The organism is Streptomyces sp. Ncost-T10-10d, assembly GCF_900091955.1.
In the GTDB taxonomy this organism is placed as follows: Bacteria; Actinomycetota; Actinomycetes; order Streptomycetales; family Streptomycetaceae; genus Streptomyces.
The window spans coordinates 1-57,671 of the sequence record NZ_FMDF01000157.1; the positions used below are offsets into that span (position 1 = coordinate 1).

At 69.0% G+C, this 57,671-nt stretch carries 38 protein-coding genes and 6 pseudogenes (1 of these 44 running past the window's edge); 26 read left to right on the forward strand and 18 right to left on the reverse strand.

Translation table 11 applies throughout. The features are described from left to right. The 6 genes from GA0115254_RS27995 to GA0115254_RS43960 all read right to left on the reverse strand — a co-directional run. A partial coding sequence (locus GA0115254_RS27995; RefSeq protein ID WP_141720918.1) for a condensation domain-containing protein occupies window positions 1-1,896 on the reverse strand: 1,896 nt, incomplete at its 3' end. Between the two features lie 501 nt (window positions 1,897-2,397). Continuing rightward, on the reverse strand, window positions 2,398-4,590 hold the full coding sequence (locus GA0115254_RS28000) for an AfsR/SARP family transcriptional regulator (RefSeq protein ID WP_093898077.1): 2,193 nt from the start codon (window positions 4,588-4,590) through the stop codon (window positions 2,398-2,400). A gap of 804 nt (window positions 4,591-5,394) precedes the next feature. Continuing rightward, entirely contained in the window at window positions 5,395-6,828 is a 1,434-nt protein-coding gene (locus GA0115254_RS28005; protein WP_093898078.1) for an ATP-binding protein, read from the reverse strand. Continuing rightward, on the reverse strand, window positions 6,825-8,483 hold the full coding sequence (locus GA0115254_RS28010; RefSeq protein WP_093898079.1) for an NAD(P)/FAD-dependent oxidoreductase: 1,659 nt from the start codon (window positions 8,481-8,483) through the stop codon (window positions 6,825-6,827). Before GA0115254_RS28010 ends, GA0115254_RS28005 begins: the two co-directional genes overlap by 4 nt. Window positions 8,484-8,646: 163 nt before the next feature. Continuing rightward, window positions 8,647-9,213 (reverse strand): hypothetical protein, encoded by a 567-nt coding sequence (locus tag GA0115254_RS28015; RefSeq protein ID WP_093898080.1) that lies wholly within the window; start codon window positions 9,211-9,213, stop codon window positions 8,647-8,649. Window positions 9,214-9,602: 389 nt separating this feature from the next. Beyond that, window positions 9,603-9,947, reverse strand: coding sequence for a hypothetical protein (locus GA0115254_RS43960; protein WP_141720919.1), 345 nt, complete (start codon window positions 9,945-9,947; stop codon window positions 9,603-9,605). Between the two features lie 356 nt (window positions 9,948-10,303). On the opposite strand from GA0115254_RS43960, the gene GA0115254_RS44745 reads away from it, so the two are divergent. The 3 genes from GA0115254_RS44745 (at window position 10,304) to GA0115254_RS28030 (ending at window position 15,814) form a co-directional block, all read left to right on the forward strand. Further along, window positions 10,304-10,909 carry a hypothetical protein gene (locus GA0115254_RS44745; RefSeq protein ID WP_176740321.1) on the forward strand — a complete coding sequence of 202 codons (606 nt, stop codon included), beginning with the start codon at window positions 10,304-10,306 and terminating at the stop codon, window positions 10,907-10,909. 94 nt (window positions 10,910-11,003) lie between these two features. Beyond that, entirely contained in the window at window positions 11,004-15,596 is a 4,593-nt protein-coding gene (locus GA0115254_RS28025) for a cation-translocating P-type ATPase (RefSeq protein ID WP_093898082.1), read from the forward strand. Between the two features lie 23 nt (window positions 15,597-15,619). Next, complete coding sequence (locus GA0115254_RS28030) at window positions 15,620-15,814, forward strand: hypothetical protein (RefSeq protein WP_141720921.1); 195 nt, start codon at window positions 15,620-15,622, stop codon at window positions 15,812-15,814. Between the two features lie 35 nt (window positions 15,815-15,849). Here GA0115254_RS28030 and GA0115254_RS28035 read toward each other — a convergent pair whose 3' ends face one another. Further along, entirely contained in the window at window positions 15,850-18,183 is a 2,334-nt protein-coding gene (locus GA0115254_RS28035) for an FdhF/YdeP family oxidoreductase (RefSeq protein WP_093898084.1), read from the reverse strand. Window positions 18,184-18,652: 469 nt separating this feature from the next. Beyond that, entirely contained in the window at window positions 18,653-20,098 is a 1,446-nt protein-coding gene (argG, locus tag GA0115254_RS28040; protein WP_093898085.1) for an argininosuccinate synthase, read from the reverse strand. A 103-nt stretch (window positions 20,099-20,201) separates the two neighbouring features. Here argG and GA0115254_RS28045 point away from each other — a divergent pair, with 103 nt between their 5' ends. The 3 genes from GA0115254_RS28045 to GA0115254_RS28060 all read left to right on the forward strand — a co-directional run bounded on the left by GA0115254_RS28045 (window position 20,202) and on the right by GA0115254_RS28060 (window position 22,940). Beyond that, window positions 20,202-21,440 carry a sensor histidine kinase gene (locus GA0115254_RS28045; RefSeq protein ID WP_093898177.1) on the forward strand — a complete coding sequence of 413 codons (1,239 nt, stop codon included), beginning with the start codon at window positions 20,202-20,204 and terminating at the stop codon, window positions 21,438-21,440. Next, the gene (locus GA0115254_RS28050) at window positions 21,412-22,128 is read left to right on the forward strand and encodes a response regulator transcription factor (RefSeq protein ID WP_093898086.1); all 717 of its coding nucleotides are present in this window, start codon (window positions 21,412-21,414) and stop codon (window positions 22,126-22,128) included. Before GA0115254_RS28045 ends, GA0115254_RS28050 begins: the two co-directional genes overlap by 29 nt. 557 nt (window positions 22,129-22,685) lie before the next feature. Continuing rightward, window positions 22,686-22,940, forward strand: a complete 255-nt coding sequence (locus GA0115254_RS28060) for a hypothetical protein (protein ID WP_093898088.1) — start codon at window positions 22,686-22,688, stop codon at window positions 22,938-22,940. 297 nt (window positions 22,941-23,237) lie between these two features. Here the strand turns inward: GA0115254_RS28060 and GA0115254_RS28065 are convergent, their stop codons facing one another. The 3 genes from GA0115254_RS28065 to GA0115254_RS28075 all read right to left on the reverse strand — a co-directional run bounded on the left by GA0115254_RS28065 (window position 23,238) and on the right by GA0115254_RS28075 (window position 26,974). After that, complete coding sequence (locus tag GA0115254_RS28065; protein ID WP_256102815.1) at window positions 23,238-24,431, reverse strand: N,N-dimethylformamidase beta subunit family domain-containing protein; 1,194 nt, start codon at window positions 24,429-24,431, stop codon at window positions 23,238-23,240. A gap of 434 nt (window positions 24,432-24,865) precedes the next feature. Beyond that, a complete protein-coding gene (locus GA0115254_RS44750) occupies window positions 24,866-25,492 on the reverse strand; it encodes a hypothetical protein (protein WP_176740322.1) in 627 nt (208 codons plus the stop codon). A 537-nt stretch (window positions 25,493-26,029) separates the two neighbouring features. Then, the gene (locus tag GA0115254_RS28075; RefSeq protein WP_093898089.1) at window positions 26,030-26,974 is read right to left on the reverse strand and encodes a helix-turn-helix domain-containing protein; all 945 of its coding nucleotides are present in this window, start codon (window positions 26,972-26,974) and stop codon (window positions 26,030-26,032) included. A 146-nt stretch (window positions 26,975-27,120) separates the two neighbouring features. On the opposite strand from GA0115254_RS28075, the gene tkt reads away from it, so the two are divergent. From tkt to GA0115254_RS28100, 5 genes and pseudogenes are all read left to right on the forward strand, one after another. Beyond that, window positions 27,121-29,208: a transketolase gene (tkt, locus tag GA0115254_RS28080; protein WP_093898090.1), complete on the forward strand. Its 2,088-nt coding sequence runs from the start codon at window positions 27,121-27,123 to the stop codon at window positions 29,206-29,208. A gap of 19 nt (window positions 29,209-29,227) precedes the next feature. Next, window positions 29,228-30,363, forward strand: a pseudogene (tal, locus tag GA0115254_RS28085) (transaldolase). A gap of 89 nt (window positions 30,364-30,452) precedes the next feature. Next, a complete protein-coding gene (gene zwf, locus GA0115254_RS28090) occupies window positions 30,453-32,030 on the forward strand; it encodes a glucose-6-phosphate dehydrogenase (RefSeq protein ID WP_370740961.1) in 1,578 nt (525 codons plus the stop codon). Continuing rightward, window positions 32,027-32,962, forward strand: a complete 936-nt coding sequence (gene opcA / locus GA0115254_RS28095; protein ID WP_093898092.1) for a glucose-6-phosphate dehydrogenase assembly protein OpcA — start codon at window positions 32,027-32,029, stop codon at window positions 32,960-32,962. Before zwf ends, opcA begins: the two co-directional genes overlap by 4 nt. Then, entirely contained in the window at window positions 32,955-33,143 is a 189-nt protein-coding gene (locus tag GA0115254_RS28100) for a hypothetical protein (RefSeq protein ID WP_093898093.1), read from the forward strand. Before opcA ends, GA0115254_RS28100 begins: the two co-directional genes overlap by 8 nt. Window positions 33,144-33,309: 166 nt before the next feature. Here GA0115254_RS28100 and GA0115254_RS47825 read toward each other — a convergent pair whose 3' ends face one another. Continuing rightward, on the reverse strand, window positions 33,310-33,612 hold the full coding sequence (locus GA0115254_RS47825; protein WP_093898178.1) for a DUF4395 family protein: 303 nt from the start codon (window positions 33,610-33,612) through the stop codon (window positions 33,310-33,312). Between GA0115254_RS47825 and GA0115254_RS28110 the strand changes: the two genes are divergently transcribed. After that, the gene (locus tag GA0115254_RS28110) at window positions 33,597-36,272 is read left to right on the forward strand and encodes an amino acid permease (RefSeq protein ID WP_093898094.1); all 2,676 of its coding nucleotides are present in this window, start codon (window positions 33,597-33,599) and stop codon (window positions 36,270-36,272) included. The genes GA0115254_RS47825 and GA0115254_RS28110 overlap by 16 nt on opposite strands. 125 nt (window positions 36,273-36,397) lie before the next feature. Here the strand turns inward: GA0115254_RS28110 and GA0115254_RS46565 are convergent. After that, window positions 36,398-36,553, reverse strand: a pseudogene (locus tag GA0115254_RS46565) (Lrp/AsnC family transcriptional regulator); the annotation flags it as partial. A gap of 168 nt (window positions 36,554-36,721) precedes the next feature. On the opposite strand from GA0115254_RS46565, the pseudogene GA0115254_RS47830 reads away from it, so the two are divergent. The 3 genes and pseudogenes from GA0115254_RS47830 to GA0115254_RS28125 all read left to right on the forward strand — a co-directional run. Then, window positions 36,722-37,099: pseudogene (locus tag GA0115254_RS47830) on the forward strand (FG-GAP repeat protein); the annotation flags it as partial. Window positions 37,100-37,143: 44 nt separating this feature from the next. Then, window positions 37,144-37,239: pseudogene (locus GA0115254_RS47835) on the forward strand (hypothetical protein); the annotation flags it as partial. Window positions 37,240-37,338: 99 nt separating this feature from the next. Then, window positions 37,339-38,103 (forward strand): FG-GAP repeat protein, encoded by a 765-nt coding sequence (locus tag GA0115254_RS28125; protein WP_176740323.1) that lies wholly within the window; start codon window positions 37,339-37,341, stop codon window positions 38,101-38,103. Between the two features lie 389 nt (window positions 38,104-38,492). Here GA0115254_RS28125 and GA0115254_RS46570 read toward each other — a convergent pair. Together GA0115254_RS46570 and GA0115254_RS28135 are read right to left on the reverse strand one after the other, a co-directional pair. After that, window positions 38,493-38,618: pseudogene (locus GA0115254_RS46570) on the reverse strand (ABC transporter); the annotation flags it as partial. 421 nt (window positions 38,619-39,039) lie between these two features. Continuing rightward, window positions 39,040-41,121 carry a glycoside hydrolase family 5 protein gene (locus GA0115254_RS28135; protein WP_370740957.1) on the reverse strand — a complete coding sequence of 694 codons (2,082 nt, stop codon included), beginning with the start codon at window positions 41,119-41,121 and terminating at the stop codon, window positions 39,040-39,042. A 296-nt stretch (window positions 41,122-41,417) separates the two neighbouring features. Between GA0115254_RS28135 and GA0115254_RS28140 the strand changes: the two genes are divergently transcribed. The 5 genes and pseudogenes from GA0115254_RS28140 to GA0115254_RS47840 all read left to right on the forward strand — a co-directional run. Beyond that, on the forward strand, window positions 41,418-42,446 hold the full coding sequence (locus GA0115254_RS28140; RefSeq protein WP_093898097.1) for a helix-turn-helix domain-containing protein: 1,029 nt from the start codon (window positions 41,418-41,420) through the stop codon (window positions 42,444-42,446). 427 nt (window positions 42,447-42,873) lie between these two features. After that, complete coding sequence (locus GA0115254_RS28145) at window positions 42,874-46,260, forward strand: S8 family peptidase (RefSeq protein ID WP_093898098.1); 3,387 nt, start codon at window positions 42,874-42,876, stop codon at window positions 46,258-46,260. Window positions 46,261-46,856: 596 nt separating this feature from the next. Beyond that, window positions 46,857-47,387 carry a hypothetical protein gene (locus GA0115254_RS28150; protein ID WP_093898099.1) on the forward strand — a complete coding sequence of 177 codons (531 nt, stop codon included), beginning with the start codon at window positions 46,857-46,859 and terminating at the stop codon, window positions 47,385-47,387. 44 nt (window positions 47,388-47,431) lie between these two features. After that, a complete protein-coding gene (locus GA0115254_RS28155; RefSeq protein WP_093898100.1) occupies window positions 47,432-48,445 on the forward strand; it encodes a hypothetical protein in 1,014 nt (337 codons plus the stop codon). A gap of 150 nt (window positions 48,446-48,595) precedes the next feature. Continuing rightward, window positions 48,596-48,832 (forward strand): annotated as a pseudogene (locus GA0115254_RS47840) (peroxidase); the annotation flags it as partial. On the opposite strand, the gene GA0115254_RS46575 reads toward GA0115254_RS47840, so the two are convergent. Then, complete coding sequence (locus GA0115254_RS46575; RefSeq protein WP_256102816.1) at window positions 48,716-49,171, reverse strand: hypothetical protein; 456 nt, start codon at window positions 49,169-49,171, stop codon at window positions 48,716-48,718. The pseudogene GA0115254_RS47840 and the gene GA0115254_RS46575 sit on opposite strands and share 117 nt — an antisense overlap. A gap of 361 nt (window positions 49,172-49,532) precedes the next feature. Between GA0115254_RS46575 and GA0115254_RS46580 the strand changes: the two genes are divergently transcribed. After that, window positions 49,533-49,799: a hypothetical protein gene (locus GA0115254_RS46580; protein ID WP_256102817.1), complete on the forward strand. Its 267-nt coding sequence runs from the start codon at window positions 49,533-49,535 to the stop codon at window positions 49,797-49,799. Between the two features lie 382 nt (window positions 49,800-50,181). Here GA0115254_RS46580 and GA0115254_RS28165 read toward each other — a convergent pair whose 3' ends face one another. Both GA0115254_RS28165 and GA0115254_RS28170 read right to left on the reverse strand, forming a co-directional pair. Further along, window positions 50,182-51,687 (reverse strand): long-chain-fatty-acid--CoA ligase, encoded by a 1,506-nt coding sequence (locus GA0115254_RS28165; RefSeq protein ID WP_093898101.1) that lies wholly within the window; start codon window positions 51,685-51,687, stop codon window positions 50,182-50,184. A gap of 32 nt (window positions 51,688-51,719) precedes the next feature. Next, window positions 51,720-52,118 (reverse strand): TauD/TfdA family dioxygenase, encoded by a 399-nt coding sequence (locus GA0115254_RS28170; protein WP_093898102.1) that lies wholly within the window; start codon window positions 52,116-52,118, stop codon window positions 51,720-51,722. A gap of 186 nt (window positions 52,119-52,304) precedes the next feature. Here GA0115254_RS28170 and GA0115254_RS28175 point away from each other — a divergent pair, with 186 nt between their 5' ends. The 5 genes from GA0115254_RS28175 to GA0115254_RS28195 form a co-directional block, all read left to right on the forward strand. Next, a complete protein-coding gene (locus tag GA0115254_RS28175; protein ID WP_093898103.1) occupies window positions 52,305-53,327 on the forward strand; it encodes an AraC family transcriptional regulator in 1,023 nt (340 codons plus the stop codon). Between the two features lie 381 nt (window positions 53,328-53,708). Continuing rightward, entirely contained in the window at window positions 53,709-54,767 is a 1,059-nt protein-coding gene (locus tag GA0115254_RS28180; RefSeq protein WP_093898104.1) for a beta-keto acid cleavage family enzyme, read from the forward strand. Window positions 54,768-54,845: 78 nt separating this feature from the next. Next, entirely contained in the window at window positions 54,846-55,817 is a 972-nt protein-coding gene (locus GA0115254_RS28185; RefSeq protein WP_093898105.1) for a quinone oxidoreductase family protein, read from the forward strand. 39 nt (window positions 55,818-55,856) lie between these two features. Continuing rightward, the gene (locus GA0115254_RS28190) at window positions 55,857-56,774 is read left to right on the forward strand and encodes a TauD/TfdA dioxygenase family protein (RefSeq protein WP_093898106.1); all 918 of its coding nucleotides are present in this window, start codon (window positions 55,857-55,859) and stop codon (window positions 56,772-56,774) included. Between the two features lie 30 nt (window positions 56,775-56,804). Then, on the forward strand, window positions 56,805-57,671 hold the 5' portion of the coding sequence (locus GA0115254_RS28195; protein ID WP_093898107.1) for an MFS transporter. 465 nt of this gene lie beyond the right edge of the window; only the first 867 of its 1,332 coding nucleotides appear in the window; it begins with the start codon at window positions 56,805-56,807; the stop codon falls past the right edge of the window.

Genomic DNA, 57,671 nt, shown 5'->3' on the forward strand with positions numbered 1-57,671 from the left:
TTGGGGGAGGCGGGCGAGGGTGGTGTCGAGGTCCGGCGGGGTGGTGGCGGCCTGGAGGGTGTCGATGTTCAGGGTGTGCCAGGGGCCGTGGGGGACGGTGTCGTGGGTGGGTTGGTGGGTGAGGACGAGGGTGGCGCCGACTTCGGTGAGCATGTGGTGCATGCGGTCGGTGGGGAAGGCGGTGTCGAGGGGGACGTAGACGCCGTGGGCCATGAGGACGGCGAGAGTGGCGATCACGGTGTCGAGGGACCGTTCGACACAGACTCCGACGCAGACCTCGGGCCCCACGCCGTGCTTGATCAGCAGTGTGGCGATCTGTGCGGCGCGGGTGACGAGTTCGGCGTAGGTGAGGGTGTTGTCGTCGCAGACGACGGCCACGGCGTCGGGGGTCTCCAGCGCCCGGCGTATGACCAGTTCGTGGATCGCACCGACCGGGAGTTGTCCGCCGTCACCCGCCCACGACTCCACCGACTGCCGCTCGGCAGGCGGCATGAGCGGCAGTCGGCTCACCGGAAGGTCGGGAGTGGCGAGGATCTGACCGAGCAGGACCTGCCAGTGATCCACCAGGGTGCGGATGGTGCCGGCGTCGAACAGGTCCGTCGCGTACTCGACCTGGAGACGGAGCCCGTCCGGGCGCCGGTACACCGACCAGGTGAGGTCGAACTTCGCCGTCCCCGTGGCCACCATGGAACGCTCGACGCTCAGCCCCTCAGCGAAGGGCTCCGGCGGCTCCTCCTCATGGAAGGCGAAAAGCGTCTGCACAATCGGGTTGTGACTCAGTGACCGTTCGGGGTGCAGCTCCTTCACGGCGAGATCGAACGGGGCCCTGCTGCGGGAGAGCGCGCTCAGCAGCGACGCGCGGGAGCGCGCCACGAGCTCCCGGAAGCCGGGGTCGTCCCCCAGGTCCACCCGGAGGACGAGCGTGTCGACGAAGAAGCCGACCAGATCGTTGAGCTTGGCGTTGTCCCGGCCCGCCACCGGCGAACCGACGACGACATCACTGCTCCCCGAGTGACGCGCGGCGAGCACCTGGAAGGCGGCGAGCATCACCGTGTACAGACTGACGTTCTCCTCGGCGGCGAACGCCTCCAGCGCCACCGAGGACACTTCGGTGAGTGGGAAGTCCGTAGTCTCGCCCCGATAACTCATCTCAGCCGGACGGGGGCGGTCCGTGCCGAGGTCCAGTACGGCCGGAGCATCGGCGAGCGCGTCCGTCCAGGCCGCCAGCGCCTTCTCCGTACGAGGACCGCGCAGCGTCTCGCGCTGCCACAACGCGTAGTCGGCGTACTGGACCGGCAGCGGCCCGACCGACCCGCCGCCGGAGCGATACGCCTCGTTCAGCCGACGCTGGAACACATCGAGCGACCAGCCGTCGCAGGCGATGTGGTGGAAGGTCAGCTGCAACCAGTGCTCGTCCTCGGACAGCCGGTACAGCGACGCACGCAGCATCGGATCCCGGGCCAGGTCGAACGGCCTGCGGGCATCCGCCTCGACGCCCTCCCGCGCGCTGCGGACGCGGTCGGCGGGTGCGAGGCCGGTGAGGTCGACGAGCGGGCAGTCCGTTTCACGAATGTCCAGCAACCGCTGGCGCGGCTCCCCGTTCCCGTCCGCCTCGAAGACGGTGAACAGGGCATCATGACCGGCCGCGACCGTAGTGACGGCGGCCGTCAGACGGGTGGCGTCCAAGGGGCCGGTGAAGCGAAGAACGACCGGAATGTTGTAGACGGCGTTGTCCCCGAGCCAGCGGTCGAGGAACCAGAGCCGCTGCTGGCCGAAAGAGAGCGGACCGCGCTCATCCGGCCTGGCGCGGAGCCGGCCGGCCGCGGACGGTCTTGTTCCGCCTTCCGCACGCGCGTCTACTCCCGCGTTCACGTCGGTCGTGGGGATGCCGTCCATGATGACGCCCTTCTCACCGGTCCACTAAAGGTCCAATAAAAACGAAACGCGGCCGCGGTTTCTTGAAGAGCACACAGAGCAGTGCGTACGTGCATCGCCGAAGAGAACCTGTGAACGCTGCGAAGAACTGCGGGATTATTTGCATGGGACATGGAGGAGCGCTGTCACATTAGAGAGCCGCATCAGCGCCGGTCAACCCTCGCGATTAGCGCCTGACCTGCGCCTTTTAGTGATCGGGAGGGTTTTGGATCACATCCTTAGCGCAAATTTAGGGAAGTAATAGAGCCACATAGGCGCACGTGTGTCTTGTATTTGAACGGAAGATTGAATCGCGTCCGGGTGCGGCGTTCCCCGGAGCCCGTCGAGGTTCGTGGGGGAGTGGTGCGGGACCGCCGGAGAGGCTGTCAGCAGGACAGCCGTGACGGGATGCGTGCCGATATCGGGCAGGCAGAAGGGAATCGGTGCCCACGGCCGAACCGCCGCGATGCCTCCCCGGGGGAATCACTTCCCGGCCAGCACCGTCGAACTGCTCGCCAGGCGACAGGAAATGGTCCACAGGCCGATTTCGGCCGCCTGCCGGCCCGCCGCCTCCACCTGGGCGCGCTCCTGCTGGTACCAGGCGAACGGGTCCGCCAGCAGACGGTCGATCAGGCTCCGCGGCATCGCATGGCAGCGGATGGGCTCATCCGGTACGGGCGGGTCCCCATGTCCGCTGCGGCGCTGCGCTTCTCCGGTGAGATACGCCAAGGTGTCGAGAACGCGCCATAACGCCGCCCGCTGCTCCTCCGGCGACTCCTCCGCCGCAAGGCGCTCCAGGGCGAAGGCCCGTACGAACGCGGGGAAGCGGTATCGGACGGCTCTGGACGCCTGGTCCACCACTGCGTCGAGCAGGTAGGACTCGGTGAGCTCGTCCAGCAGGTCCTGGGCGCGGTGCGGTTCGCATGCGAGGAGGGGGGCGCCGACCCAGGGGGCGAAGTCGGGTATCTCCAACTGGGCGAGGCGGCGCAGAGCCCGCTGGGCCTCCGGGCTGAGTGCCGCGTAAGCCGGGGTCATGCACGTACGGACGGTCTGTTCCACGTGGCGCAGTTCGTCAGGGCGGCGGGCCGCGTCGGCGCATCCGTCCACCGCCTCGGCCTGGGCGACGGCGTCCGCCACGGCCCGGTGCGGCCGGGCGGCCAGGCGTGCGGCGGCCGCGCGCAGTACGAGCGGCAGATCGTCGCAGGCACGGCAGAGCTCCTCGACGGCCAGCGGTTCGGCGGCGACCCGTCGCCGTCCGATGATCTTCATCAGCATTTCCACGGAGCTTTCCCGCTGGAACCTGGAGAGTTCGATACGGGTGTCCGCGGGCAGCCCGGTGAAGCGTCGCCACGAGGTGATCAGCACCCGCGATCCGGACGACCCGGGGAGCAGCGGGGCGACCTGGCACTCGGACGCCGCACCATCCAGTACGACGAGCACCCGGCGCTCCGCCAGCAGGTCACGATACATTTCGGCGCGCTCCTCGACGCTGCTGGGGACGGCTTCGTCGCTCACCCCGAGCGCGCGCAGGAAGCGGCGGAGCACCTCGGCGGCGCTCGTCGGGTGGCCCGGGGCGCCGGACAGTTTCGCGAAGAGCTGCCCGTCGGGGTAGTCCGGAGCGAGCCGATGGGCGACATGCACGGCCAGGGTCGTCTTGCCGGAGCCGCCGCGTCCGGTTATCACGGTGACGGGGACGACGGTTCGGGGTGCGTCGGTGCGGGTGGGGGCGGCCAGAATGCGCTGGATCGCTCGCGTGCGGCCGGTGAAGTCGGCGATATCGGCGGGCAGCAGCCGCGGAATCTTGTGCGCCGGAACCGCAGCAGTTGCCGGCACTGCCGGAAGGGCCGGAACCGCCGGGCCGCTGCCGGGTCCGCCCGGCGCGGCGGCGGGCGCCGTCACTTTGATGAAGGGCTGGACCCGGGGCGGCGCGCCCCACTCCTCTTCCCCCGCCAGGATCATGCGGTGCAGTCGCTGCAGTTCTGCGCCGGGCTCGATGCCGAGCCTCTCGACGAGGGCCGCCCGCGCCTGGCGGTAGGCGTCCAGGGCCTCGGCCTGCCGTCCCGCGCGGTGGAGCGCGGTCATCAGGAGCACCCGCAGGCGTTCCCGCAGGGGGTGGGCGGTGACCAGGGCCCCGAGTTCACTCACGGCGCGGTGGTGATTGCCGAGCCGTAGTTCGAGTTCAAGACATTGTTCCTGTACGGCTAGACGCCGCTCGTCGAGTTGGACGGCACTCGCCCGTACCGGCTTGCTGCTGATATCGGTCAGGGCATGACCCTGCCACAGCCCCAACGCCGCCCGTAACTCCTTTACCGCTTGCTGGGGTTGATGGGCCGCAGCGGCTCTTCGGCCTGCGGCGACCCGTTCCTCGAACGCGTGGAGGTCGAGTTGCCCCTCGGTCATCCGCAAGAGATAACCGGGCGAGCGGGTCACGATGGGGCCGGGATGGGGCTCCGCGGGGAGCATGCGCCGCAGCGCGCAGATGCCGATCTGTACCTGGGTGCGGCTCGTCGCCGGTGGCTTCCGCTCCCATATGGCCTCCACCAGGCGGTCATTGGAGACGACACGTCCCGATTCGAGGAGCAGCATCGCCAGAACCGTGCGCTGACGCTGCCCGCTGACATCTATGTGCCTGCCGTCGTCCACGACTTCGAGCGGGCCCAGAATCCTGAACTGCATGGGCCCCCTTCGCGGCGGTGACGGCTCGTAGAGGGCGATGGCGACCGGCCTGACGCGCCGGCCCGCCGACCTCCACCGTGCCTGGCGTGTTCGAATACTGGTGCAGGGTGTACGAAAAGCGGATACAGGATGTGCATTCGAATGATTACATGATCGAAAGGAGTCAGTCAACGACTCACTTCCCTGGCCTCGTCCGTCAACTCATTTTCTTTTCGGATGCGTTATGAGGCGCCACTATCCGTGAGTTCCGGAAAAAGAACGTCCGAAATTCCATGTTTGAAGTGCGGATGCTCAGGTTCTCACCTGGTGCGATTCCCTCGGAGATGCTCTGTCATCGACAGGTGATATGTCCGGTACGCTCGCCGAGTTCGCCACTCGGGGACGCTGTCCCCGTGAGTCGCTCGAAAACCTGCCGGGGTCCCTTGATGTACGGCCGGCGGGTCGGCGCCGGCCCGGGCGCCGCTGCTGTGGTCGAGCAGCATTCGGTGGCACCGATGCCGTGAATCGCTCGCGACGTCGAAGGACCTCGTACGTAAAATGCCGTCGAAGGAACTGGGCAAGTCGGCCAACGCAGTGATGAATCATCCCGCCGTCATCGACCGCGACGGCGGGGACCACGGGGACGCCGACTCGCGCGGATGGCCGCACATCTGTGCCTTTGGTTGCCGCGGCCCGACAGCAAGCCTTCGCGGGCCGCAGCGTCCCCGAACGGGTCGGCAGCTGTCCCCGTTCGACCTGCACCGGTACGCGGACAACGCAGGGCCGAGTTCCTGGCCGCCCCTGCTTCGGATGCCGCGAAAGCCCTCAGGAGTCCTCGGGCTGCTGCTCGATCGGCAGGCAGACCTGGAAGCGGGTGTCGCCGGGCTGCGAAGAGACGCGGATGTCCCCATGATGCTTGTTGACGACGATGCGGTAGGAGATGTCGAGCCCCAGCCCGGTGCCCTCACCGACCGGCTTCGTGGTGAAGAACGGCTCGAAGATCCGGGGTCTGATCTCAGCCGGAATGCCTGTGCCCGTGTCGGCCACCTCCACGAGCAGCCGCGCGTCCTCCCGCCACGTCCGAATCGTCAGCGTGCCCCCGTCAGGCATGGCATCGACGGCGTTCACGATCAGGTTGGTCCACACCTGGTTGAGCTCGGCTCCGAAGGCCGGAATCGGCGGCAGCGCATGGGCGTACTCCTTGACCACCTGGACACCGGAGGGGATCTTCGCCTGCAACATCGTCAGTGTGGCGTCGAGCAATGTGTGCACATCCACGGTCTGCTGTGGCGCCCGGTCCAGCTGCGCGTACTGCTTGGCGGCACCGACCAGCCCGGAGATGCGGGTCACGGCGTCTTCGATCTCGCCCATCAGAAGTTCCGTATCGACGGTGTACGCCAGCCAGCGCACCGTGGGGCCGAGGTTCTCCTCACCGATGGTGTCGGCTGCCGAGGTCAGCCACGGCACGTCGATGTCCGCGGCGACCAGTGTCGGCGCCAGCTCCCATGCTTCTGTCACCCCGTGCTCGTCGAGCCAGTCGCCGACGGCATCCTCGGCATCGGCAGCAGCCAGCGCGGGCAGACCGGTAGCCGTTGAGGCCTGTTGCACCGCATCGTCCTGCAGCTCCACGAGACGGTGCAGTTCGGTACCGTCCAGCCGACCGTCAGCGATCAGGGCGAGTTTGTGGCGCATGCCGGCCACTCGCTCCCGCAGAGCCGCAGTGGCCCGCACAGCGGCTGCCGCAGGATTGTTCAGCTCGTGGGTCAGGCCTGCCGACAGCGACGCCAGGGCCAGCAGCCGCTCCCGCTCACTGACGATCGCGTTGGCCGCCCGAGTACCGAAGAAGAGTCCCTCCAGCAGGTGCAGCGCCATCGGGAACCAGGTGCGTACAGCGTGGGCGAAATCATCGGCGGGCAGCACGAAGAACTCGGTATCGGTGACAGCCCGCAGCGTGTGGGGATACCGCTGCTCGACGCGGTCCCCGAGGTACGCACGGGTCGCCCCGCTGTACACACCGCGCTGATCGGTGCGATTGACCTCCACATCGTCGCCGTGCAGCACACGGCTGAGCGCGATGGCCCCGCTGAGCAGCACGAAGAAGCACGTGGCCGGTTCGCCCTCCCCGTACACCACGCTTCCGGCCGGCCGTTGCTCAGCACGGCCGCGCTCCGCCAGCCAATTGAGCTGCTCGTCGCTGAGCTTCTCGAACAGGAACAGCGTCCGCAACTGCTCCGGTGACAGATGTGCTGACGTGGTCACTGTGCCTCCAGATAGCGATGCACCAAGGAGACGGCCATGGCTCCCTCGCCGACGGCCGACGCGACTCGTTTGACCGAGGAGGAACGCACGTCTCCCGCGGCGAAGACACCGGGCACGCTCGATTCCAGGTGGTACGGATCTCTCGGCAGCCGCCAGCCCGCCGGACGCTGCCCTCCGGCCACCAGGTCCGGGCCGGTCAGCACGAACCCGCGTTCATCACGGGAGACCACTCCCTCCAGCCACTGCGTATGCGGCTCGGCCCCGATGAAGACGAACAGCCAGGACGCAGCAACGGTGCGCACGGCGCCGGACCGGCTCTCGCGAAGGGTCAGTCGCTGTAGGTGTCCCTCGCCCTCACCGCCGAGGACTTCGGTCCACGCGTGGATCTCGATGTTGTCGATGCCGTTGATCTGGTCGATGAGATAGCTGGACATCGAACGGGTCAGATCACCTTGGCGGATGAGTACGTGGACGCGCCGCGCGTAGCGCGAGAAATAGACCGCTGCCTGTCCCGCGGAGTTGGCTCCGCCGACGATGTACACATCCTCCCCGGAACAGCTGGGGGCCTCGGTGACGGCGGACCCGTAGAAGACGCCCGCACCCGTGAACTCCTGCAGCCCGGTGGCGGCCAGCCGCCGGTAAGCCACTCCGGTGGCCAGGACCACGGTGTGGGCGGCAATGGAGCCCTCCGGCCCCAGATGCAGCACCCGCCCCGATCCTGCTGCCTCCAGCGCGACGGCCCGTTGCGCACTCAGAATCTCCGCCCCGAACTTCAGCGCCTGGCGGCGAGCACGTTCGGTCAGCTGGGAGCCGGAGACGCCGTCGGGAAAACCGAGGTAGTTCTCGATGCGGCTGCTCTGTCCGGCCTGCCCGCCGGTCGCCTGCTGTTCCACCAGGACCGTGCGCAAACCCTCCGAAGCCCCGTAGACGGCAGCTCCCAGACCGGCCGGCCCGCCACCGACCACCACCAGGTCGTAGAAATCCGAGGCCGGAACCGTGCTCAGTCCTACCTTTGCGGCGAGCTCCCGCTCGGTGGGGGAGACCAGGGGTTCGCCGTCCGGGGTGATGACCAGCGGTACATCGGCCGCCGACATCCCTGCGGCGGCCAGCAGGCGTTGCCCTTCCGGCTCGTCGGACAGCAGCCACCGGTAGGGCACGAGGTTGCGGGTGAGGAAGTCACGGACAGCGAAGGACGGTGCGGACCAGCGGTGCCCGACCACGCGGGTTTCCATGATCCCCGGATCAGGCGTGGCTTGCCACAGCTCCAGCAGTGTGTCGATCACCGGGTAGAGGTGCTGTTCCGGCGGGCTCCAGGGTTTGATGAGGTAGTGGTCGAGGTCCACGACGTTGATGGCGTCGATCGCCGCTTCCGTGTCGGCGTAGGCGGTCAGCAGCACACGACGGGCGAGCGGGAAGAGATCCATGGCCGCCTCGAGGAACTCGATGCCGTTCATGTGCGGCATGCGGTAGTCGGCCAGCATGAGCGCGAGCTGATCGCCGCGCAGCTTGATCTCGCGCAGTGCGTCCAGGGCATCGCGGCCGGAGAGGGCGCGCACGATGCGGTAACGGTCGCCGTACTGGCGCCGGATGTCGCGGGCGACCGCCCGGGAGACCGCCGGGTCGTCGTCGACAGTCAGGATTGTCGGGTTCGCCATGGCTCCATCATTCCCGCCACGATGCGGAAACGACGGGTGAGGATCCGATCGGAGGCTCCGGCAGCACACGGCATCGTCATCCCGCCCGCGACGCCGCCCCCCGTCGTCATAGCAGTCCGCCGGGCTCGGGCCCTCGCCCGAACCGACGAGCTCAGCAACGAGATCAGGACGACGTGTCTCGATGATCTGCCAGCCCTTGGCGTCGGTCGGCGACGTGCTCCTTCAAAAAGGCGCCCGCGTGGCCGGCAGCCTCTTCCTTCGTTGCGTAGCAAGAAGTGCTGTCTGCCTCATCGCGTGTTCCATCGGCTCCCTTTCCGGCCCACCGCCAGCCACCTGATGACGGGTCCCGGGACAATTCGGCGCTGCCGCCGAACAGTTCGATGAGGCTCGCCTCCGCTTCCGCAGGGGCTGATCTGTCGATGGCGTCGGGCCATTTCTTGCGGGCGCCCTGCCGGGTGATACCCCAAGCAGCGCCCAACCGCTCGTAACTCGCACCGTAGGAGCCGGCGGTCTTTGCTGCGATTGCCGTCAACCGCTTGACCTCCGCGTCCACCACCTTCCAGGTGGTGAGGATCGACAGTGTCACTTCGATGGGGTCGGCATCCCACATGCGTTCCTCGGCGAGTCCGGTCGCTCGGGCGCGCATGGCCGAGGCGAGTGGGTTCAGGGCGTCGAGGAGGGCTTTGTCGAGGGCGGTCTGTTCCGCAGCGGTGATCTCAGGCGGTGTCATGTTGACAACTTTAGTTACCACATACGGAATCGGCAACTAAAGTTACCGAATCTGACTGTGTCCGATCTGGGGCCATGGCACCGACCTCACCACGCCAGGTAAGAGACTGCTCGGCAGAGCGCTGCCCGACAGCGAGCCGAGGCTGTGCGAGCTGTTCGCGGCGCGGTGCTTATGGTCGTGGAGCGCCCGGCCTCGATCGGCGCGCCGTCAGTGGCCGTGGCTCGCGATGCGGCCTTACGCGGTGCCTGTCTGTCGGGTGGGTGACGAGGTCTGCCGGACGCGGGCGCGGCAGCCATGAGCGGTTGGGGTAATGGGCGGGCTCCGCGTGGGGCCGGGGTGCGTCGATGAACACGCCCCTCCCGCCGGGGTCCGAATTCCTGGTGCGTCGCTCAGGGTGCAGGCGGTCGAGGAGTCGACGGGTGCGATCCCGACGGGATCGCTCGCGCGGCCTGGCTCGGAATGGCGGCGGGTGTGCCGCTGAGGAGTGCCTGCCGGGTGAACCGGATGGCGTACGGCAGGGCGGCCCGGGTGAGCGCATCCGCGCCGGAAGCGCGGGCTGCGGCTCCTAGGACCGGCTCCGCGCATGCGATGGCGCGCCGAAGGGCGGCAGGAGTCCGCAACCGGCTCGCGTGCCGCAGGGTCGGGCCCAGCAGGTCCGTGGGGAGGCCGGGGAGGGGCAGGGTCAGGGTCCGGTCCTCGGTGCCAGGGCGCGGCCAGGTCAGTTCGATGCGCATGAAACGGCGGCCTCCAGTGGAGGTAGGGGGTCTGACGCCGGTCCGGCCGGTCGGACGGAGAGCGGTGTGTGGCTGGTCGGTCGACGAGCGCAGGGGACGTGGTCGGGTGGTGACGGCGTCGGTGGGCGAACGGAATTGCCGGAGCCGGGAAGGTCCGTGGCCCTGAGATGCCCACCGCCTGTTACCTCGCATGGCGGTACGTAGGTATGTCCAGGCTTGCCGGAGTTGCGCGATCTTGTCAAGGTTACTGAAACGTGAGAGGCGTCACGGCCATGTGCCGCCCGCCACCCCTGCCCCACGGAGAGAGAGCGACCATGACTGACAGTTCCCATGCGTCTGACTCAGGGGACACAAAGGTGAAGCATCCCGTCCAGCAGACACTGGCGCACCCCATGCAGAGGGTGACGACAGCAGTGGAGAGGGTCCCCGGGGCGGACCGGGTCAAGGGGATCGCCAACGGTGTCCTGGACTCCGTCGGGATCGTCTCGCCGCATGCACGGCGTGTCGCAGCGTACACCGGTGCCGGACTGCTCGGCGTAGCCGGTGTGCTCGAGTGGCCCGTGGCCATGGCGGGTGCCGCGGTGGTGTGGCTCACGCAGCCGCGTCCGACGGATGCCGAGGCGGCCCCCGCCGCCGGTGAGGCCCGCACCGAAGGATTGCGGGCGAAGCAGGCCGCCAGGTCGGCCAAGGCGCACACCACGGCGAAGCCGGCGAAGACCCGCTCGGCCAAAGCATCGACCACCTCGAAAACGGCAAAGAAGCGTCCGGCCAAGTCATCGACCGCCCCCAAGACGGCGAAGACCCGCCCGGCCAAGTCATCGGCCGCCTCCGGGACGGCGAAGACCCGCCCGGCCAAGGCGTCGACCGGCTCCGGCACGGCGAAGGCCCGCGCGTCCAAGCGCGCAGCCACGAGCGCCACGGGCACCTCGGGCGCCAAAGCACGTGGGCGGAAGAAGCCCTGAGGTCGCCTCCCATCCGCTGATACGACCGTTCCGTGCCCGGCATCTGTGACGACCGTTCCCCCGGCCGCGTGCGGCAAGCCCGCGAAGGTGAGACATGCTGCTCCGCTTCCTGACCGGGCTGCCCGCCGTGGCCCTCCAGAGCGCCTTGGCTGTGCCGGTCGAGGCCACCCGCCGGATCGCCACGCCGACCGCAGATGCGGCGCGGTTGGCCGCTGAGCTCGTGAACGCCGGTGCACGTGGCGCGGTGGACGGGGCGGCGGCGGTGTCGGCGACCGCGCTGCGGGTCGGCAGGGTCGCCCGCAACGCGATGACTCCTCAGGTCCGTTACTGGCGCGCCGGAACCCGGATGCACCTTGCACTGGAGCATCACCCGGACGCGCCCGATCGAACCCTGGAACGACTTGAGGCCGCCGCCAGAAAGGTGGCCGTCGAGCTGGCCGAGCACCCTGACGTGCTGATCGCCTACTGGGACGGCGGCCTGGGGAGGCTGGTCGTGCAGACCACCGACGACGCGGTCGGCGAGCAGGTGGTGGACCAGGTGTCAGAACTGGCCGCCCAACACGGGCTGGTGCACGTCGGCGATCAGACGCTGGAACACGTGCACCCGGGTGCCGCCGGGGGCGTACGCGCCAACGCTGTCGCCCTGGCGTGCGACGCGGCGGGCATCGGCGTCGCGTTCGCCGCACGGGCAGCCTTTGTGAAGCGCGCGCCGGAGGCCATGGTGGCCGCGGTCGTCATGATGCGTGAGGACTCGCGGGTACGCGTGGTGCTGAGCCGTGCGCTGAACCCGGACGCAGCCGATCTGGTGTTGGCGGCGGCCCATGCGGCCGTCTGCGGGATCGGGCAGTCGCCGAGTCCGCTGTTGCTCGACGCGGCACTGCGGGCCGCCCAGTTGGTGGAATCGCTGGCTCAGCTCGCGACGTTCGACGCCGTACACGACACGCTGTGCGCCCCGGACCGGCTGACTCTGGCCAACACCGACGTCGTACGTCCGCCGCTGCGTTCCTGCCCGGGCGAGGAATACGCCGCCGCCGCGATCAACGGGATGCTGGGCGGCGCCGCCACCACTCTCCTTTTCACCCGCAGCCTCGACGAGGCGGCCGAGACCGTACTGGCCGGTTCGCCCAAGGCCGCACGCTACGGCCCGGCGGCCTTCACCGCGGCTCTCGGCAGTGCCCTGGCGCGCGAGGACGTACTGGTCCGCGACCCCGAGCGGTTGCGTCAACTGGAGCTCGTGGACACCGTCGTCCTGCATCCCGAAGCACTGCGCAGTACGCGGCGCACTGTGCTCAAGGTCCACCCCAGCGCGACCGACTGGGATCACCACCGGTTGTGGCAGGAAGCCACTGCGGCCCTGAGCGCGCCCGAGGACGCGGCAACGCCGTCCGAGGAGTCATGCATCGCCCTTCGCCCAGTGCCCGATGAGACGGCGCCGGACGCGGGACTGTTGATCGCGACGGTTCGCGGAACGGACGTCGGCACCGTCCTCGTCGGCTGGGAGGTCGACCCCATGGCCGAAGCCGCGCTGAACGCAGCGCGCCGAGCCGGTCTGCACGTCGTGGTGGTGGACGACTACTCGCTCGGCGAGTTCGGGACCCTGGCGGACCAACTCGTCTCCGCCGATACCCCGTTGACCGAGGTGGTGGCTGCCCTCCAGAACGAGGGCCGAACGGTCCTCACGGTGGCGCGCGTCCCGCACGACCGGGCGGCAGCCGAACGGGAGTTGACTGCCGCCGCCCACGACGTACTCGACGGACTGCTCCGCAGCGACATCGCCGTCGCCGTCACCGACGAGCGCAGCGCCATCGTCTGGGGCGCCGACCTTCTGCCCCTGCGCGGACTGGAGGGAGTGTGGCGGCTGCTGTCCGGCGTCCCCGCAGCGCGGGCGGTCAGCCGGCGTGCCAAGTTCTGCGCCGAGGCGGGCGCCACGCTCTCCGAGCTCCTGGTACTCACCCGGGGGGTCCGGTCGCAGCGGGTTCCCTTCCCCCTCGAAGTGCGGCTCAGCCCCGTCACTGTCGCCACTGCCGCGGCCCTGGTCATGGGCTGGTGCGCCGCACTCGGTGTGGCCGCCGGTACGACCCCCCACCCCAGTCCGCGGGTGCCCTGGCACGCCCTGCAGCCCGAGCAGGTCATGGTCCGGCTGACGAAGGCGTCACGCGCCGCGCCCACCGCCCTGACGGTGGTGCGGGCCCGGGTCGGCCACATCGCGGGCACCGCTGCCACGCACCCGGCCTTCGCGCCTGCACGGGTGAGCGCACGTCTGGCCGGCGCCGTCTGGGCCGAACTGGACGACCCGTTCACCCCGGTCCTGGTGGTCGGTGCCACGGCGCAGGCACTGCTGGGGTCCTCGGTGGACGCATTCCTGGTCATCGCCGCCGTGGCGGTGAACGCCCTGGTCGGCGGGGTACAGCGATTGCGCGCGGAGCAGGCGCTGTCCGCACTGGTGACCGGGCAGCGGCGAACCGCCCGGCGACTCGCTCACCCGTCAGCAGGGGAGACATCCGTCGTCGAGGCCGTGCGGCTGAAGCCCGGCGAGGTGATCGAGCTGCGCACCAACGATGTGGTGCCGGCCGACGCGCGGCTGCTGGAGGTCAGTGGCTTCGAGGTGGACGAGTCCTCGCTGACGGGCGAGTCACTGCCCACCCGCAAACAAGTGGCCGCCGTACCGCAGGCGTCCGTCGCCGACCGCAGCTGCATGGTGTTCGAAGGCACCACGGTGGTGGCCGGCCACGCCCGGGCAGTGGTGGTGGGCACGGGTGACCAGACTGAAGCCGGCCGCGCGGCGTCCCTCGCCGCGCGGGTCCCCACCTCGGCGGGGGTTCAGGCACGACTGCACCGGCTGACCCGCCGGGTCCTGCCCCTCACCCTCGTCGGCGGCGCCGCGGTGGCCGGCCTGTCCATGCTGCGTGGCCGCCCCGTGCGCACAGCCCTCCAGGGCGGACTGGCAGTCGCAGTGGCCGCCGTGCCCGAGGGGATGCCTCTCGTGGCGACCGTCGCGCAGATGGCCGCGGCACGACGGCTGAGCAAGCTCGGCGTCCTGGTACGCACGCCACGCAGCCTGGAGGCGCTCGGACGTGTGGACACCATCTGCTTCGACAAGACCGGGACCCTCACGGAGAACCGGTTGCGGGTCGTCCGCCTGATCGCCGGCACAGGCGTCGAGCACCCGGCCGACGCCGTCGAGGGGGAACGCATCCTGCGCATTGCCGCCCGGGCCTGCCCCCGCGTTGCCGGGCAGCCGGGCGTCCACGCCCATGCCACCGACGAGGCGGTGCTGGCAGTAGCCCCGACCGAGGCAGGGTGGACCACCGCGCAGGCCCAGCCCTTCGAGGCGAGCCGGGGTTACGCCGCCGCCGCCGGAAGGGACGCGGACGGCGCGAGCATGCTGGTCGTCAAGGGCGCGCCGGAAGTCGTGCTGCCCTGCTGCCCGGATACGGATCCGGCAGCCGTAGAAGAGGCACACTCGCTCGCCGGTCAGGGCCTGCGGCTCCTGGCCGTCGCCCAGCGCCGTCTCGCGACGGACGACGAGGCGAGGGAGGCACTGGACAAGCCCCTCGAACTGCTGGAGCTCATCGGGTTCGTGGCACTTGCCGACACCCCCCGCGCCAGCTCCGCACCGCTTGTGGCCGGTCTCGGAGAGGTCGGCGTGCGAGCCGTCATGCTCACCGGCGACCACCCACAGACCGCCCGCTCCGTGGCAGTCGCCCTGGGCTGGCCCCCTGATGTCACGGTCGTCACCGGTAACGAGTTGGCTTCACAGGACCGGGCGGGACGGGCCCGCCTGCTCCGGGACTGCGGCGTCGTGGCCCGGGTCGCACCCGAGCAGAAGCTCCAGGTCGTCGAGGCGCTCCGGGAGGCGGGTCGCGTCGTCGCCATGGTCGGCGACGGCGCCAACGACGCCGCTGCCATCCGCGCCGCCGACGTCGGGGTCGGTATCGCCGCGCGCGGATCGGCGGCCGCACGCAACGCCGCAGACCTCGTGATCACCAACGACGAACTGTCGGTTCTCATCGACGCCATCGGCGAAGGCCGAGCCCTGTGGCGCAGCGTGGCCGACGCGATCAGCATCCTGCTCGGCGGGAACGCCGGCGAGGTCGGCTTCTCCGTACTGGGCACACTGCTGTCCGGCACGTCGCCGCTGTCGACACGTCAGCTGCTGCTGGTCAACCTGCTCACCGACATGTTCCCGGCGATGGCGGTCGCGGTTACCCCCCAGGACCCGGAACCCACCGGTGAGTCCATCGCAGCCGACGCCGTACCCGTGGGCCTCGCCGTCCTCGGGCAACCGCTGACACGCCAGATCCGCCATCGTGGTCTGATCACCGGTATCGGTGCGGCCATCGCTTGGCTCATCGGCACCCTCACTCCCGGCTCAGCGCGACGTACCAGCACCATGGCTCTGTGTGGTGTGGTCGGCGCCCAACTCACGCAGACCGTCGTCGGACGCCGCCGCAGCCCGTTGGTCCTGACCACGGTTCTCGGCACCGCGGCCGTGCTCATCGCCCTGGTCCAGACACCCGTCGTCAGCCATTTCTTCGGGTGCACACCGCTGGGCCCACTGGCCTGGACCGGAGTGGCAGTCGCCGTCGGCACCGCCTCCCTCGGACCCCACGTACTGCCACAGGCCGAACAGCTGCTGGCCGACCTCACGTCACGACTGCGTCCCGTGGTCCGGCTCGTCCGCTGACACTCTGTATGAACAACGGTCACATGCCCCTCCGCCGGCTCGCGGAGCCTTCTTCGCGAGGCGAGCCAGGCAATACCCGGCTCGGCATACGGGTCATTCCGTACGGCCGACGCCGCGGCGGGCGAGCTCTGGCCGGCGCGGAGATCGACCCCACCGAACTCGTCGCCGCGGAGCAGCGTGCCTACCTTCTCCTGGAGCGGCTCGTCCGGTGGCGGTGATGGTGCGCGGAGCCCCGCCCGTGAGCGCTCCCTGCTCAGGCGGCGGGGCCGATGGTGACCTTGACGTGCTTCATGATCGGCTGGTCACTCTGGGTGCTGTAGTCGCTGAGCGCGCACAGCACGTTCATCTCAGGCATGTAGCCGGCTGCGCAGCCGCGGGGGATGTCGTAAGGGATGGCGAGGTAGCCGTTGAGGGACCGCTGACTGCCGTCCTTCGCGGTGCTCGTGATGTCGACGGGGCCGAGGTCTGCGATGGCGCGTTCGCGCATGTCGGCCCTGTTCATGAAGACGAGCGTGCGCAGGTTCTTGATGCCGCGGTAGCGGTCGTTGTCGGAGTAGATGGTGGTGTTCCACTGATCGTGGGACCGCATGGTGCCCAGCGCCAGGGTGCCGGGGGCGGGAACGACGTCGGGCAGGACGGCGGTGGAGAACTCGGCGCGTCCGGACGGGGTGAGGAACACCAGCTCACGGGCGGGCTGCTTGATGCGGAAGCCGAGGGGCAGGCGCACGCGGCGGTTGAAGTCCTCGAAACCGTCCAGGGCCTGGGCCATGGTGTCCCGGATACGGTCGTAGTCCTCGATGTACCAGTCCCAAGGCGTGGCGCTGTCGGGTAGGGCGGCCCTGGCCAGGCCGGCGATGATGGCCGGCTCGGACAGCAGGTGTGGTGAGGCGGGGCGTTTCATGCCGATCGACAGGTGGACCATGCTCATCGAGTCCTCGACGGACATGCTCTGGATGCCCTTGCGCTGATGGTCCTTCTCGGTACGGCCGAGACACGGCAGGATGAGGGCCTGGCGGCCGTGGACGACGTGGCTGCGGTTCAGCTTGGTGCTCACCTGGACGGTGAGGTCGCAGTTGCGCAGCGCCGCGTAGGTGTACGGGGTGTCGGGCGCCGCGAGGGCGAAGTTGCCACCCATACCGACGAACACCTTCACATCACCGCTGTGCATCGCCTTGACCGTGTGGACGGTGTCCAGACCGTGCTCACGGGGCGGCTCGATATTGCAGACCTCGGCGAGGCGGTCCAGGAACTCGTCCGCGGGGCGGTGGTCGATGCCGCAGGTGCGGTTGCCCTGGACGTTGCTGTGCCCTCGTACGGGGGAGGGGCCCGCTCCTTCGCGTCCCAGATTGCCGCGGAGCAGAAGCACATTGACGATCTCCCGGACGGTGTCGACGCCGTGCTCGTGCTGACTGATGCCCAGGCACCAGCTGACGATGCTGCGGTCGGCCTCGCCGTACACGCGCGCGGCTTCGAGGACGTCGGCGCGGCTCAGCCCGGACTGGTTCTCGATTTCCGCCCACGACGTGGCTTCGCACAGCGCGCGGTATTCCTCGAAGCCGGTGGTGTGGCGGTCGATGAACTCCCGGTCCAGAGCCTTGGGGTCGGTTGCGGACTGCTCCAGGACCGCCTTGGCCATGCCGCGCAGAAGAGCCATGTCGCCGCCGATGCGCGGCTGCAGGTTCAGGGTGCTGGTCCGGGTCGTCTTGAAGAGGGCCATGTCCATGAAGTCGTGGGGGACGATGGTGCGTGTGGCGGCTGCTTCGACCAGCGGATTGATGTGCACGATCTGGGCGCCACGGTGGTGAGCCTCGGAGAGGGCGGTGAGCATCCGGGGCGCGTTGGAGGCGGCATTGACTCCCAGGATGAACAGCGCGTCGGCGGTTTCCCAGTCCTTGAGGTCGACGGTCCCCTTGCCGGTGCCCAGGGACGCCTGGAGGGCGCGACCGCTGGCCTCGTGACACATGTTGGAGCAGTCCGGCAGGTTGTTCGTGCCCAGTTCACGGGCCATCAACTGGTAGAGGAAGGTGGCCTCGTTGCCGAGTCGGCCGGATGTGTAGAACGATGCCTGATTCGGGTTGTCCAGTCCGCGCAGAGCACGGCCGGTCACCTCGAACGCGTCCTTCCAGCTGATCGGGACGTAGTGGTCCGAATCGGGGTCGTAGACCATGGGTTCGGTCAACCGCCCCTGGTTCTCGAGGTCGTGGTCGCTCCACCCGGACAGCTCGGTCACCGAGTGGGTGGCGAAGAACTCGCGCCCGACCCGCTTGCGGGTCATCTCCCAGGTGACGTGCTTGATTCCGTTCTCGCAGATGTCCAGGTGCAGCCCCTTGGTGTCGTCCGGCCACGCGCATCCGGGGCAGTCGAACCCGGTGTTCTCATGGTTCATCCGCGTGATTGCCCGAGGGCCGTCCACCAGCGCGCCCTCGCGCACCAGGAAACGGCTCACGCTCTTGGCCGCGCCCCAGCCTGCAGCAGGGTGGTGGTAGGGGTGGAACTCAGGATCCCCCTCGGTGGCGGGCCCCACTCCGGGCTCCAGGGGTTCCTGCTCGACATTACGGGCGCTCAAGACTCTCAACCCTTCCACCATTCGGGCACACGGTGAAAAATCGATACTCCCGGGCAGGTTATGTCCGTTGATCAACGCACGCCATCCGGCTCGTGCGGCGGCTGCTGCACCTGTGGCGGAGCGCGTCGTTCCGCAGGCCGGAATCCCGGTCCTCGTACGGTCATGCCGGGGCCTCGACCCGAGCCGGTGCGCGGCGAGAGAGACGGCACGGACATCGAAGCCGGCGTCGAGGCACTCGGGCGCATGCCGGGCCCCTCGCACGCGCCCGGCACCCGATTGTCGTCCATGTGACCGGTCCGACGGCTGTCCTCGAACTCGTAGGCGGGCTGGTTGGAGAAGACCTGCACGACATCGGTGCGACAGCGCCTCCGATCCTGACCACAGGCCCCGGGTGACGGAAAAGGTCGGCTCGGCGCCGTTGGCGCCGAGCCGGCCTTTCCGGTGGTGCATCCCCCGCGGGGGTGCCGAGCCTTCCGCTCGACGGGGCTGGTCAGTCCGTGCCGAACTCCATCGCGGCGCGGTCCAGCATCTCGTCGTCACCGGAGACCTCGCCGCGGGAGGCGATGGCCTCGGCGCCGCCCTCCGGCATCGTGCCGATCAGTCCGGTCGCGGCCGCTTGGGCGGCACCGATGGCGGGGCTGCCGGTGCCGATCAGACCGAGCCCGGCGTACTGCTCCAGCTTGGCGCGCGAGTCGGCGATGTCGAGGTTGCGCATGGTGAGCTGGCCGATGCGGTCCACCGGGCCGAACGCCGAGTCCTCGGTGCGCTCCATGGACAGCTTGTCCGGGTGGTAGCTGAACGCCGGGCCCGTGGTGTCGAGGATCGAGTAGTCCTCACCGCGCCGCAGCCGCAGCATCACCTCGCCGGTGACGGCCGCGCCGACCCAGCGCTGCAGCGACTCGCGCACCATCAGCGCCTGCGGGTCCAGCCAGCGGCCCTCGTACATCAGCCGGCCGAGGCGCCGTCCCTCGTTGTGGTACTGGGCGAGCGTGTCCTCGTTGTGGATCGCGTTGACCAGACGCTCGTACGCCGCGTGCAGCAGGGCCATGCCGGGCGCCTCGTAGATGCCGCGGCTCTTGGCCTCGATGATCCGGTTCTCGATCTGGTCGGACATGCCCATGCCGTGGCGGCCGCCGATGGCGTTCGCCTCCATCACCAGGTCGACGGGGGAGGCGAACTCCTTGCCGTTGATCGTCACCGGGCGGCCCTGGTCGAAGCCGATCGTCACGTCCTCGGTGGCGATCTCGACGGAGGGGTCCCAGAACCGCACGCCCATGATCGGCTCCACGGTCTCGACGCCGGTGTCGAGGTGCTCCAGGGTCTTGGCCTCGTGGGTGGCGCCCCAGATGTTGGCGTCGGTGGAGTAGGCCTTCTCGGTGCTGTCGCGGTACGGGAGGTCATGGGCGAGCAGCCACTCCGACATTTCCTTGCGGCCGCCGAGCTCGGTCACGAAGTCCGCGTCGAGCCACGGCTTGTAGATGCGCAGGTGCGGGTTGGCGAGCAGGCCGTACCGGTAGAACCGCTCGATGTCGTTGCCCTTGAAGGTCGAGCCGTCGCCCCAGATCTGTACGTCGTCCTCGAGCATCGCCCGGACCAGGAGGGTGCCCGTGACGGCGCGGCCGAGCGGCGTGGTGTTGAAGTAGGCACGCCCGCCCGAGCGGATATGGAACGCCCCGCAGGTGAGCGCGGCCAGACCCTCCTCGACCAGCGCCGCGCGGCAGTCGACCAGGCGCGCGATCTCGGCACCGTAGGTCTTCGCGCGGCCCGGCACCGAGGCGATGTCGGGCTCGTCGTACTGGCCGATGTCGGCGGTGTAGGTGCATGGGATGGCGCCCTTGTCGCGCATCCACGCGACCGCGACCGAGGTGTCGAGGCCGCCCGAGAAGGCGATACCGACGCGCTCGCCGGCGGGAAGGGAGGTGAGGACCTTAGACATAGGAAGAGTATGCATAATCTCGCATGATCATGCAAAGTCTGTCGGTGCGCCCCTGCCACGCCAGACGATGCCCGATGCGGCCGTCGACCCTACCGTGGTGACCATGGCGGTCATCAGCGGTTGGAAACGGGGGCCGCGGCCCCGGATCGGTGTGGTGGAGGCACTGGGCGTGGCGCTGCTGTTCGTGCTGTCGGTCGCGGCTGCCTCGGTCGTACGGCATGGGCACCAGTTCGCCCTGCGGTGGCCTGTCGTGGTGCTGGCGGGTATCGGCTGCGCCGCGTTGGTATGGCGGCGCCGTTACCCCTTCGGCGTACTGGCCGTCGCAGTTGCCTGCGGGGTGGCCTTTCAGATACTCGGGATTCGGGAGAGCCCGTTGGTGATCAGCCCGGTCCTGGTGTCGGTCTACAACGTGGCCGCGCTGACCGACCGGCGTGCCACCTGGGCTGCGGCATCGTTCTCGGCCGTCGTACTGGTGGGCGCCGCCGTGCTGTGCGACCCGCACTCATGGCTGGCCCCCGACAACGCGGCGATGCTGGCGTGGACGGCGCTGCCGGCTGCTGTCGGGGACGGGGTGCGCTCACGTCGCGCCTATGTGGCGGCCGTGGAGGAGCGGGCGGAACACGCGGAGCGCACGCGTGAGCAGGAGGCGCAGCAGCGGGTGGCGGCCGAACGGGTGCGGATCGCGCGCGAGCTGCATGACATCGTCGCGCACCACATCGCCTTGATCAACGCTCAGGCAGGCGTCGCCGTCCACCTGGTGGAACGGCGACCGGAACAGATCCTGGCCGCTCTGGAGGACATCCGGGACACCAGCCGGTCCGCGCTGGACGAACTACGGGTGACCGTGGGACTGCTGCGGCAGTCCGGCGATCCGGTGGCGCCGCGTGATCCGATGCCGGGCCTGGCGCGCGTACCGGCGCTTCTGGCGTCGTTCGAACGCGCCGGCCTGACCGTGAGCCATACCCGGCGGGGCATCGTCGAACCACTGGCGCCGACGGTCGACCTGGCCGCGTACCGGATCGTGCAGGAGGCTCTGACCAATGTGCACAAGCATGCCGGCGCCGACCACGCCCGGTTGTTCCTGCACTACCGCCCAGAGCGGCTGACGATCACCGTCGAGGACGACGGACGGGCCGGAGGGAACCGCGCCCAACCGGGGACGGGCCACGGGCTGATCGGAATGCGTGAGCGCGCTTCCACGGTCGGGGGCTGGCTGTACGCGGGAGAGCGTCCGGAGGGCGGCTTCACCGTGACGGCCGAACTGCCGCTGCGTCCGGGCCTGGTAATGGGCAAACCACCGAGGAGAGACGGGCATGACGATTCGCGTACTGCTTGCGGATGACCAGGCCCTGCTGCGGGGCACCTTCAGGATGCTGTTCGACTCCACGGACGACATGGAGACGGTGGGAGAGGCGTCCAATGGGCAGGAGGCGCTGGAACTGGCGCGTGCGGAGCGTCCGCATGTGGTCCTGATGGATATCCGCATGCCGGAGATGGACGGCCTCGACGCCACACGGCTCATCAGCGAGTCCGAGGACCTCTCAGCAGTGAAGGTGCTCATCCTGACCACCTTCGAGGACGACGAGCACGTCGCCGAGGCTCTGCGCGCCGGTGCGAGCGGTTTTCTCGGCAAGGGGGCCCGGCCCGAGGAACTTCTCGACGCCGTCCGCACGATCGCCGCCGGCGAGGCACTGCTGTCCCCGTCGGCGACGCGTGCGCTGATCAAGCGTTTTCTCGCGCAGCCGGACCCGTGCCCGGCGGACGTGCACGAGCGGCTGGAGTGCCTGACGCGGCGGGAACGCGATGTCGTGGGGTTGGCGGCCCTGGGGCTGTCGAACGACGAGATTGCAGAACAATTGTTCGTGAGTCCACTGACTGCCAAGACCCACGTCAACCGGGCCATGACCAAGCTGGCGGCTCGTGACCGGGCCCAGCTCGTCGTCATCGCCTATCAGTGCGGCCTGGTCAGTCCAGCAACGGAATCTGTCGGCCCGGCTACGGAGCCCGGGCGTTCACAGGCGTCCGAGTAACCGTCGGTGCGGTATGTGCATGTCGGTTCAGTCGTAGGCAGGCGCGGCGGATACCGCAGCCGTGGTAGCCGGGAATCGCTGCGGGGGGACGACGCGCGAGAGGCCGTTCCTGGGCGAAAGTGAGAAGGCGAACGGAGGTTTCGCCATGATCGAAGCCCACTGCCCGACCAAGCGGTACAACGCCGAACCGATCAAGCCGCGCACCGCGCGCCGATCACACTGCGTGCTCGCATCCTTGACCGCGGCCTGCGTCGCCGCTCTCTTCGGTGGCCGGACGGTCCCGTCCTCGCATCACCGGACCACACACTCTCCACTCCCGGCGTCACCCGTGTGATCTGCGGTACCGCCCCCCACCTCACCACCGCCGGACTGCTCGGCGCCGCCCTCGACGCCATCATCCGCAGTTCCGCCGGAACCCTTGCAGCCCCGGTGGGCCTCCCTCTCGTTCTGCCCGGTCCGGCAGCCCTGCTGCCGAGCGACTGGGCCCAGCTCACCACGCCCCACGCGGCCGCGACGACCGCGCAGGGCGAACCCCAGCACAGGAAGGACCCCCTCTCATGCTCACGGCATCCGAGAAGCACCGCGCAATCAGTGAACGACCGGCGACCTGCCCCCCCTGCCGGGACGAGGACGACTTCCGTGCAGCCCTGCCCGTACACCTGTCCCTGCTCCGCGACGCCCTGGCCGACAGCACCGGCCGATACCAGGGGACGTCCAGGGAGAGCCAGGCCGAACGCCGCCATGTGGCACCCACGCAGCTCACCCTGTCCCAGTGGGTCAGCAGGACCGCGAGGATCGGGGACCAGAGCTGACGTGGCAGCAACGACGAGCCCGGGGCGGCCCGGCACAACGGCCGCCCGGGCCGAGCGGTCCCACCGCATGTCGGGGCAGGGCGCAGAGCCCAGTAGTGGCTTGGAACGACTGGCCGCCTGGCATCCTGCGACGACTCGACCACTCACGGGATGCGCGCGACAGGTTCGCTCGGCGAGGACATGCCGGCGAAGCTGTCGCAGCGAGCGGCCGGCGACGAGGCCGCACTGCCCGATCCGACAGTGACGTCCTCGCACAGAGCCAGAGCGAGCGGGTGACCTGGGCGATCGATCACGACGTCAGCGTGGTGCGGACGCGTATACGTCCCGCACGTTGTCCCTGGGCTTCGGCCTGCTCCGGCCGCACGGGCCCGCCGCGAACGCGTGGAGCAGGTTCTCCGTCGCGCGGGTGACGAAAGCTCCCGCACGGGCGTCCATGCCGTGGTTGCGTCCGTTCTCGCGGGTCCCCGCCATCAGAGCCTCGACCCACCGCATCGTTCCGGAGGCGAAGACGCCCGCTCCGCTCGGCACGATGTAGTAGGCGGAGTCGGAATAACTGTGTCTGCCCTCGCAGACGAGAGGGGAATGGGCGATGATCTCGAGCGGCGCCGGGGCGGGCATGTCCGGAGAGACCCGGTCGTACTCCACCCCCACCAGGTGCTCGAAGGAGTCTCCTCGCTTCACGCCCGTCCCCTCGAAGAGCCAGTGGTCGCTCCGCTGGACGACATACGGGGCGTCCACCGGATAGCCCTCGTAGAGGACGCCCGTCAGGGACGACTCGGGGGAGGCGCCGGGTGGCAGGCGGAAGTCGTTGGTCGGCATGTCCGGGTGGTCGGCGAGGTACGGGTCGTTCCGGTAATCGGTCTTGTAGCAGACGACAATGCGGTCGGCGCCGGTGGAGTCCGGCTCCAGCCTGACCCTGCGGAAGCAGGCGTTGGCGCCGAGGAAGGCCACGTTGGTGCCCGCGTCACGTGCCCGGGTGACGTGAACCCGTTGCTGGGGCGTCCAGTACTCGTCGTGTCCCAGTGAGAGAGCTCCGGCGGCGTTTTCGAGAATGCTGGGGTCGCGATGGATGTCCGTGCCTGTGGTGTAGGCGAGCGGGAGGCCCAGCTTCTCTGCCAGGACCACCGCCGCCCGTTCGTACACCATGAACTTCTCGGCGCCATTGCGGTCATAGGGGCGGTCGAAACTGACGGCGAGCGACCGCGTGCTGTATGCGCCGTTTTCGCCCTGGTAAAGGCTGTAGCCGCCCCACGTGTTGTACGCCTGCCATGTTGCTACGGCGTGCATCAGCACGATTCTGCCCGCCGCGCTCGCCGAGCGGACGATGAGCGGCACATAACGCTGATGGCCGTTGTCCGAGTCCAGCCGGAGCAGATACGCGCCCTCCGGCCAGCCGCTGGTGCGGACACGGAGTGTGCGTCGCCAGTCCGCACGTACGGTCCGGGTGACCTGGAGCAGGCCGGGGGTGGGCCTGGACCGACCCGGAAACACGGTGCGAACGCCAGATCAGTCGTGCCTGCGCCCCGTCGTACCAGCCGACGCGGTAGGCCGAGACCCGGAACGCTGGGGCGGTGGTGGAGACGTACATGCCGAACTCCTCACCCGGCAGCACGCTCACCTTGTCGGCATAGCCCTCGATGGCTTCGGGCGGGCCCACCGAACGGATACGCCAGTCGGAGTCCGCGGCCCGAGCCCTGTCCGCTTCCTCGGTGCGGTGGGAGGCGCCGGGCGGAGTGGACCCGTTTCCGGTCCCCCCGGCCCCGGACGAGTGGCAACCGGCCACCGCCACGCCGCCGACCACCGCCCCGCCCGCTGCGGCAAGGAAGAGCCTGCGGTCCAGCCGGCCGGAGATCCCGGCGTCCTGCCCCTCACCATGCTTCATGTCGCCCGCCGAACCCGTTCCGCAGCGCTGTCACCAGCCATCGTCACCCGCCACCGGCTCGGGCACGATCCGGGAAGGGCCGAATCGGGGACGGGCCGCGTCGCGCGCGACCAGCCGGCTCCGATCTCCTCGCACCACCCCGCCCTGCCGTCGGTCGAAGAAGTGCGAGCTCCGCTGTGACGAGACGGCGGCCCGCCGCGTCGGAGGCGGGCGCGTCGGGCGATGCGCCGCATGCCTTGTCAGCGCCGGGGACCGTCCTTGTCGCCTCGCCGGATCCAGTGCGCCCGGCGCTGGTAGCGGGCGACTGGCGGGGGACCGCAGGAGCGGGCGACGGCGCAGCCTCGCCGGCCGGGGGCGCGGTCGGGGCGGGCGTGTCGCTGGGCGGGCGGAGCCCTTCCGCCGAGTACCGCGTCGTCGCGATGCTCTCCACGAGCTGCTCTTCGGTGAAGCTCTCCGAACCGGACACATGAGGTACGAAGCCGATGAGCACTCCGTCGCTGACGATCTCCGCGTCGAGCCCCGAGGCCCCGTCGACGTCCCACAGCGCCTCGATCCCCTCGTCGAGGACGACCCGGATCCCGAACTCGTAGACGCCCGCCTCTACGAGATGGGCCATCACGCCACGGGCACGAAGCGCCGACACCAAACGGCCTGCACGTTCCGAATCCATACCGGGCGCACCTCCTTCGAGTACGGACGCGTGAGGTGGACGACCGAACGTGGGGCTCGTCGCGAGTGCCTCGGAACCGTCCTGGCGAACGGCGGCCTCGCCGGTCGTGGTCGCCAGTCCGGGCGGGCCCCCGGGCGGCGTGGTGCCGATGACTGTCGCGCAGTGCGGCACCCCTCTTCCGGGGCCACTGGCTCCTAGGGCTTCGGCCGAGGCGGAGCGGGGAAAAGGGGCGGCGCATAGAGCCCTTTGCAGAGCGAACCGGCAACGCGTGCCTACAAAATGAGCCTAACGCGTCGCCCGGTCGGCGGCCCGACCTGCGCGCACCGCCGCGCAGGTCGGGCCCGGACAGCAGTTGCCGGGCGAGTTCGAACCCGTCGTCGGCCCGCCCGCACCGCGAGAGACGGCCACCGTCGGCGCGCCACCGGCGGACCCGCCGATCGGCGGCGATGCGACCGGCCGCTGCATGCCGAACGACTTCGCGAACGTCGTCGACAACGCCATGGCCTCAGCCGGCGCCCTCGTCGGCGCACAGGGTTGTCAGACCGGTGAATCGGGCGCCGACGCCCTGACTTTCCGCGACGGCGTGACGCCTGCACAGCGCAGCTCCGCCCGGAACGCCACTGGAGTCGTCCCGGTGTGCTGATGGAAGAACTTCGAGAAGTTGGCCGCGTCGGGAAAGCCCACCGAGGCGCCGATGCGGCCGATCGGCATGTCCGTGTGGGCCAGTAGGCGTCGGGCCTCGAGGACGACGCGTGTGTCGATGAACCCCTTGGGGGTCTTGCCGGTGGCCGCGCGCACCGCGCGGACGAGGGTGCGGCGGGAGTAGCCGAGGGCGTCCGCATACGCGCTGACGCTGTGATTGGTGGCGAAGCCCTTCTCGACCGCGTCCCGGAAGCGGGTGAAGGTGGTGCCGGTCTGTTCGCGTGCCGTCTCGGCGGAGCTCGCTGCGAGGTGGGCCAGGCGGAGCAGGAACGCGGTCAGGGAGTGCCGGAGCACCGCGGTGTGGAGGCTCAGCGGCAGCGTGGTCGTGTCGACGTACTCGCGCTCCAACTGGGCGAGGGAGTGTTCGAGGGCGGTCAGCTGATCCGCGTCGGGGCGCAGCAGCGGGGGCTGGTCATAGCGGTAGAGGCCCGTCGCCTCGACGGTCGCCCGGGGCAGGAAGCCGGGCTGCATGGTCAGGACGGTCCCGCGGTACCCGGCCGTGGGGGAGAAGCGGTGCACCTGGCCTGGGCGGATCCAGAGGAGATCGCCGGCGGAGACCTCGTACTCGGCGAAGTCGATCATGTGTCTGACGGGCTCGCCGTGGAACAGCATCACCACGTGGAAGTCGACGCGGTGCACGCGCTCCAAAGGCGCGTCCGCATGCCAGGTCCGGCCGGGATCCATGGGGCCGACCTGCATACCTACGCCGGAGACGCTCAGATTCGTGGGGAAGGGAAAGGTCTTGATCCCCTCGCCCTCTTGGCCCGTTCTGTCTGCCATGTCCCTCTCGCGTCGGCTCGGTACGGCACTCGCTGTCCCACTTTCACCGAAGGCTGACACTGGGGCACCTTCCCCGGCAAAAGTCATACTTTTAGATTTGAACGCATCAGAGCAGTTTCCCCGCTCCAATCGAGGACTTCTTGAAGATGAGCACGCAGATACCCGACAGCTTCCCTGACGGATTCGAGTGGACCGGACTCGACCGGCGTGCCGTCGACACAGCCCGCCTGCTGGCGGCCGATGCCGTACAGAAGGTCGGAAACGGCCATCCGGGCACCGCGATGAGCCTGGCGCCCGCCGCGTACACCCTCTTTCAGAAGGTGATGCGGCATGACCCGGCCGACCCGGAGTGGACCGGCCGCGACCGCTTCGTCCTCTCCCCGGGCCACACCTCGCTGACCCTGTACACCCAGCTGTTCCTCTCCGGGTACGAGCTGGACCTGGACGATCTGAAGGCGTTCCGTACGCACGGTTCGAAGACGCCCGGTCACCCTGAGTACGGGCACACCGCGGGCGTCGAGACGACCACCGGTCCGCTCGGCCAGGGTGTCGCGAACGCCGTGGGCATGGCGATGGCCGCCCGCTACGAGCGCGGCCTGTTCGACCCCGAGGCGCCGGAGGGTGAGTCCCCCTTCGACCACACCATCTGGGCGATCGTCTCGGACGGCGACCTGGAGGAGGGCATCTCCGCCGAGGCCTCGTCCCTCGCGGGGCACCAGAAGCTCGGCAACCTCGTCTTCGTCTACGACGACAACCACATCTCCATCGAGGGCGACACGGCAACCGCCTTCTCCGAGGACGTCCTGAAGCGGTACGAGGCGTACGGCTGGCACGTCCAGCGGATCGAACCCTCGGCCGACGGCGACATCGACGTCCGAGCGCTGTACGGAGCGCTGACCGCCGCCCGTGCGGAGACCGGGCGCCCCTCGATCATCGCGATGCGCACGATCATCGCCTGGCCCGCCCCGAACGCGCAGAACACCGAGGCTTCGCACGGTGCGGCGCTCGGCGCCGACGAGATCGCGGCCACCAAGCGGGTCCTGGGCTTCGACCCGGAGCAGACCTTCCAGGTGGAGCCCGAGGTACTGGCCCACGCCCGCGAGGCCCTCGACCGCGGCGCCGAGGCGCACGCCGCCTGGGACAAGCAGATCGCCGAGTGGCGCACCGCCGACCCCGAGCACGCCAAGCTGTTCGACCGCGTCGTCGCCGGTCGGCTGCCCGAGGGCTGGGAGGCTGCTCTGCCGCAGTTCGAGGCGGGCACATCCGTCGCGACCCGTGCCGCGTCCGGCAAGGTGCTGCAGGTGCTCGGCGGTGTGATCCCCGAGCTCTGGGGCGGCTCGGCCGACCTCGCCGGCTCGAACAACACCACGATCGACAAGACCAGCTCCTTCCTGCCGAAGGGCAATCCGCTGCCGGAGGCCGACCTGTACGGCCGCACGGTCCACTTCGGTATCCGCGAGCACTCGATGGCCGCCGAGATGAACGGCATCGCGCTGCACGGCAACACCCGCATCTACGGAGGCACCTTCCTGGTCTTCTCGGACTACATGCGCAACGCCGTGCGCCTGTCCGCGCTGATGCAGCTCCCGGTGACGTACGTGTGGACGCACGACTCGATCGGTCTCGGCGAGGACGGTCCGACCCACCAGCCGGTCGAGCACCTGGCCTCGCTGCGCGCCATCCCGGGCCTGAACATCGTCCGTCCGGCCGACGCCAACGAGACCGCGCTCGCCTGGTCCGAGATCCTCAAGCGGCACGCCACGAACCCGGCTCCGCACGGCCTCGCGCTCACGCGCCAGGGTGTGCCGACGTACGAGGCGAACCCCGAGGCGGTCAAGGGTGGTTACGTCCTGCGCGACTCCTCTGCCGAGAACCCTGACGTCATCCTCATCGCCACCGGTTCCGAGGTGCAGCTCGCCGTCGCGGCGCGTGAACTGCTCGAGGCCGAGGGGGTCGGTACGCGTGTCGTGTCGATGCCGTCCGTCGAGTGGTTCGAGGAGCAGTCCGCGGAGTACCGCGCGAGTGTGCTTCCGGCGTCCGTGAAGGCCCGCGTGGCCGTCGAGGCGGGGATCGGCCTGACCTGGTACCGGTACGTCGGTGACGCCGGACGCGTCGTCTCCCTCGAGCACTTCGGCGCGTCCGCCGACGCCAGGACCCTGTTCGCCGAGTACGGCTTCACCGCCGAGAACGTCGCCTCCGCCGCGCGGGAATCTCTTGCCGCAGCGCGTGGTTGATCAGACCGCCAGAAAGAAGATGATCACTGTGAGCAACACCGCCGAACCCCTCAAGGCCCTTTCCGAGGAAGGTGTTTCCGTCTGGCTGGACGATCTGTCCCGCAAGCGGATCACATCCGGCAACCTCGCCGAACTCGTCGAGCGGAAGCACGTGGTGGGCGTCACCACCAACCCCTCGATCTTCCAGGCCGCCATCGGTTCCGGAGAGGGGTACGAGGAGCAGCTGGCCGACCTCGCCGTGCGCGGCGTCACGGTCGACGAGGCCGTCCGCATGATGACCACCGCCGACGTCCGTGCCGCCGCCGACATCCTGCGGCCGGTGTACGACGCGACCGGCGGCCGCGACGGCCGGGTCTCCATCGAGGTGGACCCGCGCTTCGCCCACGACACCGCGGCGACTGTCGCCGAGGCCAAGCAGCTCGGATGGCTGGTCGACCGCCCGAACGTGATGATCAAGATACCGGCGACAAAGGCAGGTCTCCCGGCGATCACCGAGGCCATCGGCCTCGGCATCAGCGTCAACGTCACGCTGATCTTCTCGCTGGAGCGCTACCGCGAGGTCATGGACGCGTACCTGTCGGGCCTGGAGAAGGCGCAGGCGGCGGGCATGGACCTGTCCACCATCCACTCGGTCGCCTCGTTCTTCGTCTCCCGCGTCGACAGCGAGATCGACAAGCGCCTTGCGAAGGTCGGCACGGACGAGGCGCTCGCGCTCAAGGGCAAGGCCGCGCTCGCCAACGCCCGTCTCGCGTACGAGGAGTACGAGGACGTCTTCGCTGCCGACCGCTGGACCGCCCTTGCCACCGCGAGCGCCAACAAGCAGCGCCCCCTGTGGGCGTCGACGGGCGTCAAGGACCCCGCGTACAAGGACACCCTGTACGTCGACGAGCTGGTCGCGCCCGGCACGGTCAACACCATGCCGGAGGCGACCCTTGACGCCACAGCCGACCACGGCGGCGTCCACGGGGACTCGGTGACCGGCGCTACGCCCAGGCCCGCGCCGACCTCGCAGCCGTCGAGCGGCTCGGGATCTCGTACGACGAGGTCGTGAAGCAGCTGGAGGACGAGGGCGTATCGAAGTTCGAGGCAGCCTGGGAGGACCTGCTGGGCGCGGTTGCGACCCCGCTGAGCAGCAAGGGAGTTGAGGGGGAATGAGCGAGCGCGAGACGCTTCCCGACGGTGCCGCGCAGGATGCGCACACCGCGGCGGAGGCATCCGGTGACGAGGCCGTGGAACCGGGCGGCATGATCGCCGCATCCGGCGACGCGACGGCCGACGGGAGCGCCACCGTCCCGGCCCTCGAATGGAGCAACCCGCTCCGCGACCCCCGCGACCGCCGCCTCCCTCGAATCGCGGGCCCCTCCGGCCTCGTCATCTTCGGCGTCACCGGCGACCTCTCCCGCAAGAAGCTGATGCCCGCCGTCTACGACCTCGCCAACCGGGGCCTGCTCCCGCCGGGCTTCTCGCTCCTCGGATTCGCCCGGCGCGAGTGGGAGGACCAGGACTTCGCGCAGGTGGTGCACGACTCGGTACGCGAGCATTCCCGCACGGAGTTCCGCGAGGAGGTCTGGCAGCAGCTGGCCGAGGGCATGCGGTTCATCCCGGGCGACTTCGACGACGACACGGCGTTCAAGCAACTTCGCGCCGAGGTCGATGAGCTGGACGCGTCTCGGGGCACCAGTGGCAACTACGCCTTCTACCTCTCCGTACCGCCGAAGTTCTTCCCCAAGGTCGTCCAGCAGCTCAAGAAGCACGGCCTCGCGGACGCGCCGGAGGGTTCCTGGCGGCGCGCGGTCATCGAGAAGCCGTTCGGCCACGACCTGGCCAGCGCGCGCGAGCTGAACACGATCGTGCACGAGGTGTTCGACCCGGACCAGGTGTTCCGTATCGACCATTACCTCGGCAAGGAGACGGTCCAGAACATCCTGGCGCTTCGCTTCGCCAACCAGATGTACGAACCCGTCTGGAACCGCAGCTACGTCGACCACGTGCAGATCACGATGGCCGAGGACATCGGCATCGGCGGTCGCGCCGGATATTACGACGGCATCGGCTCGGCCCGTGACGTCATCCAGAACCACCTCCTCCAGCTCATGGCGCTGACCGCCATGGAGGAGCCGGCCGCCTTCGACGCGGAGTCGCTGCTCACCGAGAAGCTGAAGGTCCTCAAGGCCGTGAAGCTGCCGGAGAACCTGGGCGAGCACACGGTGCGCGGGCAGTACGCGGCGAGCTGGCAGGGTGGCGAGAAGGTGCGCGGCTACCTGCAGGAGGACGGCATCGACCCCGGGTCGACGACCGACACCTACGCGGCCGTCAAGCTGGAGGTCGACAACCGCCGCTGGGCGGGCGTCCCCTTCTATCTGCGCACCGGAAAGCGCCTCGGCCGCCGCGTCACCGAGATCGCGGTCGTCTTCCAGCGCGCGCCCCACTCCCCCTTCGACTCGACCGCCACCGAGGAGCTCGGCGCGAACGCGATCGTCATCCGTGTCCAGCCCGACGAGGGCATGACGGTGCGCTTCGGATCGAAGGTGCCGGGTACGTCGATGGAGATCCGGGACGTCACGATGGACTTCGCGTACGGCGAATCCTTCACCGAGTCCAGCCCGGAGGCGTACGAACGCCTCATCCTGGATGTGCTGCTCGGCGACGCCAATCTCTTTCCCCGTCACCAGGAGGTGGAAGAGTCCTGGAAGATCCTCGACCCGATCGAGGGGTACTGGGACGCGCACGGCAAACCCGCGCCGTATGCCTCGGGCAGCTGGGGTCCCGAAGAAGCCCACGAGATGCTCGCACGAGACGGACGGAGCTGGCGCAGGCCATGAAGATCGATCTGACCGACACCACGGCAAGCAAGATCAACAAGGCGCTCGTGCAGGGGCGCCGTGCCATCGGCACTCCCGCCGTGGGCATGGTCCTCACGATGGTCATCGTGACCGACGAGGAGAACGCCTACGACTCGATCAAGGCGGCCGAGGAGGCCTCGCGCGAGCATCCCTCGCGCACCCTTGTCGTCATCAAACGCGTCGCACGCACCCCGCGCGACCGCACGAACTCCCGCCTGGACGCAGAGGTGCGGGTCGGCTCGGACGCGGGCACCGGCGAGACGGTCGTCCTGCGGACGTACGGTGAGGTCTCCGACCACGCCGACTCGGTGGTCCTGCCGCTGCTGCTGCCGGACGCGCCGGTCGTCGTCTGGTGGCCGGTGGACGCCCCCGACGTCCCGGCCAAGGACTCGTTGGGCGCCCTGGCACAGCGGCGGATCACCGACATGTACGCCGTCGAGGCCCCACTCGTGGCCCTGGAGGCCCGCGTCTCCTCGTACGCGCCCGGCGACACCGACCTGGCGTGGACCCGGCTGACACCGTGGCGCTCGATGTTGGCAGCGGCGCTGGACCAGGCCCGCAAGAAGGTCGTGTCGGCCGCCGTGGAGAGCGAGGCCGAGAACCCGAGCGCCGAGCTGCTGGCCCGCTGGCTGGAGGCCCGGCTCCAGGTCCCGGTCGAGCGCATCGTCACCGCCGGGCCGGTCGTGACGGCCGTACGGCTCGGTACAGAGAGCGGCGAGATCGTGATCGACCGCCCCGACGGTCCACTGGCCACCCTGTCCCTGCCGGGCCAGCCCTCGCGCACCCTGGCCCTGAAGGTGCGCAGCACCTCCGAGCTGATCGCCGAGGAGCTGCGCCGCCTCGACGCGGACGAGATGTACGCCGTCGCCCTGCGCGGGGACGCCACCGAGGAGAACCCCCGTCATGTCTGACCCGTCCCAGCTCACGCACCGCCCGCAGTGGACGGCCCTTGAGGACCACCGCGCAAAGGAGCTGCAGCACTTGCAGCCCAGGCGCGTGGAACCCGCGCTCACCGAAGGGACGGACGTCCCCGGCCTCGACCCCTCCACCGCCGCCCTCGTGGCTGCGTACCGCACTCTCCGGAAGAAGTGAAAGACGCTTACGGCGTACAGGCCCGGCGCACGGGCACGGTCCAGGCCACTGAAGACATCCTGAAGGGATCCTATGGCCTGGGAGCCGACCCGTCGGCCCCGCCACCTGCGCCAACCGCGCGGCCATCACCATGCCCGGTCGCACGCCCGTCGCGGCGATCAAGGGCTCAGGCGCTTCGGAAGCGGGGGATGAACAGGTACATCTCGCCACCGGGGCAGTAGCCGAAGGCCGCGTTGAGAATGGCCGCAGCAAGGGCGAGCGCGGCCGAGGCCGGGCCGAGCGGTGCGGCGCCGTCGAGGTAGCCGACGCGCCCACCGGGCCGAAGCCCAACAACTCCTCGGGTACCCCCACTCTCCCGGCCCCGAGGCCCCTGCCGACAGCGGCCTCGATCATCCAGCCGGTCTCCCGTGGCAGGCCTCCTCGCCTGCGGCGAAAATGGTGATCGGAAGGCAAATGAGGAGGCTGGCATCCGGTGTGAAGCTCTTCCGTAGCCGTGCTGCGTCCGGCTCGCGGCTCGCGCTCGGCTCAGGCGCGGGTAGGAAAGGGCTCAAATCCGGTGCCCTGGGACCGTGGTCCTCCGTTGCCATCGGCCTGGCGTCCACCGCCCCGGCATACAGCCTCGCGGCCACGCTCGGCCTCATCGTGGCGGCCGTCGGCCTGCAGGCCCCGGTCATCACGATGCTGGCGTTCGTCCCGATGCTGCTGATCGCGTACGCCTACAAGGAACTCAACGCGAGCAACGCCGACTGCGGGACCACCTTCACCTGGGCGACCCGTGCCTTCGGCCCGCGCACGGGCTGGATGGGCGGCTGGGGCATCATCGTCGCCGACATCATCGTCATGGCGAACCTCGCCGAGATCGCCGGCATCTACAGTTTTCGGCTCCTGGGCTACGACTCACTCACCCAGAGCAGGGTGTGGACCACCATCGCGGGCGTCGCCTGGATCATCCTGATGACCGCGATCTGTTACGTCGGCATCAAGATCTCGGCTGCCGTTCAGTGCTGGCTGCTGTTCATCGAGGTGGCCGTACTGGTGCTGTTCGCCGTCACCGCCCTGGTCAGGGTCTACACCAGCTCCCCCGAGACGGCGATCCATGTCTCCGCCGCCTGGTTCAACCCCTTTTACGTGCCATCGGCCGAAGCGCTGACCTCGGGCGTCCTCGCGGCCGTCTTCATCTACTGGGGCTGGGACACCGCCGTCACGGTCAACGAGGAGACCGCGGACAGCACGCGCATTCCCGGGCGCGCCGCCGTCATCTCCGTTGTGCTCCTGCTGCTCCTCTACGCCCTGGTCGCCACCTCGGCGCAGGCTTTTGCCGGGATCGGCTCCGCCGGCATCGGACTGGGCAACAAGGCGAACGAGGGCGATGTGCTCTCGGGCCTGGGCAACGCAGTCTTCGGCAGTCAGGGCCCCGGGCCCGCCCTGTCCAAACTGCTGATCCTCATGGTGCTGACCTCTGCAGCGGCCTCCACCCAGACCACCATCCTCCCGATGGCCCGAACCGTCTTCTCCATGGCCGCGCACAAGGCCATCCCCTCCCGATTCGCCCGCGTGCACCGCAGATACCTCACCCCGACATGGTCGACCGTCAGCTTGGGCCTGGCCTCCGTCGGCTTTTTCGTCCTCCTGACGACATTCAGCCGCAACGTCCTGGCCGACTCCATCGGGTCGGTCGGCCTCGCGATCGCGTTCTACTACGGCCTCACCGGCTTCGCCTGTGTCTGGTACTTCCGCAAGGTGCTCACCCGCAGCCGCCGGGACTTCCTGTTCAAGGGCCTGCTGCCGGGTCTGGGCGGGCTCACGATGCTCTTTCTCTTCTGCTACGCGGCCTTCGGCGTCTACGCCGCCCCCGACTACGGCGAGACCTCCATCAATCTGCCGTTCATCGGGCAGACGGGCGGGGTGACCGTCGTGGGCCTCGGCGCCCTGCTGCTCGGCGTCGTGCTGATGCTGATCGTCACACGCGAACACACCGCGGCCCTCAGGCTTCAACGCATCCTGCTGCCTCACCGGCTGCCGCAGCGGACCGCCGTCGAGATGGCGAGCCGCTATGTGCCCGCCGACAGCCGGTCCGGGGTGGGCGGTGACTGGTTCGACGTCATCCCGCTGTCGGGCACCCGTGTCGGCCTGGTCGTCGGAGAGGTGATCGGCCACGGACTGCTCGCCGCAGCCACCATGGGGCGCCTGCGTACCGGCGTACGCGTCCTCGCCCGCCTGGACCTCGCCCCGGACGAACTCCTGTCGCGCCTGGGCGACCTGGTCGGCCAGACCGCCAAGGAGCAGGCGGCCGCTCAGGGCGCAGGCGGCACGCGGCCCGGGGATGACGAAGCCCTGGGGGTGACATGCCTGTACGCGGTGTACGACCCGGTGTCGGGACAGTGCAGCATGGCACGTGCCGGCCATGCGCTCGTTGCGGTCGTCCTGCCGGACAGTGGCGCCACCACCTACCCGGAGCTCCCGCTGGGCCCTCCGCTGGGACTGAGTGGCCTGCCTTATGAGACCGCGGAATTCCAGCTGCCGCGGGGCAGCCTTGTCGCCCTCTTCACCGACGGCCTCGTCCAGACGGCCGCCGACGACCTCGACGTCGGACTCGGCCTGCTTGCCGAAGTCCTCGCCCGGTCCGGGCGTCCCTTGGAAGAGCTCTGTGACCGTGCAGTCGCGACCCTGGTGCCGGGGCCGGCGAACGACGACGCGGTCCTGCTCCTCGTACGCACACGGATGCTCGACGATCACCGGGTGGCTGTGTGGGAACTGGCCGCAGAGCCGGCGATGGTCGGCAACGCCCGCACCATGGCCACGGGACAACTCGGAGCGTGGGGATTGGACGAGCTGTCGTTCACCACCGAACTCATCGTCAGTGAGTTGGTCACCAACGCCATCCGCTACGCCGCCGGGCCGATCCACGTCCGGCTCATCCGCGACCAAACCCTCATTTGCGAGGTCGACGACACAGGGCACACCTCACCCCATCTGCGCCATGCCGCGGCTGACGACGAGAGCGGCCGCGGCCTGTTCATCGTCGCCCAGGTCGCGCAGCAATGGGGCACGCGCTACACGCCCACCGGCAAGACCATCTGGGTGGAGCAGGCCCTGCCGACAGCCCCTGCCGTCGGTGAAGCGCCTTGACAGAGCGGTTCGCCCCGGGACCCCCACGGCGGCGGCATGGTGCGGGGCGCCGGAGCGGCGGCAGGCGTCCGGCACAGGCGTCGCGGGGTCCAGGCGCTGCGCGCAGGTGTGCCGTGCGCAGATCCGGCGGCGAAGTCCTCGGCCCGGTCGCCCATCCACGCCGTCGAGTCGACCAGCACGAAGGCGAGGATCCCGCGGTCGAGCGCTGCGGGGTCGACGTCGACCGTCGTGGCCCGAATGACCCCCTGTTCGCGCAGCTTGCGCCGCGCCTCCAGCGCTGCGGCGTGTTTCGCTATTTCCCCTGTTCGCAGGGGTGTTGTCGGCATGTGAGGAGGCGGCGTACAACCCTTGGCGCCCTGTGCGGGTCTTGTTGGTTGCCGAGCGCGTGAGAAGCGCGGCCAACTGCTCACCATTCCAAGGGGTTTGATATGTCCTCCCGGAGATTCCGTATGGCCGCCACCGCTGTTGCCGCGGTCATCGCCGTGACGGGGGCGGCCCCTGCGGTGTCCTACGCCGAAGACACCCCTGCGGGCGCCCTCGTCGTCGATGCCGCGGCGTCCGTGCGGGCCGACTTCGACGGTGACGGATACACCGACGTGGCGGTCGCCGCCCCAGGCGGTACTGTCAACGGCAGGCCCGGCGCCGGGTACTTCGCTGTCGTCTACGGCATGGCCGACGGCCCCAACGGCGTCAAGCGCCAGGTGATCAGCCAGGACCGCTACGGGATACCCGGCACGGCGGAAGCGGGTGACCGCTTCGGCAGCCACCTGACGGCGGCCGACCTGGACGGAGACGGTTTCACCGACCTGGTGGTCGGAGCCCCGGGCGAGGACATCGGCAGTGCGCGTGACGTCGGGCTGCACACCGTCCTGTGGGGAGGTTCGGGCGGGCTCGCCACAGCTACCACCGTCGGCCAGGGCCGGGGGAGACCCAGGCCGGTGACTTCGACGGGGACGGACACCTGGACCTGGCGACGGCCTATCAGATGCGGTACGGGCCCTTCAGCCGGACCGGTGGAGCGGCCCGCACCGGGCCCCTCGTCGACCTGGATGTCCGTGTCCACGCGATGGAAGCGGGCGATGTGGACGGTGACGGCACGACCGACCTGGTGGTCAGCAGCGGTCCGTGGGACTCGGACGACGGAGGGACGATCCCGCCGCCCCATCTGCAACTGCTGAAGGGCACTGAGAACGGCCTGGTGGCAGGGCCATTCATCGCTTACCCCGACACCGTTTCCGCGGACAGCATCGGATTCGGAGACATTGACGACGACGGCCGGCAGGATGTCGTCTTCGGCCGCAGCACGGCGGCAGGCGGCGGTCTCGTGGGCGTGGTGCGGGGCACGGCGCACGGCCTCGCGCCGCGGGCCACACTGATCGGCCAGAACACCCCCGGCGTCCCCGGGACGGGGGAGAGCGGCGACCGCTTCGGCACCGACGTCTCCGTCGGCGACGTCACCGGCGACGGTTACGCGGACGTCGTCACCGGTGTCCCTGGCGAGGACCTCGCCGGCCGGACCGACGTCGGCACCTTCGCCGTCCTCAAGGGGAGCGCGTCGGGTCTCGCCGGCGCCGGGGCCCAGGTCCTCAGTCAGAACACGGCCGGGGTTCCCGGCACGGCCGAGAACGGTGACCGGTTCGGCAGCCGCACCGCCGTCGTCGGCGGGCACGTTGCCGTCTCGGCTCCGGAGGAGAACAACGGTTCCGGGGCCGTGTGGGTCTTCCCCGGCACGTCCTCCGGTGTCACCGCGACCAGGTCGGTGAGCTTCGGACCGCGCACGCTCGCCGCGCCCGTGCCCGGCGCACGTCTTGGCTCCGCCTTCCATCGCTGACGCCCGCGTCGCGTCGCGCTGTCGTCCGCGTCGCGCCACGTCCGCGCACCACGACGGGAGAGGGTCCGGACCAGCCGCTCAGCGGTGCACCTCATCAGCCGTGACGTCCGTATCGAACCCTGCGGCCGGCGGGCTCGGTGCGCCCGCCCCGACGTGGAGCTGCCCGCTGCGCACGTGGCCGGGCTCTGCCGTCATCTGGACGGTCTGCCGCCGGCCGTGGAGCCCGCCGCTGCCTGGGTGAGGGTGCTGCCCGTGGCGGACATCAGCCGCCAACTGCGGGACCGCTTCGCTCTGCTGCGTGGCGGGGCACGGGACATACCGGAGCGGCATCGCATCCTGCATGCCGTCGTCGAGCGGAGCTGGAACCTGCTGCAGTCCGAAGGGCGTCGGTGCAGGTCCGCCATGAGGAGCACGTTCTCCTCGCCGCTGATCAGGTTGTCCACCGCGAAGAACTGCCCGGTGACGCCGATCGCGGGGCGCACCGCCTGGGGCTCGACGACAGGACCGTGACCGCCCCCGCAGGGACCGACGGCTCCTGCCCGGCGTCGGGGATGGGCGTCCGGCCGGGCGGGAGTTCGGTGGTCAGGTTCGGTGTCGGTGTCGGTGTCGGTGTCGGTCAGTCGAGCGCTCGGTGCCCCGACACCGTGCGGCTCGAATCCCAGCCGCGTCGGGGCACGGAGTCGAGGAGCAGACGCGTGTAGGGGTGTTCCGGCAAAGGAGTTTCCCTCCGCCGTCGCGCCAGCCAGGCTCCCGACGAGGGCACTCGACCGCCCGAATGGCGGGGTCACCCCTTCAGGGAGGGGTGACCCCGCCACGCGTACACGCGCTGCTCCTTCCACACAGCCGCGGCCTGCTCAGCCGTCCGTACCCGGAACCGGAGCGCTCGGTCCAGCAGGTCGTCCGGAGACCGCCGCCGATACGTCCCGATCGCGGGCGTCAGCCTTCAAGCTTCCGGCACAGAAGAGCATCCGGGGTCTTCCCCTTGGCCCAGGCGGAGGTGAAGGCGACACCCGCCGCATACTCATCGGTACGGCACTGGCCCTTGAAGTTGCCCTGGGCGAACTCGCCGCCAGGCTCCCCGGCAGGGCGGTTGTCTCCACGGTCGAACCAGACGGTTCGACCGCTCATCCCGAGCGTGCGGCCCGCGGGAGTGCACAGGACCGCCGACACCTCCTGGCCGCGGACGCTGTACCCGGAGACGAACTGGTTTATTCCGCACTGGTACTTGGTGTATCCACCGGCCCAGTCGCCCTGCTGGACGTGACGTTCGTCGCGCACCACTGTGGACTGCGCAGTGGCAGGTACGGTCAGGGAGGTTCCGGCGTCGGTGCACAGACCCCGACCACCCCTGTGGGCCAGGCCGGCCAGACGCTGGCCGTCGGGGCACGCTCCCTTACGGGCTCCCGGATCCCACTCTCCCAGGGCACGTGTCCGAAGGGACTGGACCGCGTCCGCGTGATCGAGGTTGAGCATGTCCCACGTATCGGTGACCGCGACCGGGCCGCTCTTCTGCGGTGCGCCGACGAGGCGGCTCCAGTGGGCCGCGCGCCAGTCACTGCCGCCGAGAATCCCCGACCGGCGCCCCTGCGCGTCGTAGTTCAGGATCGACCAGGTGCCGTGCCCGGTCCATCCGACCAGCGGCCAGTAGGCGAAGTCGGCGTCCCGGCCGATCAGATAGTCCACGAAATTGCCGAACCATGCGCGAGCCTGCGGGTTCGTCTCGTCACTGCCGATACCGAACTCGCTGATCCACAGCGGCGCGGTGAAGTGACGGCCGGTCTCGCCGGTGACGAAGAACGCCTGGCGGTCCAGCGTCGCGAACAGTTCTTCGCGCGACAGCTCCTGATACCGCGGATCGTGGGTCTCGCCGAGCCCGCTGGCGCCGGTGTGGTTCGGACCCGTGTACCCGTAGAAGTGCGCCGAGTACACGAGCTTGTTCGAAGCCACCAGGGTGTGCGACACGGTTCGCACCGGCTCCAGCGTGGGGCGCCAGTGGGAGAACCCGTCGAGGGGGATGCCCTGCCAGTTGATGCCTTCGACGATCACCAGCAGGTCGGGGTTGGCCTCGGTCAGGAGCCGGTCACCGAGGCGTTGGGAAGCGGTCCACCAATCGTGGTCGTTGCCCCAGTTCCAGTTGGCGTCGTCGGTGACGGTACGGCGGACCTCGTTGTAGAGGTCGGCTCCGACGACGCGCTTGTTGTCCTTGTAGCGGCGGGCGAGGGCGATCCAGTCGTTCTCCCACTGCGCGGTGGACTGACTCGTGTTCCAGCGCTCGTTGCCGTCCAGACCGCAGCAGAAGCGCGAGGTGTTGGTGTGGTTGTTGAGGACCACCGCGAAGCCTTCCGCTGTCGTGGCGGCGATGACGGCGTCGAAGACCTGGAGCGGCGTCTTGTCCCGCAGCTGCGGATTGGCCGCGACCGAGTCGTCGGAGACCGGCCTCTCATCGTGCAGCATCTCGTTCGAGAACGGCAGGCGGATGCTGTTGATGCCCAGCTCGTGGAAATCGGCGAGGATCGCCTGGATCGGCGCGCGATCCAGGCCGAGCGGCATCTGGTCGGCCTTCTCGCCGTCATGATGGTTCGCCGGGTCGTTGATGTCTCCGGACCCGTTCCAGGACCCTTGTGCGCCATGCCAGTTCGCGGACTTGAGCTTGAAGCGGTTGCCGGAGGCATCGACGATGTACCGGCCGCGGGTACTCAGGGGCGCGGTCCACGCATCGGCCAGGCCGGCCGCGTCGTCCGCGGCCGGTATCCGGGTCATGGGCGGCGCGCCCGTGGAAGCAGTCGCCGTGGCGGCTCCGAGCGCTCCGAGGAGCAGCGCCCCTGACAGCAGTGCCGGGAACGGGGTCGGTCTCACTGTGTCCTCCAGGGGACAGGGAACAGATACGAGGGGACAACGCACCCCGGCCTTCTCCCGCAGGGCGGCGAGCCGGGCCAGGATGATCCGGTGACCGGTGTCGGCCGCCTGACGGATCGTGTGCTCAGCGTTCTCCTGATTCCCGTTTCGCTCGGTCAGCATGGCACGAGCGACCACGACCATGCAGTTCCCCGCAGCGGCGGTCTTGCGGAGCAGACGCTGCGGCCCGACGTAGAGGGGAGCCGGCCATGAACGGGTCGGACGAGCTCGGCCAGAGCCTGTTCGCCCCAGTCGTCGGACAAGGCGTCGTAGTCGTGATCAGGGCCGGGGCGTCGACCAGGTAAACAGCCAATGGCGACAACCCGACAGAGGGATAGGGTTCGGTTGAGAAGAGAATCCGCTCGGTGCACGGGAGCTGCGCCAGGGCCGGACACGGTGGCCGCCCGAGGGGGAACTGGATGCTGCAGGCATTGGGATTGGGACCGGCTGAAGAGGCCATCTACACGGCACTGCTGGCCCGCCCTACAGCCTCCGCGCAGGACCTCGCCCGGCAGACCGGACTCGAGAAGGCCGAGACCACCCGCATCCTGCTCGACCTGACGACACGTGGCCTGGTGGCGGTCGCCGGCGAGGCCGGGAGCGGGACACCTGACTCGGCTGACTGTGGGGCCGGTCGCCGGCCCGCCCGCTACCGGCTCACGCCCCCCTCCGTGGCCCTGGCCCCGTTCCTCGTCGAGCAGCGCAACGCACTGCACCGGGCCGAGACCGCGTTCTCGATGCTGACCGAGCAGTACCGCAGTACCGCCGCACACCCTGCCGGCAGCGTCGTGGAGGTGGTCGTCGGCGTGGAGCAGGTGGCGCACCGCTTCCACCAACTGCAGCGCGGCGCCCAGCGGGAGTTGCTGGTCTTCCTCGTCGGCGAGCCCATAGCGGTGCCGCGCGAGGATGCCGACATGTCGGAGAGTTCCGCGCTGGACCGCGGAGTCGACTTCCGGGTCGTGGCTGCCAAGGACTATCTCGACGGTCCCGGCATGGCGAAGGATGCACGGGCGGGCATCACGGCGGGCATTGAGCTTCGCCTGGTCGAGTCGCTGCCGCTGAAGATGGTCGTGTCGGACCGGGAGCGCGCCATGGTGCCACTGGACATGGCGGACTCAGGCGGCGAGCCGAGCGCGATCGTGGTGCACCGCAGCGGCCTGCTGACGGCCCTGGTCCATCTGTTCGAGAAGGAATGGGCCCAGGCCCGGCCGCTGTACACCACTGCCACGGGTGTGCGCGCGGAGCCGGCAGCCGATCAGCAGCCGACCGAGGGGGAACTGGAGGTTCTTGCTTTGCTGCTGGCAGGCATCTCCGACCGGCGGGCGGCCTCCCAACTCGGCCTGTCCATACGTACCGTGGAGCGGCGTACGCGCCGTCTGATGGATCTGGCCGGAGCGGATTCGCGCCTGCAACTCGGATGGCACGCCGCACGCGCGGGCTGGCTTTGACCTCCTCATCGGCCCGAGGGCCGAGGAGCCTCCGTCACTTGATGGTCGCCGAGCGAGGGCGGCCGCCAACTTCTGGAGGGTTACTGCCTCACCGCCGGTGGGACCGTGCTCCTGGTGAAGGCATGCACCGGTGCGGCGGCGCGCGTACGACGATGGCGAGCCCGCTGACGACGCCGGCGACCGGTTGGCGGTGGCTTCGACGGGGTGCAGGGCGTGGTGGGCCGGCCGTCCCGGACCGGGATCGCCGTCCCGGCCGGGCTGACCCCACCGGTCAGGTCCGAAGTCCCACCGAGCCGATGGATGTGACCGTGTGGCGGAAATCCGCCATGCGGGAAACCCGTCACGCGCGGCATCCCCACTCAATCCACACGTCTGCCAGGCTGCAGCCGCAGTTTGGCAGACGTTCATGGCTCAAATAGGGAGATTCATGCGTTCCATAACGCGTATGGCCTTGGGCACGGCGACCGCCGCCGTCCTGGCCGTCACGGCGGTCACGCCTTCCGGGGCGGCGGACACACCGCCTGACAGTGCCTCGGGGAAGCCCATTGTCGGCGGGACCGCAACAACGGGTGGCAAGCAGGCGACGGTCACGCTCATCACCGGCGACAAGGTGCTGGTGACCACGGACACGTCGGGTCACAACTCTGCGGCCGTGCTGCCCCGCGAGGACGGCACGCAGCCGATAGTCCAGACCTATCAGATGGGCAAGGACCTCTACGTCTACCCTGAAGACGCCTCCCAGGCGATCGCCGAGGGGAAGGTCGACGAGCAACTGTTCAATGTCACTGGACTCATCCGCCAGGGATACGACGACGCACACACCGACGCGCTGCCGCTCATCGCCACCTACCGGAACAGTGTCAACGTTGCCGACAGCGCGCCCGCGGCCCCTCGTGGGGCCGAGCGGGGCCTGAGCCTCCCGGCTGTGGACGGCATCGCCCTCAAGGCCGACAAGGACACTGCCGCCACCTTCTGGCAGGACGTCACCAACCCCCGCTCACGTTCCGCCTCCACGCTGAAGAAGCTGTGGCTGGACGGCAAGGTCAAGACCACGCTGGAGCAGTCCACCAAGCAGGTGCACGCGCCGGAGGCCTGGGCGGCCGGTTACGACGGCAAGGGCACCAAGGTCGCCGTGCTGGACACGGGCGTGGACGCCGAGCACCCGGACCTGGTGAACCGGGTCGCCGGTGCCAAGAACTTCACGGACTCCAAGACCACCGACGACCGGCAGGGCCACGGCACCCACACCGCTTCCACGGTCGGCGGGTCCGGAGCGGCCAGTGACGGCCGCAAGAAGGGCGTCGCCCCTGGTACCTCCCTGCTCATCGGCAAGGTCCTCAGCGACCAGGGCTACGGCCTGGACTCCTGGATCATCGCGGGCATGCAGTGGGCCGTCGACCAACAGGCCGACGTCGTCTCCATGAGCCTGGGCAATCCCACGATCCGGGACTGCAACGACCCGATGGCCCAGGCCACGAAGCAGCTCTCGCAGAACACCCACACCCTGTTCGTCATCGCCGCCGGCAACGCCGGCCCGGGCACCGAGACAGTCTCCTCGCCCGGTTGCGTGCCCAGCGTGCTGACCGTCGGTGCCATCGACCGCGATGACACCACGGCGCAGTTCTCCAGCCGCGGTCCGGTGGCCGTCACCCACACCCTCAAGCCCGAGATCGCCGCCCCCGGCGTCGGTATCTCGGCGGCCAACGCGGGCGGCCGCGGGGTCTACGCCTACCGGACGATGTCCGGCACCTCCATGGCGACCCCGCATGTCGCGGGCGCCGCGGCCATCGTCCGCCAGGCCCACCCGGACTGGACCGCGCAGCAGGTCAAGGAAGCCCTGGTCTCCTCCGCCCGCACCGGCGGCAAGGTCGCCGGCGCCGACGAGACCGGGGCCGGTGTCCTGGACGTGTTCGGCGCGGTGAACCAGAAGGTGCTCTCCGCCCCCGCCGTCCAGGCCGGCAGCTACAACTGGCCGCAGGACGCCTCGGACCGCACCACCGTGAAGGTGCCCTTCACCAACACCAGCGGCAGCGACCTGACCCTGAGTCTGAAGGTCAGTGGCGTGCACGGCAACGACGGCAGCGACGTCAACTCCGGCATCATCAAGCTGGAGGAGGGCAAGGTGACCGTCCCCGCGGGGGCCACCGCTCAGGTGCCGCTGCGGATCGACCCCACCGCCCGCCTCAAGGCCGACCAGTACGGTGCGATCACCGGCCGGATTCTGGCCACCGGCGGTGATGTGCACGTCTCCGTGCCCGTCACGCTCTACGTCCAGCCCGAAACGGTCACCCTCCGGGTCAAGGTCATCGACCGCAACGGCAAGCCCGCGACCGGCGCCTCCTCCCTGGACCTGGTCAGCCTCGACACCGACAAGGGCGAGCGCCGCAACAACGCGGGTGCGACCGACCAGACGTACAGCGTGCGCCCGGGCGACTATGCCCTGAGCAGCTTCGTGGCAACGTACGACGCGAACAACGCGCCCGAATCGGTCAGTTACCTCGCGCACCCGCAGCTGCGGATCACCCATGACGCCACTGTCGTCCTCGACGCCCGCAGGGCCCACCAGCTGAGCCTGCACACCGACCGCCCCTCGAAGGTGAACAACACCACGCTCAGCTACTCCCGCACGTGGGACGACACCTGGCAGATATCCGGATCGCTCATGTCCGGCAGCGCCGTCCAGAAGTTCTACGCAGACGTCGACGAGCGTGCCAAGAACGGCACCTTCGAGTTCCGGCCCACCTGGCGCGCGACCGGCTCCGAGGACGGCTCGCCCTACGTCTACAACCTGTCGTTCCCGACCCAGGGGCCGCTGCACTCCGACCAGGTCTACCAGCCCGAGGACTCCAAGCTGGCCCAGGTCACCGAAACGTGGAAGGCCATGGGCAAGGAGGCCGACTACATCGACGCCATGTTCATCCGCCCCACCGGCAGCAACAGCGGCGCCTACACCCCCGTGAGCCCGTTCGGCCAGGTCCACGTACCCGGCACCCGCACCGCCTACTACACGACCGGCGACGACGCCTGGTACCACGGCGCGATGACCAGCTTCCCGTTCGCCGCGTTCATGGGCGACCAGGAGCGCACCTACCGGACCGGACAGCGGAGCACCGAGGAGTGGTACGGCGGCCCCCTGCGCCCGGCCGCGCCGCGTGACGCCGACGGCAAGCTGATGCTGTCCGCCGAGCGGCAGGGAGACCTGATCGGCTTCCAGAACGCGCTCTGGCTCGACGGCTCCGGCGACCACTGGTCCTACGGCGGGTCGTTCGGCGACCTCGGCAACCTGCTGCTGAAGCGCAACGGTGAGCAGATCGCCAGGAGCAGCTACCCGTACGACGTGTTCCAGGTGCCGGACGAGGACTCCGCGTACGAGCTCACCCAGAACCTGGAGAAGATCGACACTTCGGACCGGAACTGGCTGCGCTCCACCGCCGTCACCACCACGTGGAGCTTCCGCTCCCACCGGGAGGCGGACGTCTACTCGCGCGGCCTGCCGATCCTCGCCCCGGCGTACGACCTGCCGCTGGACGGCATGAACACCCTGCCGGCGCGGAGCGGCATCGAGGTCGGCCTGTCGGTCGAGGGTCACGCCGGGTACACCCCGGGCGCGATCAAGGCGGCCTCGCTGTCCTACTCCTACGACGGCGGCACCACCTGGACCCAGGCGCCCACCGAGCAGCAGGACGGCAAGTGGACGGCCGTCCTCGACCACACCGGAGCCTCCGGCAAGCAGGTCATGACGAAGGCCACCTTCACCGACGCCAACGGCAACGCGGTCACCCAGACCATCACCCGCGCCTACGACGTCCGGTAGCCACACAGTCCGGCCGGGCGGTCTCCCGCAACAGGGGGCCCGCCCGGCCACCCACCTGCTGCCCCACCCGTGATCACCACGGGTGGGGCAACCGCGCTCGAAGAGCTGGGACGCGCGGTAACGAACGACCCTCGCCTGCGACTACCCGGTCGGCCCGGACCTGCGCACGGAGACCCACGGCGGGCTCCCGGTCGTGGAGGACTGGCACGGTGTGAACACCGTGCCGCACCACGGAAAAGGAGCATGCCGAGACCGGCATGCCGACTCCCCTCTTTTCCCAAGTGCCCTGGCCACATGCACACGGTGATGCAGCAGCAGGTCCTCGCCGAACCGGCTTCGGCGAAGAAGCTGTCCATGTGGACCGGCGGGGACTGACCGTCCTGTTCTGATCGCACATCAATCCGCACGGCACCTTCCGTCTCGATATGGACAAGCTTCTCGAATCCTCCCTCGACCACTTCTGCAGCAGGCTGCCGACGGTGCCGCCCGCACGTGCGACCGGGGTGATCCCAGTGCCGTTCATGAGGCGGATGGAGCTGCTGCATGGGACGATTGGGGGGATTGTTCCCGGCCGGCAGGTGGCGGGAGGAGCGGACATGGAGATCAAGCCGCAGGCGGCCGTCATCCCCGAGATCGACCAACTCGAGCAGGGGAAATACGGCCCCGTGTTTCCGAAGACACCGGCGTGTTACGGGTTCACCATCGTCGCGAAGGTCAAGCCGGGCCGGGCCGACGCGATGCGTGCCTACGGCCACACTCTGGCCGAGGCTCTGGAGGAAGACCCCCATCTCCTCGCGCCACTGAAGTTGCACTACCTGCGCTGGGTGCTCTTCGACGACGACACGCGCTTCATGTATCAGGGGATCTTCGACACCGACTTCGACAAGTACACCGAGGACGCCATCGCGCTGTTCGGCAGGGCGGGGGTGAACACGGCCTTCGAGAACCTCGAAGGATTCCCCGAGGACTGGCGGACAGACCCTGAGGCGTTCGTCAGGTTTGTACGCGAACACCACTGTCCGAGCTTCATCGAATACGGGGAGTACCCGTACGTGTCCGCTGATGAGATCAAGAAGGCTCTGCGGATCAAGGGTGCGCTGTCGGAGATGCTCGACCAGCTGCAGTGAGAGCGGGCTGTCGTGTGCTTGTCCCATTGTGGATCGGAGACGAGATGAGCGAGGTCAGGACCGCGCGCACCTACAACCAGAACCACGTCCCGCGCGAATACACTCCTGGTCGGCGACGGGTGAGCATCTACGTCTCGTGGAGCTATCCCGCCGAGGCGGGCAGAAATCCGGCCGAGCTGGACAATCGGTTCTCCACGATGACGGAGGTCAGGCGGGTGGCGTGGCCTGCCTACGAGGATCCGAAGTGGTCCGACCCATTGCAATTCCAGCAGGGCATCGCCGGGTCGCTGGAATTGTTCTTCTGGGCCTGGGTGCCGTTCCAGCAGTTCGTCGAGGAGGTCACCGGGCACCCCGTCCCCGTGTATCAGCGCATCGACCAGGCCGGATTCCGGACCCCGCTCGACGAACGCGTACTGGCCGACACCGACACTCTCTTCGTGTTCGGGCTGGACCACGTGGTCACCGGGCAGGAGGCCCGGCCCGAGGAGGTTGAGGCACTGCGGGCCTTCCTCGGCCGGGAGGACGCCTGTCTGGTCCTGGGGCCTCACCATGACGTCGGGGCATCGGACGATCTGGCCGTACGGGACGTGGAATACCACCATCACGGAGATCGCTTGGTCCCCCGCCAGCAGCGATTCGCCACCCACGTCCGGGGCTTGATGCAGGGCCTCGCGGTGCCGGTCGAGAACCGTTACGGACTGCGCCCCGCGGTGCGGGAGAAGAACGAGATCGCCCCGCTCTCCACGGTGAGGGACTTGGATGCGAAAGGGTGGCTGGAAGGGGTGACCAACTTCAACTTCCATATGCACCTGCCGCATTACGCCGTGACGACCGACGAGCCGGATGTCATCCACGTGCTGGCCAGGCAGCCGATCGACACCTCAAGGCCGCATCCGTTCACCGAGGCCGGCAACACCGAGTTCAACATGTTCCTGTGGATGCCTCCGAGCGGCGAGCGGGCCGGAGACGTGCTGCTGGCGGACTCCACGATCTTCAGTTCGCTGTTCGGCGGCGACGAAAGTCTGCGGAGATTCTGGCGGAACCTCGTTACGAGATAGCGCCGCAGGGAGGCGACCGTGAGCGGGCCCAAGCAAGTCGCGTTGGAACTCGACGATATTCAGCGCGGGGTTCTCAGCCCTCGGCCGACTCCCTACGCGGCGGCCTACCTTGTGTTCCGTGTCGATGACCGGGCGGCCGGGCGGGAGCTGATGCGGCGTGCGAGCGCGGTGGTGACCTCCGCCGCCGACTCGGTCAGCCCCCGGGGGGACACCTGGGTCAGTGTCGCAGTCTCCTGCCGGGGTCTGGAGGCCCTGGGTGTGCCGCGCGCATCACTGGACACGTTCGCCTGGGAGTTCCGGCAGGGGATGGCCGCCCGGGCCAGAACACTGGGCGATGTCGGTGAGAGCAGCCCCGAGAACTGGGAAGCACCGCTGGGCACGCCGGATGTCCATGTGGTGCTCACGGCAGTCGCGCCTGACCCCCAACGGCTGGAGGCGGCCCTCGATCGGGCCCGCCCCGCGTACGACCACCTTTCCGGTGTGACCGCGATCTGGCGGCAGGACTGTTACGCGCTGCCCACCGAGACCGAGCATTTCGGCTATCGCGACGGCGTCAGCCATCCAGCCGTCGAAGGAAGCGGCATCGCCGGGTCGAACCGGCTGGAGCTGCCGCTGAAGGCCGGGGAGTTCGTGCTCGGCTACCGGGACGAGATCGGCGGTCTCCAGACCCCACGGCCGGAGGTGCTGGGGCGCAACGGCAGCTACGCGGTCTTCCGTAAGCTCCACCAGGACGTCGCCGCGTTCCGGCGCTATCTGCGGGACAACGCCACTTCTCCCGAAGACGAGGAACTGCTCGCGGCCAAGATCATGGGACGCTGGCGCAGCGGAGCCCCCCTCGCGCTCAGTCCGCAGCACGACGACCCCGCTCTCGGTACCGACCAGGATCGCCGCAACACGTTCCTGTACGAGCGGGACGATCCGGCGGGATTCATCACGCCCGGCGGCTGCCACATCCGCCGGGCCAACCCCCGCGACGCTTCGGTGGCGGGAGAAGTGCGACTGCACCGCATGATCAGACGCGGCGCCGTCTACGGCCCGCCGCTGCCCGAGGGGGGTCCTGGAGGACGACGGCGCCGATCGCGGCCTGATGTTCGCGTTCATCGGAGCCCACCTCGGGAGGCAGTTCGAGTTCGTCCAGTCGGAATGGATGAACGACGGCGTCTTCTTCGGCGCGGGCAACTCCAAAGACCCCGTCACCGGATCGCACGACGGAGTCACCGGCCTCACCATTCCCCGGCGGCCGCTGCGACGGCGCCTCACCCCACTGCCGCGCTTCGTCGTCACCCGCGGCGGAGAGTACTGCTTCCTGCCGAGCCGGAGCGCGCTGCGCTGGCTCGGGGAACTCCAGAACTGACAGGGCGGCCGTGCCACGCCGTGGCACCCCCCGAGGTGCTCCGCCTCCGGAGGGTGCGTCCCTCGGCGTGGCACGACTGCCACCGGTATCCCGGCACGTGCCGTCCATCGTGGGCAGCCCGCAGCCCGCAGCCCGCAGCCCGCAGCCCGCAGCCCGCAGCCCGCGCCACATCGCTCCCGTCGTCTGCGCCGGCGCCGGGCGGTGGCAGCGTACAGCGCCAAGAGCGGCTCCGAATCCGGCCGTCGCCAGGCCGGAACAGCGAGGACTTGGCAGGCATCAGCCACGATTCTTACGCCCGGCTTCCGCGGACCGTCGACCACAAGCCCCACCGTGCCGCGCACGCAGCGTGTTTCTGCGGTTGCCGCAGTCGGACCAGATCGGTTCAGCCCGCGGAAGCCTTCTGCTGGACGACGATCTCCCGCTTGAGGATCTTGCCCGTTGCTCCCTTGGGGAGTGCGTCGGTGAATGTGACGATCCGTGGATACTTGTACGCCGCCACGCGCTGTTTGACATGGTCGCGTATCTCATCGGCCGTGATCTGTGCACCGTCCCGGAGGGTCACGACGGCGGCTATCTCCTCTCCGTGGGTCTCGTGCGGCACGCCGACCACCGCGGCCTCGGCGACGGCCGGGTGTTCATAGAGCACCTCCTCGATCTCACGTGGGTAGACGTTGTATCCGCCGCGGATGATGAGGTCCTTCTTCCGGTCGACGATGAAGTAGTAGCCGTCCTCGTCGACACGGGCCAGGTCGCCGCTGTGGAACCATCCGTCCCGGATGGCATCCGCGGTCGCATCCGGACGATTCCAGTAGCCCTTCATCACGTTGTCGCCGCGGATCGCGATCTCACCCACTTCGCCCGGGCCCACCGAGGTGCCGTCGTCCGCCACGACCTTGAGCTCGACCCCGCGGATCGGGAGGCCGATCGAGCCGGCCTTGCGTGGCCTGTCCGGGGGGTTGAACGACGCGACAGGCGAAGTCTCTGACAACCCATAGCCCTCGAGTACCGTGACTCCGAATGCTTGTTCGAAATCGTGCAGTACCTCGACCGGCAAGGAAGCGCCGCCGGAAACGGCCAGGCGCAGTCGTGAGAGGTCGTAGCCGTCGGGGATCGTGGTGTGGAGCAGGGCTGTGTACATCGTTGGGACGCCCAGGAAGATGGTGGCCCCGTCGTGATGCATGATCTCCAGCGCCCTGTCCGGTTCGAACCGCGGCAGCAAGGTCAGAGTGGCGCCCGCGGCGACGGCGGTGTTGAGAGCGCAGGTCTGCCCGAAGGCGTGGAACAGCGGCAGGCCCCCGAACAGTACGTCGCCCGGCCTGACGTGGAGCAGCGTCTCGGTCGTGGTGGCCGCGTTGGTCATCAGGTTGCGATGGGTCAGCTCGGAGCCCTTCGGGGTTCCTGTCGTGCCGGATGTGTAGAGGATCACGGCAGTGTCGTCCTCGGCCCGGTCGGCGACGCGGGGCATCGGTTCGGTGGCCCGCACCTGGGTGTCGAATGCCGTCGAGTCGGTGACCAGACAGTCGGCCCCGACTTCCGCCGCGGCCAGGGCGACCTGGTCCGCGCACCGCAGGAGTGTCACCGCGATCCGCGATCCGGAATCCCGGAGAGTGAAGGCTATTTCACGGGCCTTCAACAGCGGATTCATCGGTACCACCACGCCACCGCAGCGGAGGATGCCGTAGTACGCGACCGGGAAACAGGTGACGTTGGGCATGATCAACGCGACGCGGTCGCCCGGCCGGACGCCCTTGGCCTGCAACAGTGTGGCGAACCGGGCACTTGCGGCGTTCAGTTGGGCATAGGTGAGGGCGATCTCGTCCTGGCGAACGGCGACGCGGTCGCCGTCGGCTCTGGCGGATTCGGTCAGGAGCGTGGCGAGGTTGTTCATTCGGATTTCTCCTCGATCTGGGTTGGCGGCGGTCACCGTTGGTGCCGGCAGCCGCCGAGGCCCACGGAGTTCTGTGCCGCGATCACGTCGCGGGGGGCAACCCCGCCGCGGCCGGGACCGCCGCCGGTGCTGCGCGGATGTCCCCAGAAGCCGGGCGGCAGGCCGCGTCCCTGCCGCATGGCCAGCCACAGCCGCAGGACGTGGCGCTTCAGTTCGGGCTCGGTGAAGTCCTCATATTCCGTGCGGGAATGAAGAACCGCATGGTTGTTGAGGAACAGCAGGTCGCCGACCTCGAAGTCGACTTCGAGCCGGAGCTCCGGTGACTCTGCCAGTGCGTCGACGAGGTCGAACAGTTCCACGTCCGTCGGCTCCAAGGGGGGAGTATCAGGAAAGCGCTGTGCGGATTCGAGGTAGCAGCGGTTGTAGCGCATGCTGAGCTTGCCCTCGCTCCTTGTTTGCGATGGTGTTCTCCGCTCGATTTCCGATCGCCGGGACGCCGCATTCAGGCGGAGAGACCCACCGCGGTGGTGCAACGCTAGGTCACGACGTGGCCGCCGGCTTGACGTGACGTGACATCTCACTTATCACTTGGGGACATAGCCCCCTGGAGCGCGCCCATGAAGCCTCTTGTCCGCAATGCAGCGCTGAACAACTATGTCGAGGTCAGCCAGTCGCTCGGCATCGATGCGCGGGCCCTGATGAAGCGCGTGGGCCTGGACCCTGTCGGCCTCGCGGTCCAGGACAGATGGATCCCCGGCACGGCGGTCACCCAGCTGCTCGAACTCTCCGCGGCGGCCGCACGGCGTGGAGACTTCGGCCTGCTCCTCGCCGAGCGACGCAGCTTCTCCAATCTCGGCCCCATCAGTCTGGTCCTGCGCGACGAGCCCGATGTCCGCAGCGCCCTCGAACTTCTCGTCCGCCATGAGCACATGTACAACGAGATGCTCCGCAGCCGACTCTCCGCGGCGAACGGCCTGGCCACCCTCAAGGTGAGCCTCGAACTGGGTGAGGCATTGGCCGCCCGCCAGGCCACGGAGCTGGCCGTGGGCGCCTTCCACGGGGTCCTGCGCAGCTTTCTCGGTGCTCGGTGGCAGCCGTTGTCCGTGTGTTTCACGCACGACGCGCCGGCGGATCCCGGTACCCACCGACGACTCTTCGGCCCTGTGGTGGAATTCGACCGGGAGTTCAACGGGATCGTTTTCTACGCCAGCGATCTCAAGGCGCCCAACCCCATGTCGGACCCGCTGCTGCGGACCTACGCCCGGCAGTATTTCGAGTCCATCGCGGTCTCGAAGGACACCACCGTGCTGGATCGCGTGCGTGAGCTGATCGAAGTCCTGCTGCCCACCGGGCGCTGTTCGATCGAGCAGGTCGCAGACAGCTTCGGCATCGACCGGCGGACGATCCACCGGCACCTCGCGGCCTCGGGCGAGACATTCTCCGCCGTTCTCAACGCCACACGTACCCAGCTCGCGGAGCAGCTCGTGGCGAACCCACGCCGCTCGTTCACGGAAATTTCCGGGCTCCTGGGATTCTCGGCACCGAGTGCCTTCTCGCGGTGGTTCCGCGAGCGGTTCGGCTGCAGCCCGAGGGAGTGGCGGGTCCGCAGTACCAGGCAGCAGCCTTCCGGCGAGGAGTGACCACCAAGGTTTCTGGGGCGTGGAACGGCAGGCCACGCCGCATCCCGGCATGACCCTGCCTGGGTCCGGGGACGACGGCCGCGAGGCAGGGCATGTCCCCAAGCGGTAAGTCTTCTGTCCCCTTCGGTCAAGCGCGCGCCGTAACCCGCCCTTAACGTTGCCTCACCGCAAGGGACAGGACCGACACCACGAGGACGGGCAGAAACCCTGCTCGCAGCCACATGTCCCCTCCCGGGCCCGCTGATCTTACTCCGATACCCCGGCGAGCCCGGGAACCCCGTCTGCATTCCCGCGTCCGCTCCTCGCAAGCCCTTTGGGCCTCGCATCGAAGGCAGTGATGCGTGCGGCGAGTGAAGACCCATCCGACAAAGGAGATGGACCATGCACTTCTTCGACGACTCCCTGTACCCGGAGAACCAGGAGAGGCTGGTCATCCAGGCCGCGCCCTACGGGCCGGAGTGGCTGCCCGGTGACGCCGACGACCTGCCGCTCACCATGGACGAGCACGTGCAGGCGGCCGTCGACTGCTACAACGCCGGCGCCACGGTGCTCCACATACACGTGCGCGAGCTGGACGGCCACGGATCCAAGCGCATCTCCATGTTCAACGAGCTGATGGCCCGCCTGCGCGAGGCCGTGCCGGACATGGTCCTGCAGATCGGCGGGTCGATCTCCTTCGCCCCCGAGGACGAGGGTGGCGACGCCAAGTGGCTCAGCTACGACACTCGCCACATGCTGGCCGAGATCACGCCCAGGCCCGACCAGGTGACGATCGCGATCAACACCAACCAGATGAACATCGTCGAGCTCTTCGACGACGAGGACATCGAGGGCACCTCGATCGCCAAGTCCGGCTACTACAAGGCCTATCGGGACATGGTGGTCGAGGCAGGGCCGGACTTCTACCTCGAGCACCTCAAGCGGCTCCGTGCCAACGGCATCCAGCCGCACTTCCAGCTCGCCAACATGGCGCAGCTGGAGACCGTGGAGCGGCTGATCCGCAAGGGCATCTACAGCGGGCCGCTGGTGCTCAACTACGTTGCCATCGGCGGCGGGTTCGCCGGCCGGCACCCGGCCGACCTGATCGAGTTCATCCGCCGCGTCCCGGACGGCGCCGTGCTCACCATCGAGGCATCCATGCGTGCGGTGGCGCCGATGAACGCGATCGGCATCGCACTCGGCACGCACGTGCGGGTGGGCAACGAGGACAACCTGTGGCGGCACAAGGGCGAGCGGATGTCCTCCGTGGAACAGGTGGAGCAGATGGTCAAGATCGCCCGTGCGCTCGGGCGTGAGATCGCCACCGGGCAGGAGGCGAAGAAGATCTACAAGATCGGCGAAGTGTACTCGGACGCCGACGAGACCCTGGCCCAGCTCGGCATGGTGCCCAACCGCCGCCCCGGCCGGCGCGGTTCCATGCTGCGCGACCTCAAGAGCTGACCCGACCCCACTGGCGGCGGCACGGATTCCCGCCGCCGCCCCCACACGGCCCCACAACACGAGTAAACGGAGCACGCCTTGGTACACGCCATTCGATTCCACGAAACCGGTGGCCCTGACGTCATGCGGTGGGAAGAGGTCACCGTCGGCGACCCGGGTCCGGGCGAGGTACGGATCCGGCACGTCGCCGTCGGACTCAACTTCGCCGACACCTATTTCCGTACCGGCCTGTACCCGGCTCCACTGCCTGCGGGGCTCGGCGTGGAGGCCTCGGGCGTGATCGAGGCCGTGGGCGAGGGCGTGACGCATGTCGCCGAGGGCGACCGTGTGACCTACACCGGCAGTCCGCTGGGTGCCTACAGCACGGAGCGGGTCATGCCCGCGGATTCACTGATCAAGCTGCCGGACGAGATCGGCTGCGAGACTGCCGCGGCGATGACCATGCGCGGACTCACCTCGGCGTACCTGCTGCGCCGGATCCATCCGCTGAAGTCCGGCGATACCGTGCTGCTCCACGCGGCGGCCGGCGGCGTCGGTCTGATCGTCTCCCAGTGGGCGAAGCTGCTCGGCATCACGGTGATCGGCACGGTCTCCAGCGAGGAGAAGGCCGAGGTCGCCCGCGCCCACGGCTGCGAGCACATCATCTACTACCGGCGCGAGAACGTGGCCGAGCGGGTGCGTGAACTGACCGACGGCAAGGGCGTCCCGGTCGTCTTCGACAGTATCGGCAAGGACACCGTCGCCGGATCCATGGCCTCGCTGCAACGCCGCGGCCTGTTGGTGTGTTTCGGCACGGCCTCCGGAGTCCCGCCGCTCGACGCCATGCAACTGGCCATCCACGGCTCGCTGTTCGTGACCCGCCCCGCGCTGGCCGACTACATCGCCGAGCCGGCGGAGCGGGACGCCCTGGCCGGGGAGCTGTTCGGGCACGTCGCGGCCGGTCGCATCAAGATCGAGACCAACCAGCGCTACGCCCTTCAGGAGGCGGTACAGGCCCATCGTGACCTGGAAGCGGGACGGACCACGGGATCTTCCGTCTTCGTCCTCTGAGCTCGCCGTGCCCCGCACGTGACCCCCAGGAGTGAGCACATGCCCCAGACCGTCCGCCCGAAGGAAGACACGCCCGCCCTGGTGCGTCCGGGCGTTCTCCGTCCCTCGATCAAGGTTGAGCCGCTGACCTGCACCATCGGCGCCGAACTGTCCGGTGTGAACCTCGGCGATGCCGCACGCGACGGCGATCTGTTCTCCGAGATCAAGGCGCTGCTGCTGCAGTACAAGGTCCTGTTCCTGCGTGACCAGGACATCACGCGTGCCGAACACATCGCCTTCGCCGGGCGCTTCGGCCCGCTGGAGGACCATCCGGTGGTCGGCAGCGACCCCGACCACCCGGGGCTGGTCCGCATCTACAAGGATCTGGACAGCAAACCCGAGCACTACGAGAACGCGCTGCACTGCGACGCAACCTGGCGCGCGTGCCCGCCCATGGGCGCCGTGCTGCGCTGCGTGGAAACACCAGAGGTGGGTGGTGACACGATCTGGGTCAACATGGCCGAGGCCTATCGTAGGCTGCCGGAGCACATCAAGACGCAGATCGCGGGGCTGCGCGCACGGCACAGCATCGAGGCGACCTTCGGTGCCGTGATGCCGACGGAGCAACGCCATCAGCTGAAGGCCCGCTTCCCGGACCCGGAGCACCCGGTGGTGCGTGCCCACCCGGAGACCGGCGAGCAGATTCTCTTCGTCAACGCCTTCACCACGCACTTCGTCAATTACCACACACCCGAGAACGTGCGCTTCGGCCAGGACTACGCGCCCGGAGCGGGCAGGCTCCTGAACTACCTGATCAGCCAGGCGGCCGTCCCCGAGTACCAGGTGCGCTGGCGCTGGCAGAAGAACAGCGTGGCCATCTGGGACAACCGCTCCACACAGCATTACGCCGTCCAGGACTACTGGCCCGCCGTCCGCAAGATGGAGCGCGCGGGGATTGTCGGCGACGAACCTTTCTGAGCCCTGACCAGAGACGAAGAGGTGATGCCAATGGGACTGCACACTGCCGGCACAAAGGTGCCAGGGACGTCTCCCGCCGCACCGGCTGTATCCCGTAGCTATGCCTGGCTGGTGTTCGCCCTCGGTTTTGGGCTTCTGCTGTCCGACTACATGTCGCGACAGGTCCTCAACGCGGTTTTTCCCCTGCTGAAGGCGCAATGGCTGCTCTCCGATGCCGAGCTGGGTTCCCTCAGCGGCATCGTGGCCCTGATGGTCGGTGTGCTCACCTTCCCCCTGTCGCTCCTGGCGGACCGCTGGGGCCGGGTCAGGACCTTGGTCATCGCCGCGACGGCCTGGAGCCTGGCGACGCTGGGCTGCGCCATTTCCGCGAGCTACGGCCAGATGTTCCTGGGCCGGTTCATGGTGGGCGTCGGTGAGGCGGCTTACGGGAGCGTCGGTATCGCGGTGGTCCTCAGCGTGTTCCCCATCGGTTTGCGGGCCACGCTCTCCGGAGCCTTCATGGCGGGGGGTTCGTTCGGCTCCGTGCTGGGTGTGTCGGTCGGCGGTGTGATCGCCCAGGAGCATGGCTGGCGCTGGGCGTTCGGCGCGATGGGAATCCTCGGGCTGGTCCTGGCCGCGGTCTACGGCCTCGTGGTCACCGAGAAGAGGCTGGGCCCGGCGTCCATCCGTAACAGCGCCATGTCCGGCGAACGCGCCTCCATCCGGACCCAGCTGCCGCGACTGTTCTCCTCGGTCTCCGTGGTCTGCGCCTATATCGGCAGCGGGCTGCAGATGTTCATCGCGATGGCCCTGCTCGCGTGGATACCCAGTTTCCTCAACCGGTACTACGCCATGCCTCCTGCGAAGGCCGGCCTGGCCGCCGGGGCCTTCGCGCTGATCAGCGGCATTGGCATGATC

Bases quoted from the DNA above. Each gene is read 5' to 3' on its own strand.
- GA0115254_RS28190 (WP_093898106.1), top strand. From the start codon at position 55,857: ATGCCCCAGACCGTCCGCCCGAAGGAAGACACGCCCGCCCTGGTGCGT.
- zwf (WP_370740961.1), top strand. From the start codon at position 30,453: ATGATCGCCGCATCCGGCGACGCGACGGCCGACGGGAGCGCCACCGTC.
- GA0115254_RS28075 (WP_093898089.1), bottom strand. From the start codon at position 26,974: ATGGCAGACAGAACGGGCCAAGAGGGCGAGGGGATCAAGACCTTTCCC.
- GA0115254_RS28050 (WP_093898086.1), top strand. From the start codon at position 21,412: ATGACGATTCGCGTACTGCTTGCGGATGACCAGGCCCTGCTGCGGGGC.
- GA0115254_RS44750 (WP_176740322.1), bottom strand. From the start codon at position 25,492: ATGGATTCGGAACGTGCAGGCCGTTTGGTGTCGGCGCTTCGTGCCCGT.
- GA0115254_RS28110 (WP_093898094.1), top strand. From the start codon at position 33,597: ATGAGGAGGCTGGCATCCGGTGTGAAGCTCTTCCGTAGCCGTGCTGCG.
- GA0115254_RS28135 (WP_370740957.1), bottom strand. From the start codon at position 41,121: ATGCTGACCGAGCGAAACGGGAATCAGGAGAACGCTGAGCACACGATC.
- GA0115254_RS28180 (WP_093898104.1), top strand. From the start codon at position 53,709: ATGCACTTCTTCGACGACTCCCTGTACCCGGAGAACCAGGAGAGGCTG.
- GA0115254_RS28025 (WP_093898082.1), top strand. From the start codon at position 11,004: ATGCTGCTCCGCTTCCTGACCGGGCTGCCCGCCGTGGCCCTCCAGAGC.
- GA0115254_RS28035 (WP_093898084.1), bottom strand. From the start codon at position 18,183: ATGGTGGAAGGGTTGAGAGTCTTGAGCGCCCGTAATGTCGAGCAGGAA.
- GA0115254_RS28030 (WP_141720921.1), top strand. From the start codon at position 15,620: ATGCCCCTCCGCCGGCTCGCGGAGCCTTCTTCGCGAGGCGAGCCAGGC.
- GA0115254_RS28015 (WP_093898080.1), bottom strand. From the start codon at position 9,213: ATGACACCGCCTGAGATCACCGCTGCGGAACAGACCGCCCTCGACAAA.
- GA0115254_RS28150 (WP_093898099.1), top strand. From the start codon at position 46,857: ATGGAGATCAAGCCGCAGGCGGCCGTCATCCCCGAGATCGACCAACTC.
- GA0115254_RS28045 (WP_093898177.1), top strand. From the start codon at position 20,202: ATGGCGGTCATCAGCGGTTGGAAACGGGGGCCGCGGCCCCGGATCGGT.
- opcA (WP_093898092.1), top strand. From the start codon at position 32,027: ATGAAGATCGATCTGACCGACACCACGGCAAGCAAGATCAACAAGGCG.
- argG (WP_093898085.1), bottom strand. From the start codon at position 20,098: ATGTCTAAGGTCCTCACCTCCCTTCCCGCCGGCGAGCGCGTCGGTATC.
- GA0115254_RS28165 (WP_093898101.1), bottom strand. From the start codon at position 51,687: ATGAACAACCTCGCCACGCTCCTGACCGAATCCGCCAGAGCCGACGGC.
- GA0115254_RS28140 (WP_093898097.1), top strand. From the start codon at position 41,418: ATGCTGCAGGCATTGGGATTGGGACCGGCTGAAGAGGCCATCTACACG.
- GA0115254_RS28060 (WP_093898088.1), top strand. From the start codon at position 22,686: ATGCTCACGGCATCCGAGAAGCACCGCGCAATCAGTGAACGACCGGCG.
- GA0115254_RS28100 (WP_093898093.1), top strand. From the start codon at position 32,955: ATGTCTGACCCGTCCCAGCTCACGCACCGCCCGCAGTGGACGGCCCTT.
- GA0115254_RS28010 (WP_093898079.1), bottom strand. From the start codon at position 8,483: ATGGCGAACCCGACAATCCTGACTGTCGACGACGACCCGGCGGTCTCC.
- GA0115254_RS28155 (WP_093898100.1), top strand. From the start codon at position 47,432: ATGAGCGAGGTCAGGACCGCGCGCACCTACAACCAGAACCACGTCCCG.
- GA0115254_RS28175 (WP_093898103.1), top strand. From the start codon at position 52,305: ATGAAGCCTCTTGTCCGCAATGCAGCGCTGAACAACTATGTCGAGGTC.
- GA0115254_RS28170 (WP_093898102.1), bottom strand. From the start codon at position 52,118: ATGCGCTACAACCGCTGCTACCTCGAATCCGCACAGCGCTTTCCTGAT.
- GA0115254_RS28125 (WP_176740323.1), top strand. From the start codon at position 37,339: ATGGAAGCGGGCGATGTGGACGGTGACGGCACGACCGACCTGGTGGTC.
- GA0115254_RS28145 (WP_093898098.1), top strand. From the start codon at position 42,874: ATGCGTTCCATAACGCGTATGGCCTTGGGCACGGCGACCGCCGCCGTC.
- GA0115254_RS46580 (WP_256102817.1), top strand. From the start codon at position 49,533: ATGTTCGCGTTCATCGGAGCCCACCTCGGGAGGCAGTTCGAGTTCGTC.
- GA0115254_RS28000 (WP_093898077.1), bottom strand. From the start codon at position 4,590: ATGCAGTTCAGGATTCTGGGCCCGCTCGAAGTCGTGGACGACGGCAGG.
- GA0115254_RS43960 (WP_141720919.1), bottom strand. From the start codon at position 9,947: ATGCGCATCGAACTGACCTGGCCGCGCCCTGGCACCGAGGACCGGACC.
- GA0115254_RS47825 (WP_093898178.1), bottom strand. From the start codon at position 33,612: ATGCCAGCCTCCTCATTTGCCTTCCGATCACCATTTTCGCCGCAGGCG.
- tkt (WP_093898090.1), top strand. From the start codon at position 27,121: ATGAGCACGCAGATACCCGACAGCTTCCCTGACGGATTCGAGTGGACC.